At 72.3% G+C, this 56,171-nt stretch carries 53 protein-coding genes (2 of these 53 cut by a window edge); 27 read left to right on the forward strand and 26 right to left on the reverse strand.

The genetic code is table 11. The features are described 5' to 3' along the window. Positions 1-279, reverse strand: partial view of a nuclear transport factor 2 family protein gene (locus NDW01_RS16095; RefSeq protein WP_252821314.1) — the 5' portion only. Its footprint begins 168 nt before the window's first position; only the first 279 of its 447 coding nucleotides appear in the window; the start codon lies at positions 277-279; its stop codon lies off the left edge, out of view. A gap of 95 nt (positions 280-374) precedes the next feature. Here NDW01_RS16095 and NDW01_RS16100 point away from each other — a divergent pair, with 95 nt between their 5' ends. After that, positions 375-1,013 carry a TetR/AcrR family transcriptional regulator gene (locus NDW01_RS16100; RefSeq protein WP_252821316.1) on the forward strand — a complete coding sequence of 213 codons (639 nt, stop codon included), beginning with the start codon at positions 375-377 and terminating at the stop codon, positions 1,011-1,013. Here NDW01_RS16100 and NDW01_RS16105 read toward each other — a convergent pair. Continuing rightward, positions 1,003-2,208, reverse strand: a complete 1,206-nt coding sequence (locus NDW01_RS16105) for a serine hydrolase domain-containing protein (protein ID WP_252821318.1) — start codon at positions 2,206-2,208, stop codon at positions 1,003-1,005. The genes NDW01_RS16100 and NDW01_RS16105 overlap by 11 nt on opposite strands. Positions 2,209-2,385: 177 nt before the next feature. Between NDW01_RS16105 and NDW01_RS16110 the strand changes: the two genes are divergently transcribed. From NDW01_RS16110 to NDW01_RS16125, 4 genes are all read left to right on the forward strand, one after another. Beyond that, complete coding sequence (locus NDW01_RS16110) at positions 2,386-3,294, forward strand: NADP-dependent oxidoreductase (protein ID WP_252821320.1); 909 nt, start codon at positions 2,386-2,388, stop codon at positions 3,292-3,294. A gap of 96 nt (positions 3,295-3,390) precedes the next feature. Continuing rightward, positions 3,391-4,827, forward strand: coding sequence for a helix-turn-helix transcriptional regulator (locus NDW01_RS16115; RefSeq protein WP_308211710.1), 1,437 nt, complete (start codon positions 3,391-3,393; stop codon positions 4,825-4,827). Next, entirely contained in the window at positions 4,790-5,206 is a 417-nt protein-coding gene (locus tag NDW01_RS16120) for a hypothetical protein (RefSeq protein ID WP_252821322.1), read from the forward strand. Before NDW01_RS16115 ends, NDW01_RS16120 begins: the two co-directional genes overlap by 38 nt. Before the next feature lie 204 nt (positions 5,207-5,410). Beyond that, positions 5,411-7,210, forward strand: coding sequence for a hypothetical protein (locus tag NDW01_RS16125; protein WP_252821324.1), 1,800 nt, complete (start codon positions 5,411-5,413; stop codon positions 7,208-7,210). Here NDW01_RS16125 and NDW01_RS16130 read toward each other — a convergent pair. Together NDW01_RS16130 and NDW01_RS16135 are read right to left on the reverse strand one after the other, a co-directional pair. Next, complete coding sequence (locus NDW01_RS16130) at positions 7,182-7,778, reverse strand: AAA family ATPase (protein WP_252784935.1); 597 nt, start codon at positions 7,776-7,778, stop codon at positions 7,182-7,184. The two genes, NDW01_RS16125 and NDW01_RS16130, sit on opposite strands and share 29 nt — an antisense overlap. A 184-nt stretch (positions 7,779-7,962) precedes the next feature. Next, positions 7,963-8,391, reverse strand: coding sequence for a hypothetical protein (locus tag NDW01_RS16135; RefSeq protein WP_252821326.1), 429 nt, complete (start codon positions 8,389-8,391; stop codon positions 7,963-7,965). Positions 8,392-8,529: 138 nt separating this feature from the next. Between NDW01_RS16135 and clpX the strand changes: the two genes are divergently transcribed. From clpX to NDW01_RS16150, 3 genes are all read left to right on the forward strand, one after another. Then, positions 8,530-9,807 (forward strand): ATP-dependent Clp protease ATP-binding subunit ClpX, encoded by a 1,278-nt coding sequence (clpX, locus tag NDW01_RS16140; RefSeq protein ID WP_252821328.1) that lies wholly within the window; start codon positions 8,530-8,532, stop codon positions 9,805-9,807. A 292-nt stretch (positions 9,808-10,099) separates the two neighbouring features. Continuing rightward, complete coding sequence (locus NDW01_RS16145; RefSeq protein ID WP_252821330.1) at positions 10,100-10,972, forward strand: ABC transporter substrate-binding protein; 873 nt, start codon at positions 10,100-10,102, stop codon at positions 10,970-10,972. A 46-nt stretch (positions 10,973-11,018) separates the two neighbouring features. After that, the gene (locus NDW01_RS16150; protein WP_252821332.1) at positions 11,019-11,810 is read left to right on the forward strand and encodes an amino acid ABC transporter permease; all 792 of its coding nucleotides are present in this window, start codon (positions 11,019-11,021) and stop codon (positions 11,808-11,810) included. On the opposite strand, the gene NDW01_RS16155 is transcribed toward NDW01_RS16150, so the two are convergent. Beyond that, positions 11,759-13,045 carry an RNA-guided endonuclease InsQ/TnpB family protein gene (locus NDW01_RS16155; protein ID WP_252821334.1) on the reverse strand — a complete coding sequence of 429 codons (1,287 nt, stop codon included), beginning with the start codon at positions 13,043-13,045 and terminating at the stop codon, positions 11,759-11,761. The genes NDW01_RS16150 and NDW01_RS16155 overlap by 52 nt on opposite strands. A 92-nt stretch (positions 13,046-13,137) precedes the next feature. Between NDW01_RS16155 and NDW01_RS16160 the strand changes: the two genes are divergently transcribed. After that, on the forward strand, positions 13,138-13,890 hold the full coding sequence (locus tag NDW01_RS16160; RefSeq protein ID WP_252821336.1) for an amino acid ABC transporter ATP-binding protein: 753 nt from the start codon (positions 13,138-13,140) through the stop codon (positions 13,888-13,890). A 148-nt stretch (positions 13,891-14,038) separates the two neighbouring features. On the opposite strand, the gene NDW01_RS16165 is transcribed toward NDW01_RS16160, so the two are convergent. Further along, positions 14,039-15,082 (reverse strand): enolase C-terminal domain-like protein, encoded by a 1,044-nt coding sequence (locus tag NDW01_RS16165; RefSeq protein WP_252821338.1) that lies wholly within the window; start codon positions 15,080-15,082, stop codon positions 14,039-14,041. Positions 15,083-15,179: 97 nt separating this feature from the next. Beyond that, positions 15,180-16,616, reverse strand: a complete 1,437-nt coding sequence (locus NDW01_RS16170; RefSeq protein WP_252821340.1) for a GuaB1 family IMP dehydrogenase-related protein — start codon at positions 16,614-16,616, stop codon at positions 15,180-15,182. A 916-nt stretch (positions 16,617-17,532) separates the two neighbouring features. Between NDW01_RS16170 and NDW01_RS16175 the strand changes: the two genes are divergently transcribed. The 3 genes from NDW01_RS16175 to NDW01_RS16185 all read left to right on the forward strand — a co-directional run bounded on the left by NDW01_RS16175 (position 17,533) and on the right by NDW01_RS16185 (position 20,852). Then, positions 17,533-18,423 (forward strand): Lrp/AsnC family transcriptional regulator, encoded by an 891-nt coding sequence (locus tag NDW01_RS16175; RefSeq protein ID WP_252784944.1) that lies wholly within the window; start codon positions 17,533-17,535, stop codon positions 18,421-18,423. Positions 18,424-18,555: 132 nt separating this feature from the next. After that, positions 18,556-19,416 carry a LysR family transcriptional regulator gene (locus NDW01_RS16180; protein WP_252821342.1) on the forward strand — a complete coding sequence of 287 codons (861 nt, stop codon included), beginning with the start codon at positions 18,556-18,558 and terminating at the stop codon, positions 19,414-19,416. A 176-nt stretch (positions 19,417-19,592) separates the two neighbouring features. Next, the gene (locus NDW01_RS16185; RefSeq protein WP_252821344.1) at positions 19,593-20,852 is read left to right on the forward strand and encodes a lipase family protein; all 1,260 of its coding nucleotides are present in this window, start codon (positions 19,593-19,595) and stop codon (positions 20,850-20,852) included. A gap of 28 nt (positions 20,853-20,880) precedes the next feature. On the opposite strand, the gene NDW01_RS16190 is transcribed toward NDW01_RS16185, so the two are convergent. The 3 genes from NDW01_RS16190 to NDW01_RS16200 all read right to left on the reverse strand — a co-directional run bounded on the left by NDW01_RS16190 (position 20,881) and on the right by NDW01_RS16200 (position 23,781). Further along, positions 20,881-22,380 carry an MFS transporter gene (locus NDW01_RS16190; RefSeq protein WP_252821346.1) on the reverse strand — a complete coding sequence of 500 codons (1,500 nt, stop codon included), beginning with the start codon at positions 22,378-22,380 and terminating at the stop codon, positions 20,881-20,883. Beyond that, positions 22,377-22,646 carry a ubiquitin carboxyl-terminal hydrolase 14 gene (locus NDW01_RS16195; RefSeq protein ID WP_252821349.1) on the reverse strand — a complete coding sequence of 90 codons (270 nt, stop codon included), beginning with the start codon at positions 22,644-22,646 and terminating at the stop codon, positions 22,377-22,379. The genes NDW01_RS16190 and NDW01_RS16195 overlap by 4 nt, the downstream gene beginning before the upstream one ends. An 85-nt stretch (positions 22,647-22,731) precedes the next feature. Beyond that, positions 22,732-23,781, reverse strand: a complete 1,050-nt coding sequence (locus tag NDW01_RS16200; RefSeq protein ID WP_252821351.1) for a GDP-mannose 4,6-dehydratase — start codon at positions 23,779-23,781, stop codon at positions 22,732-22,734. Between the two features lie 283 nt (positions 23,782-24,064). On the opposite strand from NDW01_RS16200, the gene folP reads away from it, so the two are divergent. Continuing rightward, positions 24,065-24,880, forward strand: a complete 816-nt coding sequence (gene folP, locus NDW01_RS16205; RefSeq protein ID WP_252821467.1) for a dihydropteroate synthase — start codon at positions 24,065-24,067, stop codon at positions 24,878-24,880. 89 nt (positions 24,881-24,969) lie between these two features. Here the strand turns inward: folP and NDW01_RS16210 are convergent, their stop codons facing one another. Next, a complete protein-coding gene (locus tag NDW01_RS16210) occupies positions 24,970-25,533 on the reverse strand; it encodes a CGNR zinc finger domain-containing protein (RefSeq protein WP_252821353.1) in 564 nt (187 codons plus the stop codon). Between the two features lie 162 nt (positions 25,534-25,695). Between NDW01_RS16210 and NDW01_RS16215 the strand changes: the two genes are divergently transcribed. Next, on the forward strand, positions 25,696-27,372 hold the full coding sequence (locus tag NDW01_RS16215; RefSeq protein WP_252821355.1) for a Na+/H+ antiporter: 1,677 nt from the start codon (positions 25,696-25,698) through the stop codon (positions 27,370-27,372). 50 nt (positions 27,373-27,422) lie between these two features. Beyond that, entirely contained in the window at positions 27,423-28,049 is a 627-nt protein-coding gene (locus NDW01_RS16220; protein WP_252784950.1) for a PaaI family thioesterase, read from the forward strand. 142 nt (positions 28,050-28,191) lie between these two features. On the opposite strand, the gene NDW01_RS16225 is transcribed toward NDW01_RS16220, so the two are convergent. From NDW01_RS16225 to NDW01_RS16235, 3 genes are all read right to left on the reverse strand, one after another. Then, complete coding sequence (locus NDW01_RS16225) at positions 28,192-29,934, reverse strand: S53 family peptidase (protein ID WP_252821356.1); 1,743 nt, start codon at positions 29,932-29,934, stop codon at positions 28,192-28,194. Between the two features lie 234 nt (positions 29,935-30,168). Further along, entirely contained in the window at positions 30,169-31,668 is a 1,500-nt protein-coding gene (locus NDW01_RS16230; protein ID WP_252821358.1) for a M1 family metallopeptidase, read from the reverse strand. 108 nt (positions 31,669-31,776) lie between these two features. Next, on the reverse strand, positions 31,777-32,046 hold the full coding sequence (locus NDW01_RS16235) for a DUF1876 domain-containing protein (protein ID WP_252821360.1): 270 nt from the start codon (positions 32,044-32,046) through the stop codon (positions 31,777-31,779). 187 nt (positions 32,047-32,233) lie between these two features. Here NDW01_RS16235 and NDW01_RS16240 point away from each other — a divergent pair, with 187 nt between their 5' ends. The 4 genes from NDW01_RS16240 (at position 32,234) to NDW01_RS16255 (ending at position 35,312) form a co-directional block, all read left to right on the forward strand. Then, a complete protein-coding gene (locus tag NDW01_RS16240) occupies positions 32,234-32,899 on the forward strand; it encodes a VC0807 family protein (RefSeq protein WP_252821362.1) in 666 nt (221 codons plus the stop codon). Positions 32,900-32,920: 21 nt separating this feature from the next. Beyond that, positions 32,921-33,295, forward strand: a complete 375-nt coding sequence (locus NDW01_RS16245) for an NUDIX hydrolase (RefSeq protein ID WP_252821364.1) — start codon at positions 32,921-32,923, stop codon at positions 33,293-33,295. Continuing rightward, a complete protein-coding gene (locus NDW01_RS16250) occupies positions 33,292-34,803 on the forward strand; it encodes a glycosyltransferase family 2 protein (protein WP_252821366.1) in 1,512 nt (503 codons plus the stop codon). Before NDW01_RS16245 ends, NDW01_RS16250 begins: the two co-directional genes overlap by 4 nt. Before the next feature lie 62 nt (positions 34,804-34,865). After that, complete coding sequence (locus NDW01_RS16255) at positions 34,866-35,312, forward strand: hypothetical protein (protein WP_252821368.1); 447 nt, start codon at positions 34,866-34,868, stop codon at positions 35,310-35,312. Between the two features lie 72 nt (positions 35,313-35,384). Here NDW01_RS16255 and murA read toward each other — a convergent pair whose 3' ends face one another. Next, complete coding sequence (gene murA, locus NDW01_RS16260) at positions 35,385-36,692, reverse strand: UDP-N-acetylglucosamine 1-carboxyvinyltransferase (protein WP_252784958.1); 1,308 nt, start codon at positions 36,690-36,692, stop codon at positions 35,385-35,387. A 92-nt stretch (positions 36,693-36,784) separates the two neighbouring features. On the opposite strand from murA, the gene NDW01_RS16265 reads away from it, so the two are divergent. From NDW01_RS16265 to NDW01_RS43830, 3 genes are all read left to right on the forward strand, one after another. Continuing rightward, positions 36,785-37,753: an LLM class F420-dependent oxidoreductase gene (locus tag NDW01_RS16265; protein WP_252821370.1), complete on the forward strand. Its 969-nt coding sequence runs from the start codon at positions 36,785-36,787 to the stop codon at positions 37,751-37,753. A 308-nt stretch (positions 37,754-38,061) separates the two neighbouring features. Beyond that, positions 38,062-38,247 carry a hypothetical protein gene (locus NDW01_RS16270; RefSeq protein ID WP_252821372.1) on the forward strand — a complete coding sequence of 62 codons (186 nt, stop codon included), beginning with the start codon at positions 38,062-38,064 and terminating at the stop codon, positions 38,245-38,247. Between the two features lie 68 nt (positions 38,248-38,315). Further along, entirely contained in the window at positions 38,316-38,753 is a 438-nt protein-coding gene (locus NDW01_RS43830; RefSeq protein ID WP_252784961.1) for an HNH endonuclease, read from the forward strand. 2 nt (positions 38,754-38,755) lie between these two features. On the opposite strand, the gene NDW01_RS16280 is transcribed toward NDW01_RS43830, so the two are convergent. Both NDW01_RS16280 and NDW01_RS16285 read right to left on the reverse strand, forming a co-directional pair. Beyond that, positions 38,756-39,157, reverse strand: a complete 402-nt coding sequence (locus NDW01_RS16280) for a nitroreductase family deazaflavin-dependent oxidoreductase (protein WP_252821374.1) — start codon at positions 39,155-39,157, stop codon at positions 38,756-38,758. Between the two features lie 313 nt (positions 39,158-39,470). After that, positions 39,471-40,262, reverse strand: a complete 792-nt coding sequence (locus NDW01_RS16285) for a class II aldolase/adducin family protein (RefSeq protein WP_252821376.1) — start codon at positions 40,260-40,262, stop codon at positions 39,471-39,473. A gap of 108 nt (positions 40,263-40,370) precedes the next feature. Between NDW01_RS16285 and NDW01_RS16290 the strand changes: the two genes are divergently transcribed. Continuing rightward, entirely contained in the window at positions 40,371-41,456 is a 1,086-nt protein-coding gene (locus NDW01_RS16290) for a PucR family transcriptional regulator (protein WP_252821378.1), read from the forward strand. Between the two features lie 125 nt (positions 41,457-41,581). Here NDW01_RS16290 and NDW01_RS16295 read toward each other — a convergent pair whose 3' ends face one another. The 3 genes from NDW01_RS16295 to NDW01_RS16305 all read right to left on the reverse strand — a co-directional run bounded on the left by NDW01_RS16295 (position 41,582) and on the right by NDW01_RS16305 (position 44,898). Beyond that, complete coding sequence (locus NDW01_RS16295; RefSeq protein ID WP_252821380.1) at positions 41,582-42,373, reverse strand: LysE family translocator; 792 nt, start codon at positions 42,371-42,373, stop codon at positions 41,582-41,584. Between the two features lie 161 nt (positions 42,374-42,534). Beyond that, positions 42,535-43,944, reverse strand: a complete 1,410-nt coding sequence (locus NDW01_RS16300; RefSeq protein WP_252821381.1) for an aldehyde dehydrogenase family protein — start codon at positions 43,942-43,944, stop codon at positions 42,535-42,537. 69 nt (positions 43,945-44,013) lie between these two features. Further along, positions 44,014-44,898 carry an NEW3 domain-containing protein gene (locus NDW01_RS16305; RefSeq protein ID WP_252821384.1) on the reverse strand — a complete coding sequence of 295 codons (885 nt, stop codon included), beginning with the start codon at positions 44,896-44,898 and terminating at the stop codon, positions 44,014-44,016. A gap of 208 nt (positions 44,899-45,106) precedes the next feature. Between NDW01_RS16305 and NDW01_RS16310 the strand changes: the two genes are divergently transcribed. Further along, positions 45,107-46,570 carry an alpha/beta hydrolase gene (locus tag NDW01_RS16310; RefSeq protein ID WP_252821386.1) on the forward strand — a complete coding sequence of 488 codons (1,464 nt, stop codon included), beginning with the start codon at positions 45,107-45,109 and terminating at the stop codon, positions 46,568-46,570. 253 nt (positions 46,571-46,823) lie between these two features. Continuing rightward, the gene (locus tag NDW01_RS16315; RefSeq protein ID WP_252821388.1) at positions 46,824-47,891 is read left to right on the forward strand and encodes an alpha/beta hydrolase; all 1,068 of its coding nucleotides are present in this window, start codon (positions 46,824-46,826) and stop codon (positions 47,889-47,891) included. Between the two features lie 57 nt (positions 47,892-47,948). Here the strand turns inward: NDW01_RS16315 and NDW01_RS16320 are convergent, their stop codons facing one another. From NDW01_RS16320 to NDW01_RS16330, 3 genes are all read right to left on the reverse strand, one after another. After that, entirely contained in the window at positions 47,949-48,731 is a 783-nt protein-coding gene (locus NDW01_RS16320; RefSeq protein ID WP_252821391.1) for a hypothetical protein, read from the reverse strand. Continuing rightward, entirely contained in the window at positions 48,728-49,447 is a 720-nt protein-coding gene (locus NDW01_RS16325) for a hypothetical protein (RefSeq protein ID WP_252821393.1), read from the reverse strand. Before NDW01_RS16325 ends, NDW01_RS16320 begins: the two co-directional genes overlap by 4 nt. A 141-nt stretch (positions 49,448-49,588) precedes the next feature. Then, positions 49,589-50,491: a CDP-alcohol phosphatidyltransferase family protein gene (locus tag NDW01_RS16330; protein ID WP_252821395.1), complete on the reverse strand. Its 903-nt coding sequence runs from the start codon at positions 50,489-50,491 to the stop codon at positions 49,589-49,591. Between the two features lie 251 nt (positions 50,492-50,742). Between NDW01_RS16330 and NDW01_RS16335 the strand changes: the two genes are divergently transcribed. Beyond that, on the forward strand, positions 50,743-52,164 hold the full coding sequence (locus NDW01_RS16335) for an NAD-dependent succinate-semialdehyde dehydrogenase (protein ID WP_252821397.1): 1,422 nt from the start codon (positions 50,743-50,745) through the stop codon (positions 52,162-52,164). 43 nt (positions 52,165-52,207) lie between these two features. Here NDW01_RS16335 and NDW01_RS16340 read toward each other — a convergent pair whose 3' ends face one another. The 3 genes from NDW01_RS16340 to NDW01_RS16350 all read right to left on the reverse strand — a co-directional run bounded on the left by NDW01_RS16340 (position 52,208) and on the right by NDW01_RS16350 (position 55,034). Beyond that, on the reverse strand, positions 52,208-53,263 hold the full coding sequence (locus NDW01_RS16340) for an ABC transporter substrate-binding protein (RefSeq protein WP_252821399.1): 1,056 nt from the start codon (positions 53,261-53,263) through the stop codon (positions 52,208-52,210). Positions 53,264-53,350: 87 nt separating this feature from the next. Further along, positions 53,351-54,199 (reverse strand): ABC transporter permease, encoded by an 849-nt coding sequence (locus tag NDW01_RS16345; protein ID WP_252821401.1) that lies wholly within the window; start codon positions 54,197-54,199, stop codon positions 53,351-53,353. Next, positions 54,189-55,034, reverse strand: coding sequence for an ABC transporter ATP-binding protein (locus NDW01_RS16350; RefSeq protein WP_252784975.1), 846 nt, complete (start codon positions 55,032-55,034; stop codon positions 54,189-54,191). The genes NDW01_RS16345 and NDW01_RS16350 overlap by 11 nt, the downstream gene beginning before the upstream one ends. A gap of 157 nt (positions 55,035-55,191) precedes the next feature. Between NDW01_RS16350 and NDW01_RS16355 the strand changes: the two genes are divergently transcribed. Beyond that, positions 55,192-56,171, forward strand: the 5' portion of a protein-coding gene (locus NDW01_RS16355) for a sensor histidine kinase (protein ID WP_252821403.1). Its footprint extends 613 nt past the window's final position; only the first 980 of its 1,593 coding nucleotides appear in the window; the start codon lies at positions 55,192-55,194; its stop codon lies off the right edge, out of view.

Below are 56,171 nucleotides of genomic sequence, written 5' to 3' on the forward strand. Positions count from 1 at the left end.
GTAGTCGAACTCCGCGATGACCATCTCCGGATCCGTGGTCTGGTGGACGACCACATTACGGACGCCGAACCGCAGCCCCATCCGGGCCGCGCCGGCGAACCGCGCCCGGATCACCTCCCGGCCCTCCAGGCGACGGGGGGCGTCCTGCCCCGCCGGGGCGAACGGCTGATGGGCGACGGCGTCCTCGGCGTACAGGTCGGCCAGGTCGTTCCAGCGTCCCTCCGCGATGCCGCGGCTCAGACGCTCGAACACGGCGCGCGGACCGGCGGGTTCGGACATGCGAGACTCCTGTTGATCGAAGCGGAATCGGAGTGATCACTCCGGATTGGGATTATCCGGAGTGGCGACTCCGCCTGTCAATGAGGAAGGTGTGCATGACCGCACCGCGGCGCGCGTCCGCCACGGACGGCGGACGGCCGGTCCGCGCGGACGCGCTGCGCAACCGCGCGCGGGTCCTGGAGGCGGCCGAGGCGGTCTTCGCCGAGCACGGCACGACCGCCTCCACGGAGCAGGTGGCGCGGCGGGCCGGCCTCGGCGTCGGCACCGTCTTCCGCCACTTCCCGACGAAGGAGGCGCTGCTCGAGGCGGTGTTCGTCGCCCGGCTGGACCGGCTCGCCACCGAGGCCGACGGGCTGATGAGCGCGGACGATCCGGGAGCGGCCTTCTTCGGGTTCTTCGCCCGCGTCGTCGGTCACGCCGCGACCAAGAACGCCCTGTCCGCCGCCCTGGCCGAGGCGGGCGTCGACGTCCGGGAGAGTACGGCCGAGACGGGCCGGGAGCTCAAGCGTGCGCTCGGCGCGCTCCTGGGCCGCGCCCAGGAGGCCGGAGCGGTGCGGCCGGACGTCGGCCTGCCCGAGATCCTCACCCTCCTGGTCGGCGCCTCCCAGGCGGCCGAGCACGTCGGCGGCGACGCCGGGGTACGGGCGCGCGCCCTCGCCGTCGTCTTCGACGGCCTGCGCGCCGCCCCCGCCGGGTCGGAGCCGGGGTCCGGGTCCCCCGGCGTCAGGGGTTGAGGGTCAGTTCGGCGAGGTGGCGGGCGATGCCGTTCACGTCGGTGTCCTGAACGTTGCTGAGCACGGCGACGGCGATGTCGTCGTCGGGCAGGTAGACGTTGCTGGCGTGGTACCCCTCGAGCAGGCCCGGATGGTAGAGGTACCGGTGTCCGTGCAACCGGTCGACGAGCCACCCGAAGGCGTAACCGGTGGAGGGGGAGTCCAGGCAGCCGCCGGACGGGCAGTCGGCCTGCGAGGTGAAGGCCAGCTTCACGGTGGCCGCCGGTGCGACGAGGTGCGCGCCGAACGACCGGTCCCAGCGGGTCAGGTCGTCGGCGGTGGTGTAGACGCCGCCGGCGGCGTACGCCTCCGACCCGATGATGTGGCCCGCCGGCTTGCCGACCGAGAGGTAACCCTTGGCCCAGCCGTCCGGCGGGTCGCCGTCGGTGTAACCGGTGTGCTGCAGGCCGAGAGGCGCGGTGATCTCGGCGTGCAACACGTCGCCGAACTTCTTGCCGGTGACCTTCTCGATGATCGCGCCGGCGAGGATGTAGCCGGAGTTGCTGTACTTCCAGCCGGTGCCGGGCTTGAAGTCGAGGGGCTTGTGAACGAACCGGCTGATGATCTCCTTGGGCGTGGTCGGCGTGCCCAGCTTCGGGAAGAAGTCCGGCATCTCTGAGATGTCGGGGATGCCGGAGGTGTGGACGAGGATCTCGCGGATCGTGATCGGCTTCCACGCGCTCGGGCAGGACGTGATGTAGGTCGGGACGAGGTACGGGCAGACCGTGTCGTCCAGCTTGACCTTGCCCTGGTCCTGCAACTTGAGCATGAGCATGGCGGTGAACTGCTTGCTCACCGAGGCGATCCGGAAGATGGTGTCCGGGCTGTTCGGAATGTTCTTGGCCGAGTCGGCCTTGCCCGCGGCGAACCGGGCCAGCACCTGACCGCGCCGCACCACCGTGATCGAGCCCGTGAACCTCCCCTTCTCGGCCAGCCCCCGAAGGTAGGAGCCGATCGCGGACGCGCTCGGGTCGCCGGACGGAGCCGGCGACGTGGCCAGCGGGTTCGGGCTGGGAGCGGCGGCCGCTGCGGAGGAGGTCGCGGCCGCGCGCGGCGGGTGCGCCTTCCCGCCGCCGGGGTCGCTGCTGCACCCCGTCACCGTCGCGGCGAGCAGCGCCAGCGCGGCACCGGAGCGGGCCAGATGAAGACGTGCCATGGTCACTCCACGGCCTGTCGGTCGCACTTGTCGAACCTGCCAATGATCCCCAGGGGCACGGACCCCTGCAGGCTATCCGCCGCGGGGAGCAAGATCGCCCATCTCGCGCCCTGACGAATGAGCCTTGACTACTCAGGGTAGTGCTCGTGACAGCACGGTGAATTTCGGGGGGGACCAATGCGAGCCGTGACGGTGTCCGATTTCAGGGCCGAGCCGGAGCTGACCGAGCAGCCGGTGCCCGAACCGGGCCCCGGCGAGGTCCTCGTCCGGATGAACGCCGCAGGACTCAACCCCTTCGACTGGAAGGTCATCGACGGAGCGATCCCGGACACGGTGTTCCCGCTGATCGTCGGCACCGACGGCGCCGGCACCGTCGAACGGGCGGGGGAGGGCGTCACCGGCGTACGGCCCGGAGATCCGGTCTTCGGCCAGTTCGGCGACCCCCGGCGCGGGCTCGGGTCCTACGCCGAACGGGCCGTCGCCCGGGAGGACGCCATCGCGCCGCCACCGCGCACGATCGCGCTGAGCGAGGCCGCGGCCGTGCCGACCGCAGGGACGACCGCGCTGAACCTCGTCGACCGGGTCGGCGACGCGCGCCGCCTGCTCATCGTCGGGGCCACGGGAGGCGTCGGCACCTTCGCCACGCAGCTGGCAGCCGCCCGTGGGATCACCGTGGTCGCCACGGCGACCGCCGACAAGGCCGACCTGATGCGGGCGCTGGGCGCGGCCGAGATCGTCGACCACACCGCCGGCCCCGTCGCCGAGCGGCTGGCCGCCCCCGTCGACGCCGTGATCGACCTGGTCGACGACACCGCGGGGCTGCGCGAACTGCTGCCGGTCGTCCGCCCCGGCGGTACCGTGCTGAGCCCGGTCTTCGCGGTCCCGGAGGAGGGCCTGCCCGGCGTCGACGCCCTCAACTTCCTGAACGAGGCGGGCGCCGAACGGCTCGAACGCCTCGCCCGGGAGATCGACGCGGGCAACGTCCGCGTCCTGATCGGCGACACCGTCACCCTGCCCCAGGCGCCGGGCGCGCTCGCCCGCAGCAGGGCCGGACGCGCCCGGGGGAAGACGGTGATCGTCATCTGACGGGGACGGGCGCCTTCCGCCGCGTCCGGCCGCCGAGGAGGCGAGCACGCTGCCACGGACGTCCGTCCGGGCATCCGCGCACGGCAGACTTGGCGCATGCGCGCGAGCCGCCTGGTGTCCCTCCTGCTCCTGCTGCAGTCGCGGGGCCGCATGACCGCCCAGGAACTGGCGGACGAACTGGAAGTGTCCCTGCGCACCATCTACCGCGACGTCGAGTCCCTGTCGGCGGCGGGCGTGCCGGTGTACGCCGACCGCGGCCCGGCCGGCGGGTACCAGCTCCTCGACGGCTACCGGACACGCCTGACCGGGCTCACCGCCGAGGAGGCCGAGTCGCTGTTCCTCACCGGCCTGCCCGGGCCCGCCGCCCAGCTCGGCCTCGGCACCGTCCTGGCCGCGGCCGAACTGAAGCTCATGGCGGCGCTGCCCCGGCAGCTGGCCGAGCGCGCCGGGCGCATCCGCGAACGCTTCCACCTCGACGCGCCGGGCTGGTTCCACGACGGCGAGCCCACGCCGTACCTGAACACCGTCGCCGACGCCGTCTGGAAGCAGCGACGCGTCCGCATGCGCTACCGGAGGTGGAAGACGCCGACGCCCGTCACCCGCACCGTCGCCCCCCTCGGCCTGGTGCTGAAGGCGGGAAGCTGGTACCTCGTCGGCCGGTCGGAGGACGGCCGCTCGGATGGCGGTCGCCCGGAGGACGGCCGCTCGGACGACGATCGCTCGGGAGGCGGTGAACGCACCTACCGGGTCGACCGGATCCTCGCGCTCGAGATGCTCGAGGAGGAGTTCGAACGGCCGGCGGACTTCGACCTCGCCGAGTTCTGGGCGTCCTACCTCACGCGGTTCCGCGACGCGATGTTCAACGGCGAGGCGGTCGTCCGGTTCTCCCCGGCGGGGATGCGGATCCTCCGCCATCTGGTCACGCCGGAGGTGATCCGCGCGGCGCAGCGCAACGCGGGTCCGCCGGACGAGGAGGGCTGGGTGCGCACCGTGATCCCCATCGAGTCGGTCCGGCACGCCCACACCGAGCTGCTGAAGTTCGGCGCCGAGGCGGAGGTCCTCCAGCCACCGGAGCTGCGCGAGCTCGTCATCGCGTCCGCGCGCGCCATGCTCGACCGGTACGACGCCGCCCGGACGTGTCGGCGGATCCGAGGCTCGGCGGATCAGGCCGAGGCCGGCCGGAGGATCAGGCGCCTTCGCCCGGCCGCCGGAAGGACCCGGTGTCCTCCGCGGAGCCACCGGCGACCCGGCGGTCCGTCGGCTCGGGCGCCCGCGGCGCGGCCTGCTCCCGGGTATGCGGCACGGTCTGCTCGGCCGGCCGGGGCGCGGCCTGCTCCGGCGGGGTCACCGGCGGGCGTCCGGTGCGGCGCGGGAGAGGCTGCGTCGCCTGGATCGGGCCGGGCCGGTCCTCACGCGCCGGCGGGATCGGGCCGGTCGTCGCGGGCCGGTCGTCGCGGGCCGGCCGGGGCGTCTCCACCGTCGGAGCCTCCTCGGCGTGCGCCGCCTCACGCTCGGCGAGGCGGGCGTCCTTGACGCCGACCACGGCGAGACGGCCGAGCGCCACCGCGGCGAAGAACACGGCCACCGCACCCAGGCCGGACAGCAGCGCGATCTGCTCCACCACCTGGCGCGTCGTCCCGCCCACGGGGACGCCGAGCCGGTCGGAGGCGGCCCACATCGTGCTGAGCGTGCCGCCGACGACGAACCAGGCGCCGCCGAGCGCGGCGATCCACGCCCCGATGGCGGCCGTGGCCCGGTTGGCGCTTCCCAGCAGGATCAGGCCGCCGACCAGCAGGGCGCAGGCCGGCAGGATCTCCAGCCAGACCCGCCCGGCCGTGAACGACCACGCCTTGTCCGGAGTGAACGCGAAGTGGAAGTACGGGCCGACGAGCGCGGCCAGCCCGCCCCATAGTCCGAGCAGCACGAGGATCACACCGCTGAGCGCACCCCTGCTGCGAGGTACTCGTAGCATCCCGGTCATTGGAAATCAGCTCCCTGAAGTCTCGGGCGCCTACGGATTACCCGCAGATGACCCTTTCAAGCGCGTCGTTGACCCGCGCTTTGCAGGGATTTGGGCCGGTATAACGGGCGGAGGCGTTTCCATGAGAGGGGACTGGTGACAGAGGAAGTCGGGACCGTTCCGCGCGACCGCGACCTGGCGCTGCTGCGGCGGTACGAGCCGATCCTGACCTACACGACGGGCGAGCGGTTCTTCCCCGTCGACGCGGAGGACTACATCCGCTGCTGCAGCCTGTGGCAGGGGGACCAACGGCTCGTCGAGGCGGGGGAGCTCACCGCGGACCGCCTGGTCGCCGCGGCCGCCGACCGCGCCGGCGCCGAGCTGTCGCTGCTGCTCGTCCAGCGGCCGTTCGACCGGCGGGAGGTGCGCGCCCACCGCGCCCGCGCCAAGCCGCCCATCGCCCGCTCCGGGCGCCTGGCCGCCGTCGGCCTCATCGGGCGGGTCTTCGACGTGCTCCTGCGCGCCTCGCTGTTCCTGCGCGGCTCGGTGCCCGGCGGGGTCACGGCGGCGGCCGCCGACATCGGCGAGCGGCACCTGAACCGCGACCAGGCCACGTACTACGGCCGGGTGGTCCGCGAGGGCGGCTACATCGTGTTGCAGTACTGGTTCCTGTACGCGATGAACGACTGGCGTACGACGTTCGCCGGGGTCAACGACCACGAGGGCGACTGGGAGTCGGTGACCGTGTACCTCGCCGACACCGAGGACGGCCCGCGCCCGGCCTGGGTCGCGGTCTCCGCGCACGACGAGCGCGGCGACGACCTGCGCCGCCGGTGGGACGACCCCGACCTGCGCACGGAGGGGGACCACCCCGTCGTGTTCGTCGGGGCCGGCTCGCACTCCGGCGCGTTCCTGCCCGGTCAGTACCTCGTCACCGTCAACCCCGTACGGCTGCGGCGCTACGTCCGCTGGGCGCAGCGCCTGATGGGGCTGGCCTTTCCCTGGGCACGGGAGGAACGGCGGCACGGGGTCGGCATCCCCTTCATCGACTACGCGCTCGGCGACGGCGAGCGCATCGGCCCGGGCCGGGACCGTACGTGGCGGGCGGTGCTCATCACCGACGAGACACCGTGGGTCCGGGGATTTCGCGGGCTGTGGGGCCGGGACACGCGGGACTGGGTCGGCGGCGAGCGCGCCCCGGCCGGTCCGCGCTACGAACGGGACGGCCGCGTACGGACCCTGTGGGCCGACCCCCTCGGCTGGGCCGGCCTGCAGAAGATCCCGCCGAGCCCCGAGGCGGAGCGACGGGAGCTGCGGGCCCGGGTCGCGGCCCTCGACGAGGAGATCAAGGCCGCCGACGCGGAGATCGAGCGCGGCCGCGAGGAACTGCGCCGGCTCCGGACGACGGCGGTGTCCCTGGCCGGGCACCGCAACACCAGGAACCTCGCCCGCCGGCGCGCCGCCGAGGTCGCCAAGGCCGAGGCCGCCCTGGCCGTGCTCGTCCGCGACCGCACCGAACTGGCCGAGGAACGCGGCGCGCACGAGGCGACCCTGGCCCGCCCGCCCGCTCCGGACGCCCCGCAGGCCCACCTGCGCGAACCGCACCTGCCGTACACGCCGTTCCGGGGGCCGCGAACGCGGTTCCTGCACACGTGGGCGGCGCTGAGCACGCCGCTGTTCCTGCTGGCGGTGGTCGGCGTCTTCGTCATCCCGCACGAACCCGTCGCGATCCTCCTCGCCGCCGTCGTGCTGCTGTTCGTCATGATGGAGGCGTGGGTGCGGCGCCGCCTCCTGGCGTTCGCGACCGGGCTGCTGATGCTCGCCGGGGGCCTGGCGGTCGCGGTGGGGCTGGGACTGGCGGTGAAGTACGGGGGACGCTACGTCCTGCTGGCTCCCCTGGTGGTGGTCGCGGGGGTGCTGCTGGTCGTCAACCTCCGCGAACTGTTCCACCGCTGAGGAACGCCTCGTCGACCTGGTCGGCGAGCGGGCGCGCCCCGGACCGGTTGTCCAGGACCGTGTGCGGTACGACCGGCGGCTCGTCGAACCGCACGCCGGCCAGGAACCGCTCGAAGCCCTCCAGCTTCCCGGCGTCCCGTTCCAGCCCCCGGCTGAGGAGCCGGGCGCGCAGCGTCTCGGCGTCGGACCGGACCCAGAGGAGGTGAACGGGCGGCCCGCCCAGCGCCTCCACCCAGGCGTGCCAGCGCCCGGCGTCGTGGACCTGGCCGGTGAACGGGCCGCTCAGCAGCACGGGGCAGCCGTACGACCGGATCTCCCGCGCCGTGGCGGTCATCCCCGCGTACTCGTGCGCCTTGACGTGCTCGTCGTACCAGGGGCCCTCGCGCTCGCCGTCCGGCCGTCCCGCCGCCCGCAGCGTGGCGGCGACGAACGGCCCGTACATCGTGTCCTTGTCCAGCAGGGCGGGCACCGGCCGCAACCGGGACAGCAGCAATCGCGCCACGGTCGACTTGCCGGCGGCGGGCGGCCCGGAGACGATCCAGAGGTCCGCGGGGTTCGAGTCGCGCATGACCCTGATCCTTCCCGGCCGCGCGGACCGGGCCGTCGCCGGGCCGCCCCGATGCGCGCGCGGCAGCGGACGGGCGGGCGGTCTCGCGCGATCCCTGGGCGTCGTCGGCACCCCCGGCCGCCTCGCCCGCGATCCCGGCCGCCGGCGCGGGGGACGATCCGGCCGGCCTCGACGCGGACGGCCGTCATCCGGGGCGCAGGGCCAGCTCTCCGGCGAAGCGTCCGTGCCGCCAGGCGCGGACCGTCACGGCGCTCGTGAGCCGCAGGCCGACGACGGCCGGAAGCCCATCGCGGGCCCGGACGACGACGACCGTCGCCGCTCCGGTGACCGGCGTGACCGGGACGGTGGCGCCGACGTCGCAACCTTCGCTCACCCGGACGTATCGGGCGGCCCAGTAGTCGGGCGTCGGAGCGCTGGGCGGAAGCACGGTCCGGGCCGGTGCCGCGGGCGGACGCCGCCCGGTATCAGGTGACCGGAGGGCCCAGACGGAAGGCATCATGGCGCCGGTGGGAATCCGGACGCCGCAGATCCGCAGGCCGTTCGGATGCGTGTGGGTCGTGCAGCCGCAGAGCCCCGCGAGAACGACGATGACCCCGACCTTCGTCGCGAACACTCCCGCCTCCGTCCCCGCCTTGTGTTCGGCGTCTTCGACGTGACGAAGTACAACTCCGACGGGGATATCGTCGCAGTCAGGCGATGGGATCATAGGGTCCTGTCACCCGGCCCTGCGGATTTTCGAGGAGACGTGGCGATGGCGCCCACCGATGCCGGCGACGAGCCGCTGACCTGCACGTTCTGCGGCAAGAGCCAGCGGCGGGTGCGGAGGCTCATCGCGGGTCCGGCCGGCGTCTACATCTGCGACGAGTGCGTCGCGATCTGCAACGAGCTCATCGAGGACGACGAGGACGACGCGGCCACCGTCGGCGCGCCGCCGAAGCCCCGCGAGATCCACGCGTTCCTCGACCAGTACGTCGTCGGCCAGGACGACGCCAAGAGGAGTCTCGCGGTGGCCGTGTACAACCACTACAAGCGCCTGCAAGCGAGGCCCGGCCGCAGGGCGGACCGCCGGGACGCCGTCGAGCTCGGCAAGTCCAACGTCCTGCTGATCGGGCCGACCGGCTCCGGCAAGACGCACCTGGCCCAGACCCTCGCCCGGATCCTCGACGTGCCGTTCGCGATCGCCGACGCGACCTCGCTCACCGAGGCCGGCTATGTCGGAGAGGACGTCGAGAACATTCTGGTGGCGCTGTTGCGGGCCGCCGACCACGACGTCCGCCGGGCCGAGACGGGGATCGTCTACATCGATGAGATCGACAAGCTCGCCCGCAAGTCCGACAACCCCTCCACCACGCGCGACGTGTCCGGGGAGGGGGTTCAGCAGGCCCTGCTGAAGATCCTCGAAGGCACGGTCGCGAGCGTCCCGCCGGAGGGCGGCCGCAAGCACCCCCAGCAGGAGTTCGTCCAGATCGACACGACCGACGTGCTGTTCATCTGCGGTGGCGCGTTCGCCGGCCTGGAGCAGCTCGTCGAGCGGCGGTCCGGCCGCCGGGAGATCGGATTCGGCGCCGTGGCCGAGGTCGAGACCGGCCGGCGGGATTCCCCCGCCCGGGTGATGCCGGAGGATCTGCGGGAGTTCGGGCTGATCCCAGAGTTCGTCGGCCGCCTCCCGGTGGTGTCGGCCGTCGATCCCCTGGACCGGGCGGCGCTCGTCCGCATCCTCACCGAGCCGCGCAACGCACTGCTCAAGCAGTACCGCAAGCTGTTCGCGATGGACGGGGTCGAGCTGGAGTTCACCGACGACGCCGTCGCCGCGATCGCCGACCAGGCCCTGCTGCGCCGCACCGGCGCCCGGGCCCTGCGCGCGATCTGCGAGGAGGTCCTCCTCAACGTGATGTACGAGGTGCCGGGCCGGGACGACGTCGCCAAGGTCGTCGTCACCCGGGAGACCGTGCTGCGGAACGTCAACCCGACGCTGGTACCGCGCGATCGGCCGTACGACGGGCAGGAGCGCCCCGAGAAGTCGGCGTAGGCGGTCGCACCGCAGAGTGCGGTCGATTTGACGCTGTCCCGGCCGAATGTGCAGGATTAACGGCATGAACAGCTATCTCGTGACGCGCAGGCACATCGACCTGCTCCGCGTCACGTCGATGAGCTGTCGGCCGTGCCTCGGCCGCCCCGTCACGAACTGACCGGGCGCCTTCTTCCCGTCCACGCGGACTCCGCGCCGATCTTCGGCCGTCCGCGGACGCCTTCCCGCCGCTTCCGCGTCGCGGCATCCACCGACGCGGGCACACGCGTATGAATCCCGGAGGAGAACCCCCATGCGTCCGTTGCGAGCCCTCGCGACCACCGCCGTCGCCGTCGTCGCCGCCAGTGCCCTGGCGGCGTGCGGGGGAGGCGGCTCGTCGAAGGCGTCCGCCGGCAACCCGTACAAGCTGCTCCAGCCCGGCGTCCTGCGCACGGCCACGCTGACCGACGCCCCGCCGAACATCTACCTGAAGAACGGCAGGTTCACCGGCTTCGACAACGACCTGCTGGCCGCGGTCGCCGCCAAGATCGGGCTGAAGGTGCAGTTCGCCGGCACCGACTTCTCGGCCCTGCTGTCGCAGGTGGCCACCCACAAGTACGACGTCGGCAGCTCCTCGATCACCATCACCGAGGCCCGTAAGAAGACCGTGGCGTTCACCAACGGCTACGACTTCGGCTACTTCGGTCTCGACGTGCCGGCCGGCTCGCCGATCACGAGCTTCGACCAGCTCAAGGGCAAGCGCGTGGTCGTCGTCCAGGGCACGGTCCAGGACGACTACGCCACCAAGCAGGGCCTCAACCCGGTCCGGGTGCCCGACTACAACGGCGCGCTCAACCAGCTGAAGTCCAAGACCGCCGACGCCTGGATCGCCCCCGCCGAGATCGGCGAGAAGACCGCCAAGGACAGCGGCGGCAAGGTCGTCGCCGCCGCGAAGATGCTCGGCTCGACGCCGATGGCGTTCGCGGTCGCCAAGGACCACCCCGAGCTCCTCGCGGCGCTCAACAAGGGGCTCGACGAGGTCATCAAGGACGGCACCTGGACCAAGCTGCAGGAGGAGTACTACCCCGGCCGTGAGGTGCCCAAGGAGTTCAAGCCGGGCAGCGGCACGGTGACCTTCCCGCCGGTCCAGGCCTCGGGCGCGCCCGCCGCGTCGCCGTCGTCCTGACCGGCCGACCGAACACTGACGCGCGCGGGCTGATGGGAGAAGGCGGATGGACCAGCTGAGTACGTTGTGGGACACCTTCTTCAACTGGCAATCCATGCGGCAGGCCCTGCCCGACATGCTCAAGACGGGCCTGCCGAACACGCTGATCCTCTCGGCGATCTCGGCGCTGATCGGCACGGTGCTCGGGATGCTGCTGGCCATGGCCGGCATCTCCCGGCACCGCTGGCTCCGGTGGCCCGCGCGCGTCTACACCGACATCTTCCGCGGCCTGCCCGCCGTGGTCACCATCCTGCTGATCGGCGTCGGCCTGTCGCAGATCGGGATGAAGATGTGGGGTCCCAACCCCTACCCCCTGGGCATCCTGGCCCTGTCGCTGATCGCGACCGCGTACATCGGTGAGATCTTCCGGTCCGGGATCCAGAGCGTCGACCCCGGTCAGCTCGAAGGGGCCCGGGCCCTGGGGTTCTCGCACTCGGCGGCCCTGTTGCTCGTGATCATTCCGCAGGGCGTTCGGCGGGTGCTGCCCGCCTGGGTCAACCAGCTGATCGCGCTGATCAAGGACTCCAGTCTCGTCTACTTCCTCGGCCTGGCGGCCGGTCAGCGCGAGCTGTTCCGGATCGGGCAGGACGCCGCCGCGAACACCGGCAACGAGTCGGCGCTGCTGCTGGCCGGCATCTTCTACCTGGTGCTCACGGTGCCGCTGACCCACTTCGTGAACTTCGTGGACCACCGGCTGCGCCAAGGCCGACGCACGAGGACGGGCCCGCCGGACACCGACGAGCCGCTTCAGATGGCCGGTGAGACGCCGCTCCCCGCGACGAGTGAGGGCACCAATTGACGTCCTCCCCCACCTGGAGTCAAGGCGGGAGATTCCAACCCGGTCTCTACCGAGGTGAGAACAGGTTGAGGTTCGCGGTTCACGGCCCCGCCCAGTGGCTGGAGGGCTCCTCGCGCTGTCACGGCACGTCCTGCCGCGATGTTCTTGGCCGCGTTCACATCCGCGTGATCGACATGCCCGCAGGTGCGACAACGAAAGACCGCTTGGCTCTCACGGCTCTCCGCGGCGCGATGCCCACAGGCATGACAGATCTGAGACGTGTACGCAGGATTGATCTTTTCCACCCGGCCGGAGGCCTTCTGTTCCAGGCGGGTCACCAGCAGGCCCCAGCCGGCCGCGTGAATCGAGCGGTTCAGCCCGGCCTTGGCCCGCACATTCGTGCCCGGCGCGGCGAGGGTGCCGCGTGCGGACCGCACCATGTTCTTGATCCTCAGATCCTCGACACGAATGACGTCGTAGCTCCGGGCCAGGGCGGTGGATGTCTGCTCCACCCAGTCCTTACGCCGGTCGGTCTCACGCGCTTTGATCCGGCCGATCGCCATCTTGACCCGCGCCCGCCGGTTCGACCCCGGCTTCGCGCGCGCCAGCCTGCGTTGCAGGCGCCGCAGATTGTCGGCCTCAGTCTTGCGCAGGCCCGGCACGGACAACTGCTCGCCGGTGGAGAGGGCTGCCGAGACGACCACGCCACGGTCCACCCCGACGACCTCGCCCTTGCCGGGCCCGTCGATGGGCGTCGGGATCACCGCGAAGCACACGTGCCAGCGGCCCGCTCGATCTCGGTTTACCCGGAACGATTTGGCCTCGTCGGGAACCTGGCGGGACCAGCGGAACTTCACCCAGCCGACCTTCGGGATCCACACCTGTCCGGTCTTGCGGGACAACCGCCGGGCGTCCCATTGTCGACCGCGCTGGCCGACGATTCGGAACCCCTCATGCACGCCCGCTCTGCGCCAGGTCGGCCGTCGATGGGTCCCTGCGAAGAAGTTCGCCATGGCTTGGGTGAAGTCACGCAATGCCTGCTGCTGCACCGTCTGCGACCCGGCAGCCAACCACTCGAACGCTCGTCTCGCTTCAGTCAACTGGCGGCACTGCTCGACATAGCCCGGCGCGGACGCCCGGCCCGGCTGCCAATGCTGATGCTGCTCAACCGCGAGATTCCACACAAAACGGGCGTGTGCGCAGTGGTCCAGCAAGCCCTGCTCTTGGGCGGGCGTGGGCGTAAGCCGGAACCGCATGCCCGCACCCTAACCACCACCACCGACAGTCCAAGGAGGGAACGGCGTTTCCTCCCCGGCCTCAAGGCCGGGGTCTGCACGCCGGGCAGCCGATGACCGAAGAGCAGCGAGAGACGTTCTCCTCCGTCAGCCTCGCCACCCGCGACATCCACCTGGCGTTCGGGACCAACCGGGTGCTGCGCGGCGTCGATCTCGACGTCGGCAAGGGCGAGACCGCCTGCGTGATCGGCCCGTCGGGTTCGGGCAAGTCGACGTTCCTGCGGACCATCAACCGGCTGATCGAGCCCGACAAGGGCGACGTCCTCCTCGACGGCGTCAGCGTCCTGGACCGCGACCCCGACCGGCTGCGGCAGCAGGTCGGCATGGTGTTCCAGCAGTTCAACCTGTTCCCGCACATGAACGTCCTGCGCAACCTCATGCTGCCGCTGCGCCGCATCCGCAAGCTGTCCGCCGACGAGGCCGAACAGGTCGCCCGCCACCAGCTGGAGCTCGTCGGGCTCGCCGACAAGGCCGGCTCCCGGCCGGGCCACCTGTCCGGCGGGCAGCAGCAGCGGGTGGCGATCGCCCGCGCCCTCGCGATGCGGCCGCAGGTGATGCTGTTCGACGAGGCGACCTCGGCCCTCGACCCGGAGCTGGTCAAGGGCGTCCTGAGCCTGATGGCCGACCTGTCGCGCCAGGGCATGACGATGGTCGTCGTCACCCACGAGATGAACTTCGCCCGCGAGGCGTCCGACGTGGTCGTCTTCCTCGACCAGGGCGTCGCCGTCGAGACCGGCCCCCCGGAGAAGATCTTCGACTCCCCGGACAGCCCGCGACTCCGCCAATTCCTCAGCGACGTCCTCTGACGATCGCCCAGGGCCCCACGGGCGGCGATAGCGGTCTCACCGCCGGTGTTCGGATTCACCGGCGTTCACCGCTTCTCTGACGGCGGCGAATGCCAGTGATCAGTCTCCGTGGCGTGTGCAGCCGGGAGCGGCCGGGTCGCCGCCCGGATCAGGCGGGGATGCGCAGGCTCTGGCGGGACAGGCGGGTGACCAGGTCGGAGTCGATGTCGTGGCCGAGGCCCGGCTGGGTGAGGGGGACGGCGACGACGCCGCCGTTGGCGCGGACCGGTGGGGATACCACGGAGGTCTGGGACGGGGTCTCGCTGACGTCGCTGGGCAGGTCGCAGCCGGGCAGCGCGGCCAGCGCGACGGCCGCCGCCTGGCCGATGCCGAAGCCCGCCGCGCCTCCGCACCAGGTGTCCCAGCCGGACGCCAGGGCCCGGTCGTGGGCGCCGCGCGCGGCGGTGAGGCCGCCGAGGCGCGAGATCCGCAGGCCGAGCATCCGGCCCGCGCCCATGGCGATGGCCGTGTCGACCGTCTCCAGGTCCGCGGGGTCCAGGCACACCGGCGTCTCGATCACGCGCTGCAGCCGGGCGTGGGCGGCGAGTTCGGCGCCGGCGAACGGCCGCTCGATGGCGAGGAGCCCGTACGCGTCGAGCGCCTCCAGGGCGGACAGGTGCGGCGCCTCCTCGGTGTACGCCTCCCCGGCGTCGGCCTGCAGGGCCAGTGCGGGGAACGCCTGGCGCACGGCCCGTACGGGCTCGATGTCCCATCCGGGCTGCACGGCCAGCGTGACGCGGGCGTAACCGGCGCTGACCAGTCGGTTCACCCGGGTGAGCAGCACGTCCAGCATCGGCTCGGCGGTCAGGCGGGCGCCGGCCACGATCGAGGTGCGGGTGCCGCCCAGCGCGTGCGCCAGCGGGGTGCCCTGCCGGCGGCACCACAGGTCCCAGCAGGCGACGTCGATGGCCGAGGTGGCCGCGTGGCCGCCGAGCCCGCCGACGCCCACGACCTCCTCCGGCAGCTCCCAGTCGAGGCCGAGCAGCGCCGGGCCGACGCGCTCCTCGATGTCGGCCCAGCAGGAGTCGGATCCCGAGACCTCGCCCCAGCCGACGGCGCCGTCCTGGTCGCAGACCCGCACGACGATGCTCTCCGGCCGCCGGCCGCGGGGCATCGTCATGCGGTAGGCCTCGAACCCCTCGATGCGGGGCATGTCACCGTCCTCGCCTAGACATCACCTCTATGATCCACCCATCACGGGCATGCCCCGACGCCGGAGCCCGATACGTCCGGATCAGGGATCGGCGGATCTACCAGCTGGCGTGGAGCGGCTTGCCCTCCGCGTAGCCCGACGGGCTCTGCACCCCGACCACGGCGTACTCGTGCAGCTCCTCCAGCGTCCGCGCGCCCGCGTACGTGCAGGAGCTGCGCAACCCGGCGATGATCGAGTCGAGCAGGTCCTCGACGCCGGGGGACTGCGGGTCGATGTACATCCGCGACGTGGAGATTCCCTCCTCGAACAGCGCCTTGCGGGCGCGGTCGAAGGGGGAGTCGTCGGACGTGCGGAGCCGTACGGCGCGGGCGGAGGCCATGCCGAAGCTCTCCTTGTACAGCCGGCCGTCGGCGGCGCGCTGGACGTCGCCGGGGGACTCGTACGTCCCGGCGAACCATGAGCCGATCATGACGTTGGCGGCACCGGCGGCGAGCGCCAGGGCCACGTCGCGCGGGTGACGGACGCCGCCGTCGGCCCAGACGTGCCCGCCGAGCCGGCGCGCCTCGGCGGCGCACTCCAGGACGGCGGAGAACTGCGGACGGCCCACGCCGGTCATCATCCGGGTGGTGCACATCGCGCCGGGGCCGACGCCGACCTTGACGATGTCGGCGCCCGCCTCGACGAGGTCGCGTACGCCCTCGGCGGTCACGACGTTGCCCGCCACGATCGGGACGCGCGGGTCGAGAGCGCGGACGCGCCGGAGCGCGCTGAGCATCTTCTCCTGGTGCCCGTGGGCGGTGTCGATGACCAGCAGGTCGGCACCCGCGTCGAGCAGCGCGCCGGCCTTCTCCTCGACGTCGCCGTTGACGCCCAGGGCGACGGCGACGCGGAGCCGGCCGTCCGCGTCGACGGCGGGCTGGTAGAGGGTGGCGCGCAGTGCGCCGGTGCGGGTCAGCACGCCCACGAGCCGGCCCTGCCCGTCGACGACCGGGGCGAGCCGGTAACCGCGGGCGTGCAGCGTGTCGAACGCCTTCTGCGGGTCGATGTCGTCCGGGAGCGTGAGGACGTCGCGCGACATCACCTCGCGGAGCTGGGTGAACCGGTCGACGCCCATGCAGTCGCCCTCGGTGACCACCCCGGCGGGGCGGTCGTCCTGGACGACGACGACCGCGCCGTGGGCCCGCTTGTGCAGCAGGCCGAGCGCGGCGCCGACCGTGTCGCCCGGGCCGAGCTTGATGGCCGTGTCGACGATGAGGTGACGGCTCTTGACCCACCCGACCACGTCGGCGACCACGTCGAGGGGGATGTCCTGGGGGATGACCGCGATGCCGCCGCGGCGGGCGATCGTCTCGGCCATGCGCCGGCCGGAGACCGCGGTCATGTTCGCGACCACGATGGGGATGGTCGTACCGCTGCCGTCCGCGGTCGACAGGTCGACGTCGAGACGGGATCCGACGTCCGAGCGCCGGGGGACCATGAAGACGTCGTTGTAGGTCAGGTCGTGGGCCGGTCGCTCACCGTTCAGCAGGCGCACGTTCTTTCACACCGTCCGGAGCTCGGGGATCATCGGCACGAGGAGGGCCGCGTCCATTGTCGGGGATACCCGAGAGTGTCCGGTTCAAAGGGTGCTCAGAGGGCTCCGACGGCCTGACGATGCGCGGACCCCGGGTGCGCGGTCCGCGGATGACGTCCGGCGACGCGGCGTGGGTCTCTTTTCCGGACGCCGCCGTGCCGGACCGGGCCGCCGCTCCCCGCGGTCGGCGGGGCGGGCGGGTGATCGGCCGGCGGCAGGACCGCCGCCCGGACCGTCCGAAGCGGGGCCCGAACCCGCTCGACCCGCGGTCGGCGATCGGGGGCGCAAGCGGCGGGTCGAGAGAGTCCCATCGCGGTGGATGGTGGTGGCCTGCCCGCCGGGCTTCCGGCTCGCTTCGGGGCAGGAAACTTCCCTTCCAGGGGCATTGACCGTCCGTCATTTCTCCATGGAACACTTGACCTCTGAGCTGTCCCACCGCACTTTGCGGATCCGGCGCCGCCTATGGGCCGGTGGCCGGGTGCGCGGGCCGCATCCCCTCGCTGAGAGGCATTCATGCAGTTCAGAGTCCTGCGTTCCGCGCCGCCCCGGGCCGCCGCCGACGAGCCGACGCCCATACGGCCTCGCGCACGGAACACCCGCGTCGTTTGCGGAGCGCCGCCGCCGGACGCGCATGTGACGAGCGTCGCGCTAATACCGCCGGAACTGGTTCACGACTACCGGCGAGATGATCTTGGACGTTGCCATGCCATCGGATCGTGCCACGCGCCGATTTCGGCACCCACGTCGCGCCTCACCGACACATTCGTGGTCCTTCAGCGAACAAACACGAACAACGCTTCGTTTTCGCGACGAACACGTCACTAATGAAATGATCATGCAAACAACTGCAGGACCATACATCCCCAGGAGGAACCCCGTGCTCGATGCGGTCGACGCCGTGCTCGTACGCGAGCTGCAGCGGGATGGGAGGGCCACCTTCCAGGCGCTCGCCGACCGTGTAGGGCTGTCCCGCACGGCCGTGCGCACGCGCGTACAGCACCTCCTCGACTCGGGGATCGTGCGCGTCGTGGGAATCGTGCACGCGTCGGTGGTCGGGACCGGAGCGATCGGTCACCTGGCGGTCGACGTCGACGGGCCGGCGCGCCAGGTCGCCGAGGCCGTCTCCCGGCGGGCCGCGACGTGGTTCGCGTCCCTGGCGGCGGGAGCGCATCCCGTGGTCGCGGAGCTGCGCGTACGCGACGACGCGGCGCTCGTCGAAGAGGTGGACGCGGTGCGCGCGCTGCCCGGAGTCCGCGGCATCGAGGTGTTCCGCGTGACGACGGTCGTCAAGGACGCGCACTCGGTCGTCACCGAGCTGCCCGACGTGTCGCTGGACGAGATCGACTGGCGGCTGCTGCGCGAGCTGACCCGGGACGGCCGCACCCCGTACACGAGGCTGGCCGAGGTCGTCGGGCTCTCGCAGGCGGCGACGCGGGCCCGCGCCGTGCGCCTGATGCGTTCCGGGATCATCCATGTGACGGGCATCGTCGACTCCCAGGCGCTCGGCTCCGGTGAGCTCGCCGGGCTCGGCGTCCGGGTGTCCTCCGACATCGGCGCGGCCGCGTCGCGGATCGCGGCCCTCCCCGGCGTCAACTACGTGGTGACCGGATTCGGCCGTCACGACCTCCTCTGTGGAATCGACGCGACGTCCCGGGACGTGCTGCTGAACACGCTCGAGGCGGTCCGCGCGGTCCCCGGCGTGTGGGTCGGAGAGACATGGCAGCACCTCGACGTCGTCAAGCGCGTCTACGGCGCGGAGCTGCCGTAACGGCCGAGGGGAAATCCCGCCGGTTCTAAATGATCTTCTGACCGGCCCGAGAAAACTTCGGCAACACCGGAAGTCCAGGCCAATTCCGGCTATGTCAACGACCAATCCGGCCCCTTGTCATACCGTCGTGGCATGAATCTGCGGCAGCTGCGCTATGTCGTCGCCACCGCCGACCACGGGACGATGACCGCGGCGGCGCAGGCCCTGTTCGTCGCGCAGCCCGCGCTGTCGCGGGCGATCCGGGATCTGGAGCGGGAACTCGGCGTCGAGCTGTTCGCGCGAGCCGGCCGTGGCGTCGCGCTGACGGACACCGGCGAGCAGATCGTGCGCTACGCCCGCGACGCCCTGCGCGCGGTGGACGCGATCACGGCGGTCTGCTCCGCGCCGGCCGGCGGCCGTACGGGGGAGCTGCGGGTCGCCTCGACCCTGACCCTCGAGCCGGAGCTGACCGCACGGCTCCTGCCGGAGTTCGCCCGCGACCAGCAGGCCGTACGGGTCCGGGTCATCCGTTGCGAGGGCCGGGACGCGGTCGGCGCGGTGATCCGGGACGGCCGGGCCGACCTGGCCCTGACCGACCTGCCGGTCCCCGGCGACCTCGCCGCGCACCCGCTCGAACAGCGGGAGATCGTCCTGATCTGCCCGCCCGCCCTGCAGATCCGCGAACCGGTCCCGGTGTCCGCGCTCGACGGCATGCGGCTGATCATGCCCGCGCGCGGCGGCGCCCGGCGGGCCGAACTGGATGCGCTGCTGACCCGTCTCGGCGTCGTGCCGGTCGCCGCGGTCGAATCCGACGACCGCGGTTCGTGGCTGCCGTCGGTACGGGCGGGCCGGGGCTCGCTCCTCTGGTACCGCAACCAGGTCGAGACCGCCGACGGCGTCACGGTGCGCTCCCTCGCCCCGCCCATCATGGCGACCATCGGCCTGGTGCACGCCCGCCGCCCGCTCACTCCCGTCGCCAGGGACTTCCTCGTCTTCGCCAAGTCCCGCGGCTGAGGGCCGTTTCGTACGGCACGGCATGTTCCGCGACGTGCCGTGACTCCGGGCATGAGAAGCGCCGGCGGTCTTGTGAGAAAGGCAAGACAACCGCCGGATCCTCGTTGAGCACGGGAGTAACGGTTCGCCGCGGCCGGGCGTGTAATACCCGCCAGTCGACCGCAGGGAGCTGACTCATGAAGTACAGGCTGCTCGGATCGCTGGCGGCGCTACTGATGGCGGGCGCGACGTTCACCGCCGCCGAGAGCGGGCAGGCCGTCGCCGCTCCGGCCTCGTGCGACGCCTCCGACACCGCGATCTACACCCCGCCCGCCGCCGTGTCCGCGGCCCCGGGAACCCTCCTCGCCTGCGAGGCGGTGACGCTGCCGAAGGTTCCGGGGAACATCCCGATGAAGGCGTGGAAGGTGCGGTACGCCTCCACCGACGTCCGCGGCACGCCGATCGCCGTCGCGGTGCCGGCCGCCGCCTGGACCCGCGGCGGGTCCCGGCCCGTCATCGGGTTCAATCCCGGGACGCTCGGGCTCGGTCCCCAGTGCGCCTTCTCCAAGCAGCTGGCAGGGGCCTACCAGGACGAGTACGAGGGCGACCAGATCGCGGCGATCCTCAAGGCCGGGTACGCCGTCGCCGCGACCGACGGCGTCGGCTATCTGAACGGCCTGACCCACACCTACGTCGTCGGCCGGAACGCCGGCCACGCGCTGCTCGACGCCGTGCGCACCGCGTTCCAGGTGCCCGGCGGCGGCCTCGGCCCGGACGCGAAGGTCGGCGTCTGGGGCTACTCCGAGGGCGGCCAGGCGTCGCTGTGGGCGGCGCAGCTCGCCTCCTCGTACGCCCCCGAGCTGCACGTCGTCGGCGACGCGGCCGGGGGAGTCCCCGGCGACCTGAAGATCACTGCGGCGGGCCTGAACGGCGGGCCGTTCGCCGGGTTCCTGCTCGCCGCCGTCCTCGGCCTGCACACCGCCTACCCGTCGATGCCGTTCGACTCGCTGCTCAACGACACGGGACGGAGCGCCATCCAGCAGGGCAAGAGCCTGTGCCTGGTCGGCACGGTGACCGCCTTCGCGTTCGCCGACATCGGGAACTACACGAAGGACGGCCTCACGCTCGACCAGATCTACGCGCTGAGCGGACCCGACGGGACGACCTGGAGCGACCTCATCGACGCGCAGAGGCTCGGCGTGGGCGTCGGACCCGCGTGGTCCGGCGCGCAGTACCGGATCGGCTTCCCGGTGCTGCAGTACCGCGGTCTGGCCGACGAGGTCATCCCGGCGGCCACGGAGGACGGCACGCACAGGGCGTACTGCTCGGCCGGGGTCACCACCCAGTGGAACACCTACGCCGGTGACCACCTGACCGCCGACAACCAGGCGATCAACGACGTGATGGGCTTCTTCGCCGACCGTATCGCGGGCCGGTTCACGCTCGGCAACTGCTGACCCGCGCGGCCCGCCGCCGGGCCCGCCGTCAGGCGGGCTCGGGGGCGGCGGTGCCGGGTTCGAGGGGCGGCGCGCCGACGGGGCAGTTGACGTCGCACTCGGGCTGCGCGGTGGCCTGGCCCGGGTGCAGGGCGTCGTCGCGGACGGTGAGCAACGTCAGCACCGCGCCGACGACCAGGAGCACGGCCGCGAACGCCATCGCGGTGTGGAATCCGTGGTCGAAGACGCGCGGGTTCGCGTAGGCGTTCCCGGTGAGGCCGACCGCGGGCGGGACGCCCGCGACCGCGAGGAGGCCGGCCGCGCGGGCGACCGCGTTGTTGACGCCGCTGGCCACGCCGGCGTGCCGTACGTCGGCGCTCGCCAGCACGGTCGCGGTCAGCGGGGCGACGGCCGCCGACAGGCCCAGCCCGAAGACCACGGCCGCGGGGAGCACGTCCGTGACGTACGACGCGTGCGGGCCGATCCGCAGGGTGAGCAGCATCCCGGCGGCGGCCAGGACCAGCCCGGCCGTCATCGGGAGGCGCGGCCCGACCCGCTGGGCGAGCGCGCCCGCCCGTGAGGACAGCAGCAGCATCAGCACGGTCACCGGCAGCAGCGCCGTGCCGGCGGTGATGGGGGAGTAGTGGGCGACGACCTGCAGCTCGACGACGAGAAGGAAGAACTGGATGCCCATCCCGCCGTACATGATGAAGGTGACCACGTTGACGGCGGTGAACTGGCGGGACTTGAAGATCCCGAGCGGCAGCATGGCGCTGGGCCCGTGCCCCGCCGACCTGCGCCGCTCGACCACGGCGAACGCCGCGCCCGCGGCCACGCCGACCACGGCCGCGAGGACGACGGCGGCCGGGGACGCCCCCTTCCCCGGCGCCTCGGTCAGGGCATAGGTCACGCCGGCGAGGGCGAGGGCCGCCAGCGCCGCGCCGAGGACGTCGAAGCCGCGGTGCTCGGTCTCGTCGCGGCTCTCGGGTACGTGCCGGGCGGCGACGAGGATGACGACGGCGGCGAGCGGGAGGTTCAGCAGGAACGCCCAGCGCCAGCCGGCCGCGGAGATCAGCCAGCCGCCGACGAACGGGCCGATCGCCCCTGCGACGCCGCCGAGCCCGGACCAGGCCCCGACCGCTCGCGGCCGGTCCTCCGGCGCGAACGACGCCTGGATGATCGCGAGCGAGCCCGGCGCCAGCAGCGCGCCGCCGACGCCCTGCAGGGCGCGGGACGCGACGAGCACGCCGGTGTTCGGCGCGAGGCCGCACAGGGCCGAGGCGACGGCGAACCACGCGACGCCGATCGTGAACACCCTGCGGCGGCCGAACCGGTCGCCGAGCGACCCGCCGAGGAGGATCAGCCCGGCGAGCGTGAGGGTGTAGGCGTTGACCGTCCACTGCAGGCCGGCCACGGAGGCGTGGAAGTCCTCGCCGATGCGCGGCAGCGCGACGTTGACGATCGTCGAGTCCAGCAGCGCGAGGCTGGAGCCGAGGACCATGGCCGCCAGCACCCATCGGCCACGGGCCTCCGATAGCCGGAGGTTCAAACGATCACTTCATCGTCGTAGCACCAGCGCCAGTCCTCACCCGGTTCGAAGGAGCGCACGACCGGGTGGGAGGTCTCATGGTGGTGCGCCGTGGCGTGCTTGTTCGGCGAGGAGTCGCAGCAGCCGACGTGCCCGCACGTCAGGCAGAGGCGCAGGTGGACCCAGCGACCGCCGGAGCGCAGGCAGTCCTCGCATCCCTCCGGGGTCCGCGCCTGAGGGGCCGGATCGGGAAGCGTGGCGACGTGGGCACAGGTGGAAGTCGTCATACAGCGCATAATCGCACGTCCCGGGAGTCCGCGCGCCCACCGCGGTGCCCCCGGGCCAGGGCCGCAGGATCCGGGGCGCGGCCCGTCACCAGTGGTCGAAGCTGAGCGGCTCGTCCTCGGGGCGGTCCGAACGCGACAGCAGCGCCAGGTCCGACTCGACCATCATCGCGACGAGCTCCTCGAAGGACACGCCAGGCTCCCAGCCGAGCTGGTCGCGCGCCTTCTTCGGGTCGCCGCAGAGCAGGTCGACCTCGGCGGGCCGGGTGAGGCCCGGATCGCCGACCACGTGGTCCCGCCAGTCGAGGCCGGCCGTGCTGAACGCCAACTCGACGAGCTCGCGCACCGACTGGGTACGGCCGGTGCCGATGACGTAGTCCTCGGGGGTGTCCTGGGCGAGCATCAGCCGCATCGCCGTGACGTAGTCGCCGGCGTAGCCCCAGTCGCGCCGGGCCTCCAGGTTGCCCAGCCGGAGCTCGCGGGCCAGGCCGAGCCTGATGCGGGCCACGCCGAGGGAGATCTTGCGGGTGACGAACTCCGCGCCCCGGCGCGGCGACTCGTGGTTGAACAGGATGCCGCTGACCGCGAACATCCCGTACGACTCGCGGTAGTTCTGGGTGATGAAGTGGCCGTAGGTCTTGGCGACACCGTAGGGGCTGCGCGGATGGAAGGGCGTCCGCTCGTTCTGCGGCGTCTCGCGCACCTGACCGAACATCTCCGACGACGACGCCTGGTAGAAGCGGATCTGGCCGCCGCCGGGCGTGCGGGAGCCGCCGATGCCGCTCACCACCCGGATCGCCTCCAGCATGCGGAGCACGCCCATGCCGGTGACCTCGGCGGTGATCTCCGCCTGTTGCCAGGACATCGGCACGAAGGAGATGGCGCCGAGGTTGTAGACCTCGTCGGGCCGGACCTTCTCCACCGCGGAGATCAGGCTGCCCTGGTCCAGGAGGTCACCGTGCACGAGCCGCACATCACCGATGTGCTTGCGCAGCCTGGACACGTGCGGGTTCGCCTGTCCTCGGACCAGGCCCCACACCTCGTACCCCTGCTCGAGCAGATGCTCGGCGAGGTACGAGCCGTCCTGCCCGGTGATCCCGGTGATGAGCGCCGTTGTCAGCGGAACCTCCAAGCTCACGGGGCTTTGCCCGTTTCGTGTGAATCCAGAGGTTAGCCGGACCATCGGGCGATGGCGATAGCGGCCCGAGGTGACACCCGCGTCCCCGTACGGGCGCCCGCGCGGGCCGGGCCGCGTCGGCGGGCCGCCCGCGTAGGATGTCGTGGTGCGCGATGAGGGAGGGGCGCGTCCCCACGCGGCGGAGGCGCCGAAGCCCGACTCCGCAGGGACCGGCGCGGCGGTGACGGGCCGGGGCTCCGCTCCGCTGCGGCTCGGCGCGCGGACGCTCGACCGCTTCGCGATCATGGCCGTGGTCAACCGGACCCCCGACTCCTTCTTCGACCGTGGGGCGACGTACGCCTTCGACGCCGCCCTGACGGCGGTGGGCGCGGCGGTCGAGGCCGGCGCCGACATCATCGACATCGGCGGCGTCAAGGCCGGTCCCGGCGAGGAGGTCGGCGTCGCGGAGGAGCTCCGCCGCGTCGTCGACCTGGTCGCGGCGGTGCGCGAGCGGCATCCGGGCGTCATCATCAGTGTCGACACGTGGCGGGCCGAGGTCGGCGAGGCGGTGGCGGAGGCGGGGGCCCACCTGCTCAACGACACCTGGGGCGGACCTGACCCGCGGCTGGCCGAGGTGGCGGCCGCGTACGACATCGGGCTGGTCTGCGCGCACGCCGGCGGGCTGCGCCCCCGGACCCGGCCGCACCGGGTCGCCTACGACGACGTGGTCGCGGACGTGATCCGGCACGTGACCGCCGAGGCCGAGCGGGCCGTCGCCCTGGGGGTGCGCCGCGACGCGATCCTCATCGACCCCGCCCACGACTTCGGGAAGAACACCCGCCACTCCCTGGAGATCACTCGCAGGCTGGGCGAGCTGACCGCCACCGGCTGGCCCGTCCTGGTGGCCGTGTCGAACAAGGACTTCATCGGGGAGACGCTCGGCCGGCCGGTCGACAAGCGCGGCGTCGGGACCATGGCGGTGCTGGGCGTCTCCGCGTGGCTGGGCGCCCGCGTCTTCCGCGTGCACGACGCCGCAGGCGCCCGGCGGGCGCTCGACGCGGTGGCCGCGCTGCGCCGCGACCCCGGCGACGCCGTGCGCGGCGTGCGGGCGACCCTGTGATCGATTCCGGCGACGCCGTGCGCGGAGCCGGGTGGACGACCCCGTGATCGACTCCGGCGACGCCGTGCGCGGGGTGGCCGGCGCGGGGATCAGTGGGCCGTGGACTCCCGCTGGCGCGCCCGGTAGGCGGCGACGTGCATGCGGTTGCCGCACGTGCGGCTGTCGCAGTAGCGCCGGCAGCGGTTCCGGGACAGGTCGACGAGCACCCGGGAGCAGTCGGGGGCCTCGCACACGCGCAGGCGGTCGAGCTCGTCGGCGGCGATCACGTACGCGAGGGCGATGCCGCCCTCGGCCGCGAGGTGTTCGGCCAGACGCGCGCCCGGCGCGAAGAAGTGCACGTGCCAGTCCCACTCGTCGTGGTCGGTCAGGCGGGGCGAGATGCGTGCCTCCGCGATGATCGCGTTGATCAGCCGCACGGCCGACTCTTTGTCGTCCGCCGTGCGGAACACCTCGTGGAGCCGGTCGCGGAGGCGATGCGTGGCGCTGAGGTCGTCGGCGTCCAGGTCCCGGGCGTCGCTCAGCCGCTTGAGGTCGACGAACCGCTGGAGGCTCGCCAGGTCGGGCAGGTGCTCGGTCGTGGTGGCCGGCGGTCCGCTGTTGACCAGATCGACGACGATCTGGAGGGCATGCTCGGTGTCATGGCTGAAAAGCACTTCGACTCCCGTTCGGGCGTCACGATCCTTTGAGTAAGTAGCGTATGACCATACGCTACTTACATCGGCCGGTGGTCCCCGTGTTCTCACATTGTGACGCCCCGCACGACCCCTGCGTGGGCGACCTAGGAGATTTGGGGAAGAGTGGGCGTCATGGGTCCGATGTCGCTTTTCCTGGGCGGGCTGGCCTTCGCCGTCGTCGTGCTGCTCGCCCGCAACCTGGCCGGCCGGCTGGGGCTACCGGAGGCGACCCTGCTCGTCGTGCTGGCCGCGGCGATGGGCTTCATCCCCGGCATGCCGCAGATCCACCTGCCCCCGGAGGTCGTGCTGATCGGGTTCCTGCCCCCGATCGTGTACCACGCGGCGTTCTTCACCGCGCCGCGGGAGGCCAAGGCGGACGCGGTCCCGATCATCACGCTGGCGGTCGTGCTGACCGCCGTCACGACGTTCGCGGCGGCCGGCGCCGCGCACGCGGTCGTGACCGGCCTGAGCTGGGCGGCGGCCATCGCCTTCGGCGCCGCGGTCGCCCCCACGGACGCGGTCTCCGCGACCTCGATCCTGCAGCGCCTCGGCGCACCGCGCAGGATCGTCACCATCCTCGAGGGCGAGAGCCTCATCAACGACGGCGTGGCGCTCACGGTGTTCGTCCTGGCCGTCGAGGGACTGTCGCACTCCTACACGTTCGGGCACGGCGCGGCGCGGCTCGCCGAGGTGGTCGTCGGCGGCGTCGCGTACGGACTGTTCGCCGGCTTCGTCGTCTCGCGCCTGCGGCGCCGGATCCGCGATCCGAGCAGCCAGATCGTCGTCTCGCTGCTGACGCCGTACCTCGCGTTCATCCCGGCGAACGAACTCGGCTTCTCGGGGATCCTCGCGACCGTCACGGCCGGGTTCTTCCTCGGCACGCGCGGCGAGGGCATGCTGCAGCCGGCGTCGCGCCTGGTCGGAGGGATGTTCTGGCGCGTGCTCGTCTACCTCCTCGAGTCGGCGCTGTTCGTCCTCCTCGGCCTGCAGATCCGGCCGGTGATGCGCGAGATCACCGGCCATTCGCCGTCACGGCTGCTCGTCGCCGTCCTGGTGGTGGCGACGATCATCGTCGTCGTACGCATCGCCTGGTCGCTGTGGGTTTTTCCCCTCGGGCGGTACCTGCCGGGCCGTCACCTCGAGGTGGGCCACCTCAACGCGAGGGAGCGTTTCGCGATCGGCTGGAGCGGCATGCGCGGCGCCATCTCGCTGGCGATCGTGCTGTCGGTGCCGGGGAACGTCCGCGGCTCGCCGCTGCCCGGCCGGCAGGAGATCGTCTTCCTCACCGCCGCGATCGTCTTCGTCACCCTGGTCGGCCAGGCGATGGCGCTGCCGGTGATCCTGCGCAGGTTCGGGCTGGCCGAGTCCGACCGGCAGCGCATCGAGCAGATGACCGCCCGCCGGGCGGTGCTCGAGGCCGCGCTCGACCGGCTGGACGCGCTCGTCGAGAAGGACGAGGTGGACGAGCGCGCCGCGCAGACCTACCGGCAGCTGTACGAGGACCGCCTCCGGCGCGTACGGGCCGAGCTGGACGGCGACGCGGACGAGGAAGTGCCGCCCGACCCGATCGCGCTGCGGCGCGACCTGATCCGGGCGCAGCGGGAGAGGCTGGACCGGCTCTACCGCAAGGGGAAGATCAGCGCGGACGCGGTACGGGCCGTCCGCCGCCGGCTCGATCTGGACGACCCGGATCTGCGGCGCGACGTCGGCTTATCCCCCACGGCTCGGGTCACTCTCCGTAGTTCCGGCATGGTCCGGATCGGTGACGATACCGAATGCACACGGTACCGGGGCGGCGCTCACGCCGGAATCCTGTGACTGTCCGTAAACTGCGAAGCGGCGGATCAGGTGCGAGTCGAAGGAGTCATATGGCCGAGCAAGCGGAGATGCCGCAGGAACGGCCGGCGACGCAGGATCAACCGCAGAGCATCGGGCGGGCCGACCCGGCCGGGAGATCGACGGCGTCCGGGCCCCTGCCGGGGCGGCCGGAGGGGCCGGGCGGCACGGTCCGCATCGTCGACCTGCCGGAGTCGGACCAGAAGTCCCTGCGGACGGCCCTGCGGCACGACACGCCGTTGCACGACCTGCTCGGCCTGGAGATGGTCGAGCTCGGGGAGGACCACGCCGTGCTCTCCATGCCGATCCGGCCGCAGGCGTTCAACAGCACCGGCAACCTGCACGGTGGTGCCATCGCCACGCTGATCGACGTGGCGGCCGGCACGGCGGCCGCGCGGGGAAGCGGGTTCGAGCCGGGCCGGCAGAGCCTCGTGACCGCCGACCTGCACGTCCGGTACCTCGGCCGCCCGCACGGTGACCAGGTGTACGCGCGCGCCCAGGTGCTGAAGGCGGGCCGCCAGCTCATCGTCGTCGAGTGCCGGGTCACCGACATCGAGCATCGCGTCATCGCGGCGGCGGACTTCAGCATGATGATCGTTCCGCTGCGCAAGCCGCTGCGGCCCGTCGCGAGCGCCAAGGACACCGACCCGGACCTGTGACCGCGTGGCCCGGCGCGCGGAGTCACGCGCCGGGCCACCACGCGCCGGTGACGACCCTGGGGCCAGGGGCCGGGCCGCCACGGCCGCTCGGCCACGGCCGGTCAGCCGGGGTCGGTGAGCGGGGGCCGGTGAGCGGGGCCGGTCAGCCGGGGTTGGCGGCCAGCGTGTTGAAGAAGGCCGGCAGGTTGGGGCTGCCCAGGCCCGTCGACAGGTCGAAGCCGGCCGTCGCCGGGTAGTACAGGTTGTTGCCCGTGACGACGTCGGTGTACGGCTTGTTGCCGCCCGCAGCGCTCAGCGCGTGGTAGAAGGTGTCCGGGCCGTAGCAGAACACGTGGGCGCGCGTGAGCAGGCCCTGGTTCACGAGGGCCATGCCGGCCGCCCAGATCGGGGCCGCCGCGCTCGTGCCGCCGGACGACACCCATCGGCCCCGGTAGTAGATCGGCAGGTCGATCGCGACCGCGGAGACGTCCGGCACCTCACGGCCGCCACTGGCGGAGTACCGGTTGTCCACGCCGGGCGCCTGCTGGAACGGCACCCGCTGGTGGACCCTGCTCACACCGCCGCCGCTGCCCCACTGGTTCTCGCACCGGGACAGGTTCGTCCGGTCGGACCAGACGGTCTCCTGCGTACGGGCCCCGTTCGGCGCGAGGCCCAGGCGGGTGCCGCCGACCGCGACCACGTAGGGCGAGGTCGCGGGGAAGGACACGTCGAGCGAGCCGTAGACCCGGTCGCCGTACGCCCCGCAGTCACCGCTCGACACGAACACCGTCATGTTCTCGGCGACGGTGAGGATGCGCAGGCTCTGGTCGATCGATTCCATGACGGCCGGGGACAGGTAGCCCTCCGGGCCGCCCAAGCTGATGCTGACGATGCTGCCCGCGGGCCTCTTCGACCGGTCGTAGTTGTCATCGATGATGCGCTGCAGCGCGTCGTTCAGCGCGGTCCAGGAATCGGCGCCGTTGCCGCTGTTCAGCAGCGCCGGGTCCTCCTGGTAGTCGACGATGCTCAGGTTGGGGGCCAGGCCCGCCAGCATCTGGATGTCGAGGGTGGCCTCCGCGCCGACCGCCGGCTCGGTCGCGCCGAGGTTCACGTTGCTCACCTGGATGCGCGAGCCGGTGCACGCGACGTAGTTGTCGACATCGTTCCGGTCGTACCCGTCCATCTCGACGAGGTTGACCCTCATGTTCTCCCCGTGCCAGCCCTGGCTCCACAGCTGGTTGTAGCCGTATGCGGCGGCGACCCGGTCGTGGGTGGCGAACCGCTGCGGGAACCGCTGGATGCACCGCGGTGCCCGTGCCGGCAGGGCGCGGCCGGGCGCCGCGGCGCTCAGCGGCCCGCGGGACCTGGGGGCGACGCTGTAGCTCTCCAGGCCGGTGACGGCCAGGATGTACGGCTTGAGCGGCTCGGGGATCTGCGGCGGGTGGTTCGGGTCGGGCGTGAAGTACGTGCGGCCGTTCAGCCGGTGCGTGACGAAGGACGTCCGCAGCAACTGGGCGGCCTGCCCGGCCTTCACGTCGAAGGTCACGCTCGTCCGCGTCCTGCTCGGCTTGGCCTGGATGTGGGCGCTGTTCAGGTAGGCCTGGAACTTCTGGATCGTCTGGTCGCTGACGCCGAGCTCCTTGCCGACGTCACCGGCGGCCTGCGACGGGCTCTTGCCGTGTCCGTACTTCTTCCAGACGTCGTCGCCGACCTTCAGCGTGACGCCGACGTGCAGCGTCTGACCGTCCGGGACCCGGCCGGTCACGGGCGCCTTCAGCACCTTGTCCGGAATTCCGAGGTCGAGCGTCGTGTATTTCCATGTGGTGGCGGCGGTCGGCGACGCCGACGGCTTGCTGGAGGTCCCCGAACTCCCGCAGCCGCTCAGAACGGTCAGTGTGAGCAGCACTGTGAGACATGCGGCCCGGTGCTTGCGCACGGATGTACCCCGTTTCCTCGTCTGGGACTGGCGACACACGCGGTGAAGCCACGCGTGAGCGCTCAGACGAGCGCGGCATACCGTCGGTTCCACTCATCTCGTGGGTTTCCGTCATCCCGGTCGGCGGAGGCGTCCGGGATGACGGAGACCCTGGAGCCGAGGCGGCCGGGATGACGGAGACCCTCTGGGTGCGCTCCCGCCGGGTCAGCCGCGGAGAGCCGGGGCGCGGAGCGCCGCGTGCGCCTGCCGGATCTGGGACCAGGACTTCGGCTCCGTCGTCGCGGCGGTCGGCTGCGGCGGCGCCGTCGGCCGCCCCGGCGTGTACAGCCAGGTCTGGAACAGCGCGCCGAGGCGCTGACCGGAGACGTGCTCGGCGAGCGCGATGAACTCCGGAATCGTCCCGTTGCCGTACTTCTTACGCGCCGCCCATGCGCGCAGGGTCGTGAAGAACGCGTGGTCGCCGACCCGCGCCCGCAGCGCCTGCAGGGCCATCGCGCCACGGTCGTACACGGCGTCGGCGAACTGGTTCTCACCCGGTCCGGGGTCACCCGGCTTGACCTGCCAGAAGGGATCATCGGCCGGATGGGAGTCATACGTCTTGCGCGCGAGCTCGGCGGCCGTGCCCTCACCGTGCTGCTCCGACCACAGCCACTCGGCGTACGTCGCGAACCCCTCGTTCAGCCAGATGTCACTCCAGCGGGCGAGCGAGACGCTGTCACCGAACCACTGGTGGGCGTTCTCGTGCACGACGAGGTACGGCCGGGGCCCGTTGCGGAAGCCGTACGGGCTGTAGAACACCCGGGTCTGGGTCTCCAGGGCGAAGTGGGAGGTCACGTTCGGCACGTATCCGCCGAGCGAGGTGAACGGATACGGCCCGAAGATCTTGCTCTCCCAGTCGACGACCTCGGCCGTGCGTTCGACGCTCGCCCGGGCCGCCGCCGCCTCGTCGGCCGGCAGGTCGGGGCTGTAGGCGGTGATGACCGGCAGGCCGTCCTTCGTACGGGACCGGTGGACGTCGAACCTCCCGATCCCGAGCGTCGTCAGGTACGTCGTCTGCGGCAGGGTCTCGCGCCAGCCGTACCGCGTCCAGCCGTTCGCGGTGCGGGCGCCGGTCGGCACGCCGTTACTGATCGTCTGCAGGCCCTCCGGCACGGTGATCCCGATGTCGTACGTGGCCTTGTCGAGCGGGTGGTCGTTGCTCGGGAACCACCACCACGCGCTCTCCGGCTCCTGCGCGGCCACCGCGCCGTCCGGGGTACGGGCCCAGCCGACGTAGTCGCCGTACTTCTTCGTCGACGGGACGCCCGCGTACCGGACGACGACGGTGAGCGGGCGCCCCTTCCGCAGGACGCGCGCCGGGGTGATGACCAGCTCGTGGGCGCCGGACGTGGTGAACCGCGCGGGCCGCCCGTCGACCGTGACGGAGGAGACGTCGAGCAGGAAGTCCAGGTCGAAGCGGGTGAGGTCCTGCGTCGCCCGCGCGGTGATCGTTGCGGTGCCCTCGAGACGGTCGTCGGAGGGCCGGTACTTCAGCTCCAGGCCGTAGTGGGCGACGTCGTAGCCGCCGTTCCCGTAGTCCGGATAGTAGGGGTCGCCGATCCCCGGCGCGCCCGGCCCGGCGTCGGCGTGGGCGGCCGTGGCCGTGGCCGTGAGGAGAACGCCGGCGGCGGTGGCCAGGACGGCGCTCAGTCGTCTACTGCGCATTCACTCTCCCGTTTTCTCCGAGTCAACCAACTCGGATGATAGAGATCTTTCGGGTGAGTGAAAGGCGCGGCCCTGATCGATTTTCGAGCGGTCGTGGTGAGTCTCGGGTCAGCGGGTGAGCCGGACGTGCTCGTGCGTCACCGCCTCGATGTCGGCCGCCGCCAGGTCGAGCAGCCGGTGGGCGAGGTCGGACAACGCCCGCGACGCCGCGAGCTCAGCGCCGATCTCGGGAACGTCCCAGTCGGCGGGGTTGCAGCGTGCCCGTCCCCGTCCGCGTACTCTCTCGGCGTCCCTGGCGATCAGCCGCGCCTCCGCGCGCGTCTGGCCGTCCTCCTCGTCGAGGAACAACTCCACGGACCAGTGTTCTTCCGTTCGCATCTCTGCCTCCGTTTTACAGGTGTGCCTCCTACTCATGAGGCTTCACCGGGTACGACGGCGGGGGGCAGGGGCGAAGGTCCCTGGCTGCGAATCGGAGGGCCGGTGCCGGTGACTCCTGCCGGGTCCGGCGCCATCGCGGAACCGGCCGAACCGGTCGGGATCTTGGCGTAGCGTGGGCCGGGTCTTCGTGAAGTCGATCGATCGGGAGTCGTCCGGCACCATGGAGTCACCGCACCGCTTCGAGATCCCCCGCCTGACCTCGCTCCTCGTGCACGCGCTGCCCAGAGTCGTCGAGGGCATGATCGCCCCTGTCGTCGTGTTCTACGCGGGCCTCGTCGTCCTCGGGCTGAACGGCGCGCTGGTGACCGCGGTGGCCTGGGTGTACGGCGGGATCCTCGTTCGCGTCGTACGCCGCAGGCCGGTGCCCGGCACGCTGCTGCTCGCGGCGCTCGGCGTCACCGCGCGGGCCGTGCTCGCGGCCGTCACGGGCAGCGCCGTCGTCTACTTCCTGCAGCCGACCCTGGGCACGATGCTCGTCGCGGTCTCCTTCCTCGCCTCGGTGCCGCTCGGCCGCCCCCTCGCCGCCAAGGTCGCCACCGACCTGGTGCCGCTGCCCGAGGCGTTCCTCGCGCACGCCCGCGTCCGCCGCTTCTTCCTGCGGATCTCGCTGCTGTGGTCCCTGACCTTCACGCTGAACACCGCGCTCAGCCTCTGGCTGCTGTTCAGTCAGTCGATCGGCACCTACCTGTGGGTGCGGACCATGGCCGTGGCACTCCTCGGCGCCACCGCGGTGCTGATCTCGGTGTGGGGTTTCAAGCGCTGTGTGCACCGCGTCACCGCCGTTCCCGCCTGACCGGCCTGGCAGGATGGGCCCGTGCTCGATGTCGTGGGATGGGTCCATATGTCGCAGGGACGGCTGCTGGCCGTCCGCGCCCGTGCCCGGGACCGGCTCTACCTGCCCGGAGGCAAGCGCGAGCCGGGGGAGGACGACTGGACCGCGCTGTCCCGTGAGGTGCGCGAGGAACTCGGCGTCCGGCTCGACCGGCGCACCTTCCGGTCACTCGGGGTGGTCGAGGCGCCCGCGCACGACCAGCCGCCGGGGACCCGCGTCCGGATGGCCTGTTACACCGCCGACTACCAGGGCGACCTGGCCGCCACCGGAGAGGTCGACGAGTGGCTCTACGTCGACCCCGGAGACGAGCACCTGCTCGCTCCGGCGGTGCGCGCCGCGCTGGAGCTGACGCGGTGAAGGTCAGCGTGATCGTGCCGGTGTTCAACACCGGCGACGCCCTGTCCCGGTGCGTCGAGTCGGTCCTCGGCCAGACGCTCGGCGACTACGAGGTGATCTTCGCCGACGACGGGTCGGACGACGGCACCGAGAGGCGCCTCGACGAACTGGCCGCCGGACACGACCACGTCCGGGTCATCCACCTCCCGCCCAGCGGCGGCCCCGGCGGCCCGCGCAACGCCGGGATCGACGCGGCCCACGGCGACTACGTCTACTTCCTGGACGACGACGACTGGCTGGGCCCCGAGGCGCTCGAGCGCATGCACGCGATGGCGGTTCGCAACGACGCCGACATCGTGATCGGCAAGATGGTCGGCCACGGCCGCACGGTGCCCCGCGCGATGTTCCGGCGGTCCCGTGACCGCGCCGACGTGCTGGGCGACGCGCTGTACGGCATCCTCACGCCGCACAAGCTGTTCCGCCGGGCGTTCCTCGACGCGCACCGGATCCGGTTCCCGGAGGGGCCGGTGCGGCTGGAGGACCACCGGTTCGTCCTGAAGGCGTACTTCCGGGCCGGCGTCATCTCGGTGCTCGCCGACTATCCGTGCTGTCACTGGGTGCGGCGCCCCGGCAGCTACTCCCGCAACCTGCCCGACCCCGCGCACTACTACGGCGCGTTGCGGGAGGTCCTGGACATCGTCGACGAGCACGTCGAGCCCGGTCCCGACCGCGAGCGGTACTACACGCACTGGTACCGCGGGAAGATCCTCAAACGGCTCGGGGAGAACAGCTTCCTGGACGCTCCGCCGGACTATCGCCGCGCCGTCTACGACGAGGCCCGGCGGCTGGTGACCGAGCGCTTCGGCGAGGGCGTCGACCGGTCGCTGCCGCTCCGGATGCGCGCCCGAGCCGCCCTGCTGCGCGCCGACGCGTACGACGACCTGTTCGCCCTCGTCGAGGCCGAACGCGGCGTCACCCTCGCCACGGCCGTGGACGGCCTGCGCTGGGAGGACACGCGGCTGGTCGTGCGCTTCACCGCCCGTCTCGTCCACGCCGACGGCACGCCGTTCGCCGTACGCGACGGCCGGTGGCGGCCGCCCGTGCCGCTGTCGCTCCCCGCCGGGGTGCTCGACGCCGACGGCGAGGGACGCCGCCTCGACCTCTACATCCGGCGCCGGGCCGACTCGGCCGACCACCTCCTGCCGGTGACGGTCGAGTCGTCCGAGCCGTTCGCGATGTCCGGCGAGGCCGTGGTCGACCCCGCCGCCGGCCCGGACCTGACGCCCGGCGTCTGGGACTTCGTCGCGCGGCTGGACACCGGCGGATGGACCGTGGAGCGTCGCCTGGAAGGCGGCGAGAGCATCGACCGCCGGGGTCGCCTGGCGCCGTACCGCACGGAGAACGGCAGGCTGAGCGTCCGCGTCCGGGCGGCCGAGGACGTCCGCGCCGGCGCCCAGGGGACCCTGCTGCGGCGTGCGATCAAGAAGATCCCCGGTGCCCGGCAGGCCGTGCGCCGCCTGCGCGCCTGATCTGGAGCGATTCCGCCGCTCGGCGGGCGCGGCACCGTGCGCTGTTGTATCGTCTCGTGATCATGACGAGATCGGTGCGAGTGTTCGCGGCGGCCGGTGCGGTGGCCGCCCTGCTGCTGAGCGGGGCGTGCTCGGGCGCCAAGCCCAAGGCCGCGGCGGCGGACTCCGGGAAGGTCGTCACGACCCCGGTCGTCCTGCTCAAGAAGTACGACGCCGCATCGGGTGCCCTGGAGTACCAGGGCACGAAGAAGGTCCAGGAACCCGACGACGCCATCGAGCCGACCGGTCCCGTGCAGACCGCCACCGTCGCGAAGGACGCCACCGTCCTCAGCGCCGTGAACATCTGTTCCGGCGACGACGCGACCGTGGACGACAAGACCGGTGTCGGCGTCAAGCGCTGCACGCTGCAGCAGCTCGAGGCCGCCATCAAGGACGGCGCGCAGGTCGACGCCTACCTGACCATGAAAGGCCGCACCGTCACGAAGGTCGCCGAGGTCTACCACCCCTGAGCGAGGTCCGCGGTCCATGAGACGACGGCCGCCGCGGAGCCGTGGCCCCGCGACGGCCGCCGGCCCGGGCGCTCAGACGGCGACGGTCTCCAGCTTGAGGCCAAGGGACGCGAACTGCTCGGCCGGGCGGTGGTAACCCCGCTCGATGTGGTGGACGCCGCGCAGCGTGGACGTTCCGTCGGCCACGGACGCCGCCAGGACGGCCGAGAACCCGGCGCGCACGTCGGGCATGGTGACGTCGGCGCCGGTCAGCTTGGACACCCCGCGCACGACCGCCGAGTGCACCGAGTTGCTGTCGTGGAACCGGCACGCGGGGCCGCCGAGGCAGGCGTTGAAGACCTCGATCTCACACCCCATCTTCTTCAGCGCCGGGACGTACACGAGGCGGTTCTCGAACACCGTCTCGTGCAGCACCGACATGCCCTCGGCCTGGGTGAACAGCACCATGAGCGGCTGCTGCCAGTCGGTCATGTAGCCCGGGTGGGTGTCGGTGTGCACGGCGGCCGGGCGCAGCCCGTCCGGAGCGGACGCGGTGATCCACTCATCGGTGATCTCGAACCGGGCGCCCATCCGGGCGAGCGTGGTGATCGCGGTGACGAGGCGGTCCTGCGAGCAGCCGTGCACGCGGACCTCACCGCGGGTGATGAGGCCCGCGACGAGGTAGGAGAACGCCTCCAGGCGGTCCCCGGCGAGCCGCGTCGACGCGCCCTTCAGCCGGTCGACGCCCTCGATCACGATGCGGCGGTCCGGGCTCAGCTCGATGTGCGCGCCCATGCGCTGCAGGAACAGCGCCAGCTCGACGACCTCGGGCTCCATCGCGGCGCCGCGCAGCACCGTCTTGCCCTCGGCCAGCACCGCGGTCATCAGGACGGTCTCGGTCGCGCCGACGCTGGGGTACGGCAGGTCGATGCGCGCGCCGTACAGCCGGCTCGCGCGGGCGGCGATGCCGGTGTCGCCGACCTCCACCTCCGCGCCCATCGCGCGCAGGGCGTCGACGTGGAAGTCCACGGGCCGGCGGCCGATCGGGTCACCGCCCACCAGCGGCACGAACGCCTCTCCGGTCAGGTGGAGCAGCGGGCCGACCATGAGGATGGGAATGCGGTTGAGCCCGGTGAACGCCCTCGGCACGCGCGGCTCGGTCACCGCTCCCGGCGAGACCGTGATGTCGGGGCCGTTGCGTTCGACGGTGTGCCCCAGGGCCTCCAGCATCGCACCGGTGATCTCCACGTCGCCCACCTCGGGGGCGTTGCGGATCGTGCTGTCGCCCTCGGCGAGCATCGCCGCCACCATGTGCTTGGTGACGGCGTTCTTCGATCCGCGCACGTGGATGTCGCCGCGCAGCGGTCCGGACGGTTCTACCTTCCATGCCTCTTCAGCCACGGCGACCACTGTACGGGGCATCCGCACCGCGGCCGCGCCGCCCACCCCCGCCGCGGCGCCGTGTCGCCCGGCGGTCTGCTTCCATGAACGCCATGGACACGAGCGTGGTTATCGGAGACTGGCCCGACCGCCCGCCGGAGGAGGCCCTGCACACGGCGTCGATCGCCGACCGGTTGCGGTTCGGGGAGCTGTGGATCGGCGAGACCGACACCTGGGACGCGTTCGCGCTGGCGTCGGCGATCGGCCTGGCCACGGACCGGATCGAGATGACGGTCGGCCCCCTGCCGGTGGCCGTCCGCGACCCGGTGATGATCGCGATGGGGGCGGCCTCGGTCGCCGCCCTCACGCGCAGGCGGATCGGGGTGGCGCTGGGCACGTCGAGCCCGCGGGTGGTCGAGCAGTGGCACGGCCGTTCGGGGGAGCGTGCGGCTACGGCCCTGGAGGAGAGCGCGCGGGCCGTCCGCGGCCTGCTGGCGGGGAAGCGGGCCGACCTGGACGGTGAGGTCGTACGGACCCGCGGCTTCCGGCTCAGGCTGTCGCCGCCGGGCGGACCGCTCAGCGTGGCGGGCTTCGACGACCGGGCCGTGCGCACGGCGGCCGGGCACGCGGACCGGATGGTGGTCGACATGGCGGCCCCGGAGGTCGCCGCCGGCCTGCGGGCGAAGCTGGACGAGGCGGCGGACGGTGCCGGGCGCCGCGCGCCCCGGCTGGTCGCGCGGCTTCCGGCGGCCGTCGACCCGACGCCCGAGTCGTACGCGCAGTTGATGTGGAGCATCGTCCCGTACCTCGGGCTGCCCGGGTACGCCGAGGCGTTCGCCGGCGCGGGGCTGGGCGACGCGGTGGAGATGGCACGGAAGGGCGCGGAGCCGAAGGAACTGCTGACCGCTCTGCCCTTCGACGTCGCGGCCCGGGTCGGGCTGGTGGGCACCGCCGACGAGGTGCGGGCGCGCCTGCGGGAGTACGCCGACGCGGGGGTGGACGAGGTCGCGGTCGTCCCCGCGACGGGCGGCGACCCGGGAGGCGAGCGCACGCTCACCGCGATCCGGGACCTCGTCCGGTAACCGGCCGCGTACGGGTCCGGCCATCACCGATGCGGCCGCGCACGCCTGCGCGGGCGGCCGCATCGGCGGCCGGCGCGCCGCCGAGCGAGCGGCGGGAGCGTGTGTCGGCGGTCGGCGCGGCCGCGACTGAAGCGGCCGGAGGGTCGCCGGCGGAGCGGCCGGAGGGCCCCGGCGGAGCTGCCGGAGGGTGTGACCGATATGCCCATTGCCGCCGGCCGCATCCCGTGGGATATTCCGAAAAAGGCGTTGCCCGCGGTGCGACGGTTGATTCATGCTATTCCCGATTCCGGGGAAGAAAGGGGGAGAGGATGCACGACCTCATCGAGTCGGCGGACGAGACGCCGAGCGACGCGCCGGCCGCGCACACCCCGCCGGAGCGGCGCTCACGCATGTCCACCGAGGTTCTGGCCTGCGGTGACCCGGCCGAGTACGGCCCGGCCCGGCACCGCAGACACGATCGAATAGCCGACGGAGACCACCGTCGGGGCGAATGACGCCCTGACACGACGTCGGCCGCCTCCGGACCTCCGGGAGCGGCCTTTTCATTCGATAGGGGATTTCGGTGAACGTACTCGTGCTCAACGCGTCGTACGAGCCGCTCCAGAAGGTCGACGTGCGGCACGCCGTGCGGATGCTCGTACGCGGCGTCGCGGTGGTCGAGGAGGCGGTGGAGGGCCGGCGGATCGGTCACTTCCCGTTACCGCGGGTGCTGCGGCTCGTCCGCTACGTCGCCATGCGGTGGCGGCACGGCCATCGGCCGGCGTGGGGCAAGCGGGGGCTCCGGCGCCGCGACCGCGGGCTGTGCGCCTACTGCGGCGGGCGCGGGAACACGGTGGACCATGTCTTCCCGCAGTCGCGCGGCGGCGGGTCGACCTGGGAGAACACCGTCCTGGCGTGCGGTCCCTGCAACAACCGCAAACGGGACCGCACGCCGGAGGAGGCGGGAATGCGGCTGCTGGTCGAGCCGCGCGTCCCCCTGTGGAGTGAACTCCTGCCGTGAGCTCAGACGCGTTCGAGCACGACGACGGGGATCTCCCGTGAGGTCTTCTGCTGGTACTCGTCGTACGCCGGCCAGGTGGCGGCCATCTTCCGCCACAGCTCGGGCTTCTCCTCCGGGGTGGCCGTGCGGGCGCGCGCGGTGAACCTGTCACCGCGCACCTGCACGGTCACCTCCGGGTCGGCCTGGAGGTTGAGGTACCAGAGCGGCGGCTCGTCCGCGCCGCCCTTCGACGCGACGACGAGGTAGTCGTCGCCGTTCTTCTGGTAGATCAGCGGGGTCGTACGCTTCTGGCCGCTCTTGCGACCGGTGGTCGTCAGGAGAAGCGTGATCGTGCCCTGCCAGTCGTGGCCCTCGGCCCCGTCGGTCTCGACGTAGCGCCGCACGTGTTCTTCGCCGAACAGCATCCAGGTCACCTCTTCCGGTCGTATCCCTATGAGGCTGAATCGGATCACCCGTGCGGATATTCCGGTGGCGTGTGGGACGTCAGGGGCGTGCCGTCGGGAGGGACGGTGGGACAGTGCCGCACCGTCCCTCCCCGGCAGGCCGCGGTCGCGGAGCCGGATCGCAAGGGGATCACTGGAAGGACACCGGCGTGCGTGCGACCGGGGGCAGAGGCGAACTTAGCGCCGCGAGGGCCTTCCGGGAAGGGAAACGGGCCTGACAGTACATTGCAGCCCGCGTCAGCGCCGCGGGGAGGCCCTTCAGGACGGCCGATCGTCACTCGAACAGATCGGGCTGCTCACGGACGATCTGGTCGTACAGCGGCTGGTAATTGATCCACGCCACCAGGTCGTTGCCGAGCTGGTCGTGGGTGAGCTTGGCGTTCTCCTCGGAGATGTGCACCACCCGGCCGGCGGCCTTGGCGAGCAGCTGGACCTGGCAGGAGCGCTCCATCGTGATGAACCACCAGGCGGCGGCATCGACCGTGTCCCCGACCGTGAGCAGGCCGTGGTTGCGCAGGATCACGGCCTTACGGTCGCCGAGGGTGGTGGCGATGCGGCGGCCCTCCTCCAGGTCGGTCACCACGCCGGTGTAGTCGTCGAACAGGGCGTGGTCCTCGTAGAACGCGCACACGTCCTGCGTGATCGGCTCCAGCAGCTCGCCGAGGGCCGAGATCGCCCGGCCGTGGACGGAGTGGCTGTGCGCGGCGGCCACGACGTCGGGCCGCGCCTGGTGGATCTGGGAGTGGATGGCGAACGCCGCCTCGTTGACGGGGTAGCGGCCCTGGACGACCTTGCCCTCGTGGTCGACGAGGATGAGGTCGCTCACCCGGATGTGCTTGAACGACATCCCGAACGGGTTCACCCAGAAGTGGTCGGTCAGCTCGGGGTCGCGTGCGGTGATGTGCCCGGCGACGCCCTCCTCGAAGCCGAACTTGCCGAACAGGCGCAGCGCCGCCGCGAGCCGCTCCTTGCGGTGCCGCCGCTCCTCCTCGACCGTCTCGAAGGTCGGCGGCAGGTTGAAGATCAGCTCTTGCGGGGGCAGTTTGTCCAGGAACTCGTCTGCCATGGGTTGACTCCTTCGTGGTTCGTCTCCTAATACCAAACCTGATCGGAAGACGCCTCGCCTAGCCGCGCCGGCGCCAAGCATGCTTGCGGTGATTATCCGAAGGGGCCAATGGACCGGTTCAGCGAGCTGTTGAGAGACGACGACGGAGCGATCGCGGACGCCGCCGTGCGGGCCGCGCGGGTGCACTCGCCCCCGGTCGCCGCCCTCCCGGAGGACGAGGTCCGCCGGCACGTACGTGCGGTGGTGCGGGCCGCGATCGGCGCGATCACGGCGGGGGGAGAGCTGGCCGAGGCGGACCTGCGGGCCGCCGGGCGGCTCGGCGCGGACCGCGCCCGTCAGGGCGTGCCGGTCGCGGCGCTCCTCGACGGTTTCCAGGCCGCACGGGCCCTGATCGTGCGTACGCTCGTCGAGCGCGGCCGCGCCGCCGGGCTGCCCGCCGACGACCTCCTCGAGGGGATGATCCGGATCGACGCGGTCGCCACGGCGCTGGAGCACCGCATGGTCCACGCCTACCGGATCGCCGAGATGGAGATGGCGCGGACGACCCGCGACGCGCACGCCCAGGTGCTGCGGCGGGTCCTGCACGGCGAGGGCGGCGACCTCGCGCCGCTCGACGCCGCGCGCCCGTACCACTGCCTGACCGGCGACGTCGCCGACCCGCGGACGGCCGCGTCACTGGAGCGCCGGCTGACCGGCGGGCTGTGCGGGCTGGTCGACGGCCGCCTCGCCGCGCTCGTGCCCCGGTTGCCGGACCTGCCGGCCGGCACGCCGCTGCTCGTCGCGTCCCCGGCGGTGCCGTTGGCCGACATCCCCTCGATGTACCCGCTCTGCCGGGCGGCGCTGCGCGCGGTCGAAGGGGAGCAGGGCCTGCACCGGCTGCCGGACCTCGCCCTCGCGGTGGTGACCTCGGGCGCGCCGGACCTCGGGCGGCTGCTGGCCGACGGCCTCCTCGACCGGCTGGACCCGGCGGACGACTTCCACCGGCAGCTCGCCGAGACCGCCTTGGCCTACCTGGACAACGACAAGCGGATCGAGCCCACGGCCGGGGCACTGCACGTCCACCCGAACACCGTGAAGTACCGCGTGCGGCGGTTCGGCGACATCACCGGCCGCTGCCTGGCGCCGCCGACGGGTGCGGCGGTCGCCCACTCCGCCCACTGGTGGTGGGCGCTGCGCACCTGGCTGGCACGTTGACGGCCCGGACCGGCGGCGTTCGGTGGCGGACCGGCTCGGTGCTTCGGCGGCCCGGTCAGGCGCGTTCGGCGGACCGGCGGGAGGGCCGCCGGGGGAGGGCCGCCCGGGACTCGTCGGCGCGGTTGCTAACGGTCGCCCTCGAAGGCGACCGCGGCACTGATGGCGAGCAGCGCGAAGCCGGCCAGGCCGTCGAGCACCCGGCGGGCCGTGCCGCCGCGCAGCACCCGGGAGATCGGGCCGATCGCGAGTGAGAACGTCCGCCACCACACGACCGCGACGGCGAGGAAGATGACGGCCAGGGTCGCGGTGGTGCGCAGCCGGGGTTCGTCGTGCGCCACGAACTGCGGCAGCAGGGTCAGGAAGAGCAGCGCGATCTTCGGGTTGAGCAGGTTGGTGATCAGCCCCTGCCGGAAGACCGCCCCGCCGGTGAGGAGGGACGCGGACCGCACACCGTCCGCCCTCCCGGGCGTCGCCTCCGGGACAGGCTCCGCCGGAACCCGCTCCGCCGCCGTCGTCACCGGGTTCGCCGGAACCGCCGTCTCGGCGATCGCGGTCCCGGGAACCGCCGCCTCCGGAACGACGGTCGTCGCCGGAAGGGAGCCGTCCTCCGCCTCCCCGACGGTGTCGACGGACATGAGGGCCGAGATCAACATCCGGACGCCCAGATAGGCGAGATACGCGGCACCGGCCAGCTTGACCACCGTGTACGCGGTCGCCGACGCGGCGAGGATCGCGGACAGCCCGAGCACCGCCGCCGTCGCGTGGATCGAGATGCCCAGGCAGCAGCCCAGCCCGGTCAGCCAGGCCGCACGGCTGCCGGCGCTCAGGCCGTTGCGCACGACGAGGAGCATGTCGGGACCGGGGGTCACGGTGAGGAGCGCGACGACGCCCAGGAAGGGGAACAACAGTTCGGGCACGCGCTCATCGTAGGCGGTCGGGTCAGCCCGGATTCGGCGATTTTCCCCTCTTCGCGGCGAACTTGACGAACCTGAGATGACCCGACGGCGCCCGTACGCGCGGGCCGTTCCGGGCACGGGACCACGCGCCGCGTGCCCCGGCGGCCGTACCGGAGGCGCGGTCAGCGCTTGGCGCGGTGCACGACCTGGATCTCGGTGAATCCGGTGAGGCCCCACGTGCCGTTCTCCACTCCGATGCCGCTCCACTTGAAACCGCCGAACGGCTGGTGCGGCGCGAGGGCCAGGTGCGTGTTCACCCAGGCCGTGCCGCACTCCAGGCGTTCGGCGACCTCGGCGGCCCGGTCGGCGTCGGTGCCCCAGACGGAGCCGGACAGGCCGAAGTCGGTGGCGTTCGCGCGGGCGATCGCGTCCTCGACGTCGGTGTACCGCAGCACGGGCAGGGCCGGCCCGAACTGCTCCTCGTCGACGATCCGCACGCCCTCGGCGACGTCCGTGAGGATGGTCGGCGCGAAGAAGTAGCCGGGACCGTCGATCGGCGCGCCGCCGGCCGCGGCCCGCGCCCCGTGCGCGAGCGCGTCGGCCACCAGTTCCCGGACCCGCTCGTACTGGGGCCGGTTGTTGACCGGGCCGTACTGGACGCCCTCTTCAAGGCCGTTCCCCACCTTCACGGACCGCGCCTTCGCGGCGAGGGCCTCGACGACGTCGTCGTAGAGCCGGTCCGGGACGTACACCCGCTTGATGGCCGAGCACACCTGGCCGTTGTTGGCGAAGGCCTGGTCGAAGACCCTGCCCGCCACCACGGCGGGGTCGGCGTCGTCGAGCACGATCGCGGGGTCGTTGCCGCCGAGCTCCAGGGTCGTCCGCTTGAGGTCCGGGGCCGCCGCGGCGGCGACCTTCTTGCCCGTCGCGATCGACCCCGTGAAGCTGATCTTGCGGGGTACCGGGTGGGAGGTCATCCACGCGCCGAGGTCGTCGCCGCCGCTGATGACGTTGAGCACGCCCGGCGGGAGGACCTCGCGCAGCAGCTCGCCGACCTTCAGCGTCGCCAGCGGGGTGTACGGGGACGGCTTGAGAACGATGGTGTTGCCGGCCAGCAGTGCCGGGGCGATCTTCCACGCGGCGAGGATGAGCGGGAAGTTCCACGGCGTGATCGCCGCGACGACGCCGAGCGGGCGGCGCACGACCTCGACCTTCGCCCGGTCGTCGTCCTGGATGACCTCGCGGGGGATCTCCAGGTCGGCGAAGTGCTGGAGCCAGATGGCGGCGCCCATGATCTCGATCCGGGCGTCCTGGAGGGGTTTGCCCTGCTCTGCCGTCAGGGTCTCGGCGAGGTCACCGCCGGCCGCGGCCATGAGCACGTCGGCCGCGGCCTTCAGCGCCGTGCGCCGGGCGGCCTCGTCGGACCGCCATGCCGGGTACGCCGTGGCGGCCGCGTCGAACGCCGCGTCGAGCTGGGCGCGCGAGCAGTCCGGCGCGGCGGCGTGCGGCGACCCGGTCGCCGGGTTGATCACGTCGAACGCGGCCGTGGTCTCCACGGCCGCGCCTTCGATCGTCATGGTGAATTCGGGCACCGGTACCTCCTGGGAAGCCAAACCGAATCGCGTTCAGTCTGGCCCCAGGAGGTCCGTCTTGGCCAGAACCTACCGACGCCCGTTGACCACGACGCGGATGGACGTCATGGGGCCGGGGATGGTCAGCACCCCGACCATTCCGCGCGACCAGGCGGTCAGCCGCACGGTCCCGGGCTGCCCCTGCACGACCATCGGCACGAGGACGGCCGCGCTGTGCCCCGGTTCGAGCGCGCCGAGGTCACAGCCCAGGTACTCGCCGCGGCGCAGGCAGCCCTGCCCCTCGCGGGCCGACCATCCGGCCGGGATGGCGGCCACCAGCTGCGCGTGCTCGAGCGGCCGGTTGCCGGTGTTGGTGAGCGTCCAGCGCACCGTCTGCAGCTCGCCGGGCGAGACCTCCCAGTGCGCGGCCTGGCCGGTGAGGTGCATCGAGTAGCCCGACCGGCCCGGCTGCGGCTGCGGCTGCGGGTCGGCGGGCCGGATCCGCGCCGGATGCCCGGCCGCCGGCCGGGTCTCCTGCGTCTCGCCCGACCGGACGTTGACGTTCTGCTCGCCGGGGCGGTCGGGGCGTGGATCGGTCCGCCGCGCGCGGACGGCGGTGTGCGCGAGAGGCCGGGCCTGCTGAGCCTGTACGTGGGCGGCGGGCGGTGCCGCCTGCTGTGCGTGCCGGGCCTCGACGCGGGCGGGTCGCACCGCCTGCCGCGCGTGCTGGGCCTGCAGGTGGGCGGCGGGCGGTGCCGCCTGCCGTGCGTGTTCGGCCTGCGCGTGGGCGGCGGGCTGCACGGCCGGCCGCGCCGGCTCGCGCTGTGGGTCGGCGGGCCGGGCGTGCGCGGCGTTCTGCGCGCCGGGCCGTTCCGGCTGCGGATGCGCCGTCCGAGCGTGCGCCGCGGCCTGGGCCTGCGGCGCGAGGCCGAGCAGGCCGGTGCCGATGAGTGCGGTGATCGCGTAAGAGCGCATGACGTCCCCCCTGGTGGTGATCAGCGCAGACGCTAGTTGCGAGCCTCTCGGGCGATGTGGCGACCGCGCGGGACTTGGCCCAGTCCTGGCGTGGTCCCGGTGATCGATTGACGTCGCCGCCGCCACGCCGTGGCCACCAGAGGCCAGAACGGCGCCGACCGGTGCGTCGGGGATGTTCCTCGGCGCGGTCGATCGTCAGAATCCGCACATGCGATCACGACTACTCGTCACCGCGGTCGTCGCCACCGCCGTGGCCGCGATCGGCGGGCCGGCCGCCGCGGACGGCATCCCGTCACCGGCGACCGGCGGCGCCGCGCGCCCCGCCGGGGCCTCGGCCGTATCCGGCCGGCCTCGGCTGGCCGACCCGCATCCCTGCCCGGACCAGCCCGGCTTCACCTGTTCCACCCTGCGGGTCCCCCTCGACCACCGCGGCGAGGTGCCCGGCACGCTCGACCTCCAGGTCGCCACCGCGGACAACGCGGGCGCGCCGAAGGGCGTCCTGCTGTTCCTCACCGGCGGCCCCGGGCAGCCCGGCGTGCCGTACATCTCCCGGATCGCCACGCAGCGGCTGCCGGAGCTGGCCGAGGACTATCGGTTCGTCATGCTGGACCAGCGCGGCACCGGGGAGTTCGGCGCGATCGACTGCCCGCAGCTGCAGGCCCAGGTCGGCAGCTCCGACATCGCCGCGCCCACTCCCGCCGCCATCCAGGAGTGCTCGCGGATCCTCGGCGACCGGCGCGGTCTCTACAGCACTAAGCAGACCGTCGCCGACTACGAGGCGCTCCGCCGGGCGCTGGGCGTGGACAAGATGGTCGTCGACGGCGTCTCGTACGGCACGTTCACCGCGGCCCGCTACGCCGTCGCCCACCCGGCGCACGTCCGCAAGGTCGTCCTCGACTCGGTCCTGCCACACGTCGACCCGCAGGCCGACGACGGCCTCTACTTCACCGGTCTGCACGCTCAGGCGCGGGTGCTGCGCGACGCCTGCGCGAACGGGCCCGCCTGCGCGTCCGACCCCGCCGCGGACCTGGCCTGGGTGGTCCGTCACCGCACGGCCGCCGACGGGGTCAAGATCTTCGACGCGATCGTGTCCTACGAGTTCCTCGACCCGACCTACCGTGACCCGAACCCGCCCGGCCTGCCCGCCGGACACGGCGACCTCGTCGGCGCGCTGCACGCCGCGCGGCAGGGCGACCCGGCCCGGCTCGACACGATCATCGCCGACATGGCGCCGGGCGGGGACCCCGTCGCCTCGTACAGCTCGGGGCTGCACATCGACACGTTCTGCTCCGACAGCGTGTTCCCGTGGGGCCGGTCCGACGCGCCACTGGCGAGCCGGCGGGCGAGGCTCGACCGGACGCTGCGGCACACCGACCCGCGCCGCGTGTGGCCGTACACGCTCGCGACGTCGGCGGGCAACGGGTTCACCCAGGAGTGCCTGCGCTGGTCCTCGCGCCCGGCCGCCGAGCCGCCGGCCCGCCTGCCCGACGTCCCGGTGCTGCTGCTGAACGGCGACCACGACCTGTCCACGCCGCTCGAGTGGGCGTACGAGGAGGCGACCCACGCGCCGGACGGCAGGGTCGTCGTCGTCAAGGGCGCCTCGCACTCGATCCAGAACCGCGAGCGCGGCCACGCGGGACGGGACGCGGTCATCGCCTTCCTCACCCACTGACGGCACGCGGCGAGCCCCGGGGCCGGGCGGCGCGTCCGCCCGGCCCCGGGGACGTACGGAGCGGACCGCCGGCCGCGCGCCGCCCGAACGGGCCATGAGCGGATCAAGGGCGGACCAAGAGCGAGCCAAGGAGGGGCTGAGGGGGTGAACATCGCCCGAAAAGAGGATGAACCAGGAGGCGAGGCCGCGGTCCCCCGCTTAGCCTCGGCCTGCTCACGTCAACGGTTCTTCGGGGGACTATTTCATGGGACTGATGGGCCGGCCGATTCTCGTCGCGGCCATCCTCCTCGCCGCCGCGGGACCGGTGGCCTGCCTGTACCTGTGGAACCGCGTGAAGGGACGGCTCGCGATCGCGGTCCGCCTGTTCATGATCGTGATGTGTCAGGCGTTCGCGCTGCTCGTCGGCGGAGTGGGCCTGAACCAGTACTTCGAGTTCTACGCCTCATGGAGCGACCTGTTCGGCGGCGGCAAGGGCGGAGGGACCCCGATCGAGCAGGTCGGCGCGGGAGGTCCGGGCGGCCAGGTGCGCTTCGAACGGACACGGAACCTGGATCCGGACGTCTACACCGCGACGGTCACCGGCGAACACTCCGGCATACGCTCCCGCATCCTGGTCTGGGTGCCACCCGGCTACGGTTCGGCCGCCAACGCCCATCAGACCTATCCCGTCGTGGAACTCCTGCCGGGCTACCCCGGCACCCCCTCGACCTGGTTCCACGCCGTGCACGGCGCCACCGCCCTCAAGGAGGCCATGGCCTCCGGGCACGCGCATCCCTTCATCCTCGTCGCGCCGGTGACGACGGTCGTGCACGGCCGCGACACCGAGTGCGTGGACTTCCCCGGCGGGCCCCGCGTCGAGACCTGGCTCACCGACGACGTGCGCCAGGCGGTGACGCAGGCGTTCCGCGTCCAGGCGGACCGGAGCGCCTGGGGGATCCTCGGGTTCTCCACCGGCGGCTACTGCGCGGCCAAGATGGTGATCCGCCGGCCCGACCTGTTCAGCGCGGCCGTCACCATGCAGGGGGACGCCGTGCCGCAGACGCCGGAGGTCCGCCGCGACCACGCGCTGTTCGCCCAGAACTCGGTGCTCGACCTGCTGCGCACGCGCCGCCCGCCGGTGAGCCTGCTCCTGGCGGGCACCCGGCAGGACCGCGAGTCCGATAAGGCGATCAACCAGATCATGCCGCTGGTACGGCCGCCGACGACCGCCTTCCTGTACGTCCTGCCCAAGGGCGGCCATAACGCCTCCGTCTGGAACTCGATGCTGCCCCAGGCGTACGCCTGGCTGAGCGCCCGTCTGTCCGCTCCGCGCCCTTCGTGACGCGGAACGGCGGGCGCCCGGAGGCGCCCGCCGTTCCGCATGGTCCGCCCGGCGGCGTCAGAGCGACGTGAGGCGATCGAGCAGATCGCCGTAGGCGCGCAGCGCCATCCGCAGGCGCTCGGTGTCCGCGTCGTCGCCGTTCCAGCGCTCCCGCAGGTCGCGCTGCTGATCCTCCAGAGCGGTGGTGATCGCGGTCACGGCCTCTTCGCACAGGGCGCCGGCCTGCTTCACCGCGTCGCGCGGGTCGTCGACGAAGCCGGCCTTGACCTCACGCCACCGCGATCCGAACCGGTCCGCGTCGTCCCGGCCGATCAGCCGCTCCGTGGCCGTCCCGCCCGCCACGGCGTCCCTGCCGGAGTCGTCCTCACGGCCGGCGGCCGTCCCGACTCCGGTGCCGGACTCGTATCCACGGCCCGTGGTGCCGATGTCGGTCCCGTTCTCACGGCCGGAGGTCCCGCCGTACGGGCCGGAGTCGTCCTCACGGTCGGCGGCGGTCCCGGCGTCCGGTGCCATCACCGAGCCCGTCGATGCCGACGATCCGCCAGGAGCGTACGGCCGAGCGGTGGCCGCGGGCCCGGCCGTACGCTCGCCCAGCGGGTCGGCCGGGCCGCCCGGCTCGACCTGGGACGCGCGGGCGCCGGTGCGGCCGGACTCGGTCGTGTCCCGCTGTTCGTCCTCGGTTCGGCTCGACAGGATGATCTTGTCCGGTCCCGGGTCGTGGTCCTCGGTGGCCGTCCGCCCGCGCCCCTCGTCGGCGCCGGTCATCGGCATGCCCGCGACCGGGCGGTCGCCGGGCAGGGGACGCGCGCGCTCATCGGTCCGGTCCTCGTAGTCCTTCATCGTCTCCGTCCCTCCGCGACCTCGGCGTCCCTGCGTGACTCGCCGGCCGTGACCGACTCACCGGCCTCACCGTCCTCTTCGGCCCGCCGGGACCGGATCGGCCCGCCGGCCCGCCGGGCGTCGGCGGCCTCGGTCCGCGCCTCGGTCCGGCGCGCGTCGGCGTGCTCGCGGGGGTCGAGCGACTCGCCGTCGCCGAGCAACTCGGCGAACAGGGCGCGGTAGTGGACCATCGCCTGGCGGAGGTCCTCGGTGCTCGCCCGCCCCGCGTCGGCGCGGCCGCGGATGTCGTGCGCCGTGCGGTAGCGGTCGATCGTGCCGGCGTGCTCGACGGACAGGTCCGCGACCTGCTGCTCGTAGTCCTCGGTGGGGTAGCCGCGGTCCTTCATCACCCGGACGAGGAGGTTGTCCGCCTCGGCCACGGCGCTCTGGGGGGAGTCGACGAAGTGCTCCTGCACCCGCTGCCAGTCCGCGCGGTACCGGTCGCGTACCGCCGGGTCGAGGGAGCGGAGCTCCAGTTCCCGGTGACGCTGTTCGCGGGCGCGCAGTTCCTGCTCGGCCTCGCGGGTGCTGTTATGACGTTCCACGGTGCGGTCGTATTCGGGCCCGAACCTCTCGCGCAGCCGGCGACGCTGCTGCTGCCGCCAGGCGAGGAAGCCCAGGGCCGCTACGACCAGAACCGCGACGACCACGATGACGGCCACTGTGGCGGTCGACATGATTGCCTCCGGTGGTGGGCTGTGATGAACGCCACGTGCCCGCAAAAAACTGGTCAAAACACAACGCCCGGGCCGGGGCCGCCGAAGAGCGGCCCCGGCCCGGGCGTCGTACCGGGCTTCAGGAAAGGCCGGATGAACCGGTCACGGAACCCGCGCGGGCTCGGGGTTCCCGCCCTTGATCTCCGCGAGGGCGCGGGTGAAGTCGCGGGAGGACAGCCACAGCTTGTACATGATGGCGAACTCGAACACGAGCAGCAGGGCGGCCGCCCCGATGGTGACGGGGATGATCTGGTTCACCAGCGGCGCGATGATGAACACCGCCATCTGGAACTCGATGCCGCTCACCAGGTGGGTGCGGACGCGGTGGTCGCGCAGCCAGTCGCGGACGCGGATGTACCAGGAGAAGCGCTCGCGGAACTCCTGCTGCAGGTCGATGACCTCGGCGGCGCGCGTCTTGATCTCGTCCGGGTCGAGCTCGGGGTCCTCACGCAGCAGGTCCTCGGCGAACACGGGCGTCTCGCCGGCGGTCGACTCCTCGACCGCCTTCTTCAGCTCCGCGCGCATCTGACGCCGGACCTTCGCCACCTGGAGGGCGTCGACGTAGCGGAGCATGTCAAGGAAGACGACCGCGACGCCGAGGAGGAGGTAGACCTCCTTGCCGGTGTGGTGGTACTCCCCCCACATCAGCGCGAGGGTGCAGGTGAGGACGCGGATGCGGTCGAAGACGTAGTCGAGCCAGCCGCCGAGCACCGTGCCGGTGCCCTTGAGCCGCGCGATCTTGCCGTCCATGCAGTCCAGCACGAAGCTGAAGTGGTACAGGACGGCGCCCAGGACCAGCCACTTCCAGTCCGCCGTGAGGAAACAGCCGGCCGAGCCGAGGCCGAGGAAGAGCGCGCCCCAGGTGATCTGGTTCGGCGTGATGGAGGTCCGGTTGGCGGTACCGACGACGAGCCGGCCGGCCAGAGGGTCCACGAGGAACACCGTCCACCAGGCGTCCCGGGCCTTGAAGGTCCGGGACTTCACCTCTTCCAGCGTGAACTTCATACGGTTGGCCCCTTGGTCACATTGAGGGCGGCCCGGAACCGGCCGGGCCTAAGGATCTTGGTTGGTACTCCGTGGGACGCTCCGTCGGATTGCCAGGTTTACCGCTTGTTTACGGAGATTTCGTGAAACGGCTGTCGGAGCCGTTCCGCGGGCGGTCGGGGAGAGCCGTCCGTGCCGGGGCGGACCTGCGGAGAGTCGCCGCCGAATCGGTGGGTAACGTGCGGAGCGAGAGGCACTGGGAGGCGAACAACATGGAGAACAGGCTCTTCATCGGCGGCACCTGGACGGCGGCGGAGACGTCCTTCGACGTCATCGATCCGTCGACCGGCGAGGTGTTCGCCTCGGTCGCGGACGCCGACGCGAACGCCGCGGTGCGCGCGCTCGACGCCGCGGCGGCCGCCCAGGCGTCCTGGGCGGCGACCGCTCCGCGCGAGCGTTCGGAGATCCTGCGCCGGGCGTACGAGCTGATGCACGAGCGCGCCGAGGAACTGGCCCGGCTCACGACGAGGGAGATGGGACGGCCGCTGGCCGAGTCGCTGGGGGAGGTCGTCTACGCCGCCGAGTTCCTGCGCTGGTTCGCCGAGGAGGCGGTCCGCGTGGGCGGTGAGTACCGTGTCGCGCCGGGCGGGGACTACCGCATCCTGACGACCCGGCAGCCGACCGGCCCGGCCTACCTCGTCACGCCGTGGAACTTCCCGCTGTCGATGGTCACCCGCAAGGTCGGACCGGCGATCGCCGCGGGCTGCACGATGATCATCAAGCCGGCCGAGGCGACGCCCCTGTCCGCGCTGGCCCTGGGCCGTCTGCTGGCCGACGCCGGTGTGCCCGAGGGCGTCCTGAGCGTGCTGCCGACGAACCGCGCGCCCGAGGTGACCGACGCCCTGGTCGCCGACGGCCGGCTGCGGCTGCTCTCGTTCACCGGTTCGACGCCCGTGGGCAAGAAGCTGATGGAGCAGGCCGCCGGCAAGGTGCTGCGGACGACGATGGAGCTGGGCGGGAACGCCCCGTTCCTCGTGTTCGACGACGCGGACCTGGACGCCGCGCTGAACGGCGCCGTGGTGGCCAAGATGCGCAACACCGGGGAGTCGTGCGTCGCGGCGAACCGGTTCATCGTCCACGAGGCCGTCGCCGAGGACTTCGCGGCGGGTCTCGCCGAGCGGCTCGGCGCCCTCCGGCTCGGGCCGGGCCTCGACCCGGAGACGGAGGTCGGCCCGCTGATCGACGAACGGGCGCGCGACCGTGTCGCCGGTCTGGTGTCCGACGCCCTCGAACGCGGCGCGACCCTCCGTACGGGCGGGAAGACGCCGGACGGGCCCGGCTGGTTCTACCCGCCGACCGTCCTGAGCGACGTGCCGGCGGACGCCCGCGTGATGCGCGAGGAGATCTTCGCCCCGGTCGCGCCGATCGCCGCCTTTTCGGATGAGGAGTCCATGATCGCGGCGGCGAACGACACCGAGGCGGGTCTGGTCGCCTACGCCTACACCCGCGATCTGAGCCGTGCGCTGCGGGTCTCGGAGGCGCTGGAGACCGGGATGGTCGGGATCAACCGCGGGCTCGTGTCCAACCCGGCGGCGCCGTTCGGCGGGGTCAAGGAGTCCGGGATCGGCCGCGAGGGCGGCTTCGAGGGCATCGACGACTACGTCGAGCTGAAGTACGTCGCCGTCGACCTGTGAGGACGGCGTGCGGGCCCCGGATAGCCCCGGGGCCCGCGTCCGGTCACTGCTTCGGCGCCTTGGAGACGTACTCGGTCGTGTAGGTCTTGGACAGGTCGACGCTGTCCTGCCTGCCCTTGACGTTCGGGGAGAACTGCGCGAGGACGTTCAGGACGTTCTTCGCCCCATCGGCGGGCATGACGCCGTCCGCGGTGAACATGCCGATGCTGTCCGCGACCGCCTTCTCGTACAGCTTGGGGTCCCCGCCGGCGTAGTCCGCCGGCATCTTGGCGGCGATCTCCGCCGGCTTGTGCGCCTTGATCCAGCCCAGCGTCTTGACGAACGCGTTGGCCAGCTTCTGCACGGTCGCGGCGTTGTTCTTGACGTAGTCGCAGTTCATGTAGAGGGAACTGGACGGGTACAGGCCGCCGAGCGCCGCCTTGGTGCCCGCCTCGGTCCGCATGTCGAGCAGGACCTTCCCCTGACCGGTGCTGGTGAGCTTGGCGACGGTCGGGTCCGTGGTCATGCCCGCGTCGATGCCGCCGTTGTTCAGGGTGGCGATGAACGTCTGGCCCGCGCCGGCCTTGACGGTCGTGTACCCGGAGGTCGGCACGCCGTTCTTGGTCGCGAGGTACTGCGTCAGGAAGTCGGTGGAGGAGCCGGGGCTGGTCACACCGAGCTTCTTGCCCTTGAAGTTCGCCGGGGACGTGATCTGCCCGGCCTTGCCGGCCGCGACGACCTCAACCTCGCCGGGGACGTCGGCGAACTGGACCACGCTCTCGATGCACTTGCCCTTGGTCTGCAGGTCGATCGTGTGGTCGTAGAACCCGACGACGCCCTGCACGTCGCCCGAGATCAGGACGTTCTCGGCCTGCGCGCCCGCCGGCTCGGTCAGCAGCTGCACGTCCAGGCCCTGCTCCTTGAAGTAGCCGAGCTGCTCGGTCAGCTTGGCGGGCAGGTAGATGACCTTGTCGATGCCGCCGACCATGATCTTCACGGTGCCGCCCTGCTTGCCCCCGCCGCTCCCACCGGACGCGGTGCGCGAGTCGCGGCAGGCGGCGAGGGACAGGGCGGTCGTGGCGGCGAGCGCCGCGGCGGCGATGCGGGTGGTCGTACGCATGTGAGCTCTCCTTGAGGCAGGTGAGGACGCCCGTCCGCGGTGGGGCGGACGGCGGGCGGGGAGGGAAAGGGGAGGTGGGGCGGAGGGTCAGATCCGCGCCTCGTTGGCGGCCACGGGCGGGCGCCAGCGCAGCAGACGGCGTTCGAGGAGGGTGAGCAGCCACTCGGCGAGCAGCGCGATCACCGTGATGATGATCATTCCGGCGTAGATGCCGGCCGAGTCGAACGTGCCCTGGGCGTGGTTGATCAGCAGGCCGAGGCCCTTGTCCGCGCCGCTGTACTCGCCGACGATCGCGCCGATGATGGCGAAGCCGAACGCCGAGTGCAGCGACGCGAGGATCCAGGACGTCGCGCTCGGGACGACGATCGTGCGCAGCACGGCCGTACGGCTCGCGCCGAGGATCCGCGCGTTGTTCACCAGGTTGCGGTCGACTTCGCGGGCGCCCTGGAAGGCGTTGAAGAACACCGCGAAGAACACCAGGATGAACGCGGTCGCGACCTTCGACGACATGCCGAGGCCGAACCAGATGACGAACAGGGACGCCAGGATGATGCGGGGGATCGCGTTGGCGGCCTTGATGAACGGCGCGCACACGTCGGACAGGAACCGGCTGCGGCCCAGGACGATGCCCAGCACCACGCCGCCGACGCTGCCCAGCACGAACCCGATCAGGGCCTCTTCCAGCGTGTAGGCGATCTGCGTCCAGATCGACCCCTGCGACGTTCCGGTCGTGAACCAGTCGACGAGCCGGTCCCAGATCGCGCTGGGCTTGGAGTAGTAGAACGGGTCGATCCAGTACGTCGCCGCCAGCTCCCACGAGCCCAGCACGGCGACGACCAGCAGGACCCGGACGGCGTTCACGGTGAACGCCCGCCGGCGGCCCGCGGCGCGGGCCTGGGCGACGGCGGTCGCGTGGTCGTCCAGCTCAAGCAGCATTGCCGGCACTCCTCTCACGGGTGATCTGGACCTCTTCGCGCAGCGACTCCCACACCTCGCGGTAGATCTCGAGGAACTCGGGCGTGAGCCGGATCTCCTCGGCGTCGCGCGGCCGCTTCAGCGGCACGTCGAAGGACGCCTTGACGGTGGCGGGGCCGGCGGTCATCACCACCACCCGGTCGCCGAGCACGACGGCCTCTTCCAGGTCGTGCGTGACGAAGACGACGGCCGCGCCGCCGCCCTTCCCGAGAGGGTCGTCGCCGGCCCACAGGCGGAGCAGCTCGTCCTGCATGAGTCCGCGGGTCTGCACGTCCAGGGCGGAGAACGGCTCGTCCATCAGCAGGATGGACGGCTCGTTGACCAGCGTCTGGGCGAGGGCGACGCGCTTGCGCATGCCGCCCGAGAGCTGGTGCGGGTAGTAGGACTCGAAACCGCCCAGGCCCACCCGGCCGACCCAGTCGCGCGCCCGCTCCCGGGCCTCCCGCTTGGCGACGCCGCGGTACCGGGGACCGGCGGCGACGTTGTCGAGGACCGTGCGCCAGGGCAGTACGGCGTCGTTCTGGAACATGTACCCGACCCCGGCGGGGATGCCGTCGACCGGCCGCCCGTGCACGAGGACCTCACCGGCCGAGGGAGGCTCGAGGCCCGAGACGAGGGACAGGGTCGTCGACTTCCCGCATCCGGTCGGGCCGACCACGGCGACGAACTCACCGGCGCGCACGGCCAGGTCGAGGTTCCGGACGGCGGTGTGCACTCCACCCGACGAGGAGCGGAAACGCTTGGTCGCGTCGCGGAGCTCGATCGCGGGGCCGTCAGGCTCTGCTTGCGTTGGCATGCCCGGAGGTTACGAGTGCGTTTCCCCACGGTTAAGCCTTGCTCGCGATGTAATCGCAAGCCGTGTTTCCGGTGGTTAACGACCTTAGCGACCTTTATCGCATTGTGCTCACCTGATTCGGCGGCGGCAGGGCTGCCTGGGGCTAGGGTGCACGTTGATGTCCCCCCGTATCCGGATCCGGTTCGCGCACCAGGTGCTGATCCTGCAGATCAGCGTCGTGGTGCTCGTTGCCCTGACCGGGTACGCCCTGGCCGCCTGGATGCAGCGCGACGAACTGCGCAACCAGTACGCCTGGCGGGCCCTCACCGTGGCCCGCTCGGTCGCCGCCGACCCCGTCATCGGCGACACCGCGGCGACCGGCGCCGACCCGGACGGCGTCGTGGAGAGCCGGGCCGAGCGGGTCCGGCTGGCCACCGGCGCGCTGTTCGTCGTCGTCACCGACCGGAACGGCATCCGCCTCTCCCACCCGAACCGCGCGCTCATCGGCAAGCGGGTCAGCACCGACCCCTCGGCCCCGCTGTCCGGCCGGGAGGTGAAGGTGATCGAGCGCGGCACCCTCGGCCTGTCCGCGCGCGGGAAGGTCCCGCTGCACGACCACCGCGGGGCGCTCGTCGGCGAGGTCAGCGTGGGCTTCGACGCCGGGGAGATCGACCGGCGGGTGCACCGCACGATGGCCGTCGCGGCCCTGTTCGCCGCGGCCGCCGTCGCGCTGGGCGTGCTCGCGTCGTTCGCGATCGGGCGCCGGCTCAAACGCCAGACCCTCGGCCTGGAACCGTACGAACTGGCCGAGCTGGTCCAGGAACGCGCCGCGGTCCTGCACGGCATCAACGAGGGCGTGCTCGCGGTGGACGCCGCCAACCGGGTCACCGCCTGCAACGCCGAGGCGGCGCGGCTGCTGGGCGTCACCCCGGACCGCGGCGAGCCGGTCGCCGGGCTGCCCGTACGCGGCCGGCTGAGGTCGGTGCTCGACGGCGAGGAGGAGGCGCACAACCTGTTCGTCGTCGCCGGCGAGCGTGTCCTGGTCGTCAACCGGCGGGAGGTCCGGCACGACGGGCGCCTGCTCGGCACCGTGATCACCCTGCGGGACCGTACGGACGTCGAGTCCCTGGCCCGGGAGCTCGACGCCGTCCGCGCGCT

The organism is Actinoallomurus soli, assembly GCF_024055715.1.
Lineage (GTDB): Bacteria > Actinomycetota > Actinomycetes > Streptosporangiales > Streptosporangiaceae > Actinoallomurus > Actinoallomurus soli.

Coding starts and splice junctions, on each gene's coding strand:
- NDW01_RS16255 (WP_252821368.1), top strand. CDS start 34,866: ATGACGAGATCGGTGCGAGTGTTCGCGGCGGCCGGTGCGGTGGCCGCC.
- NDW01_RS16345 (WP_252821401.1), bottom strand. CDS start 54,199: ATGCTGCTTGAGCTGGACGACCACGCGACCGCCGTCGCCCAGGCCCGC.
- NDW01_RS16230 (WP_252821358.1), bottom strand. CDS start 31,668: ATGCGCAGTAGACGACTGAGCGCCGTCCTGGCCACCGCCGCCGGCGTT.
- NDW01_RS16235 (WP_252821360.1), bottom strand. CDS start 32,046: ATGCGAACGGAAGAACACTGGTCCGTGGAGTTGTTCCTCGACGAGGAG.
- NDW01_RS16160 (WP_252821336.1), top strand. CDS start 13,138: ATGACCGAAGAGCAGCGAGAGACGTTCTCCTCCGTCAGCCTCGCCACC.
- NDW01_RS16315 (WP_252821388.1), top strand. CDS start 46,824: ATGGGCCGGCCGATTCTCGTCGCGGCCATCCTCCTCGCCGCCGCGGGA.
- NDW01_RS16305 (WP_252821384.1), bottom strand. CDS start 44,898: ATGCGCTCTTACGCGATCACCGCACTCATCGGCACCGGCCTGCTCGGC.
- NDW01_RS16195 (WP_252821349.1), bottom strand. CDS start 22,646: ATGACGACTTCCACCTGTGCCCACGTCGCCACGCTTCCCGATCCGGCC.
- NDW01_RS16100 (WP_252821316.1), top strand. CDS start 375: ATGACCGCACCGCGGCGCGCGTCCGCCACGGACGGCGGACGGCCGGTC.
- NDW01_RS16320 (WP_252821391.1), bottom strand. CDS start 48,731: ATGAAGGACTACGAGGACCGGACCGATGAGCGCGCGCGTCCCCTGCCC.
- NDW01_RS16265 (WP_252821370.1), top strand. CDS start 36,785: ATGGACACGAGCGTGGTTATCGGAGACTGGCCCGACCGCCCGCCGGAG.
- clpX (WP_252821328.1), top strand. CDS start 8,530: ATGGCGCCCACCGATGCCGGCGACGAGCCGCTGACCTGCACGTTCTGC.
- NDW01_RS16165 (WP_252821338.1), bottom strand. CDS start 15,082: ATGCCCCGCATCGAGGGGTTCGAGGCCTACCGCATGACGATGCCCCGC.
- NDW01_RS16180 (WP_252821342.1), top strand. CDS start 18,556: ATGAATCTGCGGCAGCTGCGCTATGTCGTCGCCACCGCCGACCACGGG.
- NDW01_RS16280 (WP_252821374.1), bottom strand. CDS start 39,157: ATGCTGTTCGGCGAAGAACACGTGCGGCGCTACGTCGAGACCGACGGG.
- NDW01_RS16330 (WP_252821395.1), bottom strand. CDS start 50,491: ATGAAGTTCACGCTGGAAGAGGTGAAGTCCCGGACCTTCAAGGCCCGG.
- NDW01_RS16270 (WP_252821372.1), top strand. CDS start 38,062: ATGCACGACCTCATCGAGTCGGCGGACGAGACGCCGAGCGACGCGCCG.
- folP (WP_252821467.1), top strand. CDS start 24,065: ATGGCCGTGGTCAACCGGACCCCCGACTCCTTCTTCGACCGTGGGGCG.
- NDW01_RS16115 (WP_308211710.1), top strand. CDS start 3,391: ATGCGCGCGAGCCGCCTGGTGTCCCTCCTGCTCCTGCTGCAGTCGCGG.
- NDW01_RS16145 (WP_252821330.1), top strand. CDS start 10,100: ATGCGTCCGTTGCGAGCCCTCGCGACCACCGCCGTCGCCGTCGTCGCC.
- NDW01_RS16290 (WP_252821378.1), top strand. CDS start 40,371: ATGGACCGGTTCAGCGAGCTGTTGAGAGACGACGACGGAGCGATCGCG.
- NDW01_RS16185 (WP_252821344.1), top strand. CDS start 19,593: ATGAAGTACAGGCTGCTCGGATCGCTGGCGGCGCTACTGATGGCGGGC.
- NDW01_RS16310 (WP_252821386.1), top strand. CDS start 45,107: ATGCGATCACGACTACTCGTCACCGCGGTCGTCGCCACCGCCGTGGCC.
- NDW01_RS16130 (WP_252784935.1), bottom strand. CDS start 7,778: ATGCGCGACTCGAACCCCGCGGACCTCTGGATCGTCTCCGGGCCGCCC.
- NDW01_RS16215 (WP_252821355.1), top strand. CDS start 25,696: ATGTCGCTTTTCCTGGGCGGGCTGGCCTTCGCCGTCGTCGTGCTGCTC.
- NDW01_RS16340 (WP_252821399.1), bottom strand. CDS start 53,263: ATGCGTACGACCACCCGCATCGCCGCCGCGGCGCTCGCCGCCACGACC.
- NDW01_RS16150 (WP_252821332.1), top strand. CDS start 11,019: ATGGACCAGCTGAGTACGTTGTGGGACACCTTCTTCAACTGGCAATCC.
- NDW01_RS16105 (WP_252821318.1), bottom strand. CDS start 2,208: ATGGCACGTCTTCATCTGGCCCGCTCCGGTGCCGCGCTGGCGCTGCTC.
- NDW01_RS16350 (WP_252784975.1), bottom strand. CDS start 55,034: ATGCCAACGCAAGCAGAGCCTGACGGCCCCGCGATCGAGCTCCGCGAC.
- NDW01_RS16110 (WP_252821320.1), top strand. CDS start 2,386: ATGCGAGCCGTGACGGTGTCCGATTTCAGGGCCGAGCCGGAGCTGACC.
- NDW01_RS16325 (WP_252821393.1), bottom strand. CDS start 49,447: ATGTCGACCGCCACAGTGGCCGTCATCGTGGTCGTCGCGGTTCTGGTC.
- NDW01_RS16155 (WP_252821334.1), bottom strand. CDS start 13,045: ATGCGGTTCCGGCTTACGCCCACGCCCGCCCAAGAGCAGGGCTTGCTG.
- NDW01_RS16220 (WP_252784950.1), top strand. CDS start 27,423: ATGGCCGAGCAAGCGGAGATGCCGCAGGAACGGCCGGCGACGCAGGAT.
- NDW01_RS16285 (WP_252821376.1), bottom strand. CDS start 40,262: ATGGCAGACGAGTTCCTGGACAAACTGCCCCCGCAAGAGCTGATCTTC.
- NDW01_RS16335 (WP_252821397.1), top strand. CDS start 50,743: ATGGAGAACAGGCTCTTCATCGGCGGCACCTGGACGGCGGCGGAGACG.